This window comes from Xanthobacter sp. AM11 (genome assembly GCF_047444035.1).
Lineage (GTDB): Bacteria > Pseudomonadota > Alphaproteobacteria > Rhizobiales > Xanthobacteraceae > Xanthobacter.
Map to the genome: position 1 here is coordinate 3267600 of NZ_JBLAOA010000001.1, position 55809 is coordinate 3323408.

General features: G+C 70.7%; 48 protein-coding genes, 1 tRNA gene and 3 pseudogenes (2 of these 52 running past the window's edge). 27 read left to right on the forward strand and 25 right to left on the reverse strand.

Translation table 11 applies throughout. The features are described 5' to 3' along the window. Positions 1-179: the final stretch of an SGNH/GDSL hydrolase family protein gene (locus ACI7BZ_RS14930; RefSeq protein WP_414117964.1), read on the forward strand. The gene continues 607 nt to the left of window position 1, outside the view; the window shows 179 of its 786 coding nt (coding positions 608-786); its start codon lies beyond the left edge, outside the window; the stop codon is at positions 177-179. Between the two features lie 61 nt (positions 180-240). Here the strand turns inward: ACI7BZ_RS14930 and ACI7BZ_RS14935 are convergent, their stop codons facing one another. Next, on the reverse strand, positions 241-915 hold the full coding sequence (locus ACI7BZ_RS14935; RefSeq protein WP_414117965.1) for an alpha/beta hydrolase: 675 nt from the start codon (positions 913-915) through the stop codon (positions 241-243). Between the two features lie 75 nt (positions 916-990). Further along, positions 991-1923, reverse strand: a complete 933-nt coding sequence (locus ACI7BZ_RS14940; RefSeq protein WP_414117966.1) for a ring-cleaving dioxygenase — start codon at positions 1921-1923, stop codon at positions 991-993. 446 nt (positions 1924-2369) lie between these two features. Between ACI7BZ_RS14940 and ACI7BZ_RS14945 the strand changes: the two genes are divergently transcribed. Both ACI7BZ_RS14945 and ACI7BZ_RS14950 read left to right on the forward strand, forming a co-directional pair. Beyond that, the gene (locus ACI7BZ_RS14945; protein WP_414117967.1) at positions 2370-3683 is read left to right on the forward strand and encodes a tetratricopeptide repeat protein; all 1314 of its coding nucleotides are present in this window, start codon (positions 2370-2372) and stop codon (positions 3681-3683) included. A gap of 13 nt (positions 3684-3696) precedes the next feature. Next, a complete protein-coding gene (locus tag ACI7BZ_RS14950; RefSeq protein ID WP_414117968.1) occupies positions 3697-4689 on the forward strand; it encodes a FecR family protein in 993 nt (330 codons plus the stop codon). Positions 4690-4743: 54 nt separating this feature from the next. Here the strand turns inward: ACI7BZ_RS14950 and ACI7BZ_RS14955 are convergent, their stop codons facing one another. Further along, positions 4744-6009 (reverse strand): glycosyltransferase, encoded by a 1266-nt coding sequence (locus ACI7BZ_RS14955; RefSeq protein WP_414117969.1) that lies wholly within the window; start codon positions 6007-6009, stop codon positions 4744-4746. Positions 6010-6324: 315 nt separating this feature from the next. On the opposite strand from ACI7BZ_RS14955, the gene ACI7BZ_RS14960 reads away from it, so the two are divergent. From ACI7BZ_RS14960 to ACI7BZ_RS14985, 6 genes are all read left to right on the forward strand, one after another. Continuing rightward, a complete protein-coding gene (locus ACI7BZ_RS14960) occupies positions 6325-7332 on the forward strand; it encodes an ABC transporter substrate-binding protein (RefSeq protein ID WP_414117970.1) in 1008 nt (335 codons plus the stop codon). Positions 7333-7591: 259 nt separating this feature from the next. Next, positions 7592-8374 (forward strand): ABC transporter ATP-binding protein, encoded by a 783-nt coding sequence (locus ACI7BZ_RS14965; RefSeq protein WP_414117971.1) that lies wholly within the window; start codon positions 7592-7594, stop codon positions 8372-8374. A gap of 7 nt (positions 8375-8381) precedes the next feature. Beyond that, complete coding sequence (locus tag ACI7BZ_RS14970) at positions 8382-9152, forward strand: ABC transporter permease (protein ID WP_414117972.1); 771 nt, start codon at positions 8382-8384, stop codon at positions 9150-9152. Between the two features lie 4 nt (positions 9153-9156). Next, positions 9157-10599 (forward strand): xanthine dehydrogenase small subunit, encoded by a 1443-nt coding sequence (gene xdhA, locus ACI7BZ_RS14975; protein WP_414117973.1) that lies wholly within the window; start codon positions 9157-9159, stop codon positions 10597-10599. Further along, positions 10596-12881 (forward strand): xanthine dehydrogenase molybdopterin binding subunit, encoded by a 2286-nt coding sequence (xdhB, locus tag ACI7BZ_RS14980; RefSeq protein WP_414117974.1) that lies wholly within the window; start codon positions 10596-10598, stop codon positions 12879-12881. Before xdhA ends, xdhB begins: the two co-directional genes overlap by 4 nt. Before the next feature lie 123 nt (positions 12882-13004). Further along, on the forward strand, positions 13005-13574 hold the full coding sequence (locus ACI7BZ_RS14985; RefSeq protein WP_414117975.1) for an invasion associated locus B family protein: 570 nt from the start codon (positions 13005-13007) through the stop codon (positions 13572-13574). A 111-nt stretch (positions 13575-13685) separates the two neighbouring features. On the opposite strand, the gene ACI7BZ_RS14990 is transcribed toward ACI7BZ_RS14985, so the two are convergent. From ACI7BZ_RS14990 to ACI7BZ_RS15015, 6 genes are all read right to left on the reverse strand, one after another. Next, entirely contained in the window at positions 13686-15545 is a 1860-nt protein-coding gene (locus tag ACI7BZ_RS14990; protein WP_414117976.1) for an AsmA family protein, read from the reverse strand. Between the two features lie 253 nt (positions 15546-15798). Beyond that, positions 15799-17499, reverse strand: coding sequence for an ABC transporter permease (locus ACI7BZ_RS14995; protein ID WP_414119175.1), 1701 nt, complete (start codon positions 17497-17499; stop codon positions 15799-15801). Positions 17500-17557: 58 nt separating this feature from the next. Continuing rightward, positions 17558-18586 (reverse strand): extracellular solute-binding protein, encoded by a 1029-nt coding sequence (locus ACI7BZ_RS15000; RefSeq protein ID WP_414117977.1) that lies wholly within the window; start codon positions 18584-18586, stop codon positions 17558-17560. Between the two features lie 371 nt (positions 18587-18957). Then, a complete protein-coding gene (gene bfr, locus ACI7BZ_RS15005) occupies positions 18958-19440 on the reverse strand; it encodes a bacterioferritin (protein ID WP_203192306.1) in 483 nt (160 codons plus the stop codon). Between the two features lie 149 nt (positions 19441-19589). Further along, a complete protein-coding gene (locus ACI7BZ_RS15010) occupies positions 19590-19823 on the reverse strand; it encodes a (2Fe-2S)-binding protein (RefSeq protein WP_414117978.1) in 234 nt (77 codons plus the stop codon). Between the two features lie 212 nt (positions 19824-20035). Continuing rightward, complete coding sequence (locus ACI7BZ_RS15015; protein ID WP_414117979.1) at positions 20036-22378, reverse strand: PAS domain-containing protein; 2343 nt, start codon at positions 22376-22378, stop codon at positions 20036-20038. Positions 22379-22582: 204 nt separating this feature from the next. Here ACI7BZ_RS15015 and ACI7BZ_RS15020 point away from each other — a divergent pair, with 204 nt between their 5' ends. The 8 genes from ACI7BZ_RS15020 to ACI7BZ_RS15055 all read left to right on the forward strand — a co-directional run bounded on the left by ACI7BZ_RS15020 (position 22583) and on the right by ACI7BZ_RS15055 (position 29737). Continuing rightward, positions 22583-23146: a phasin family protein gene (locus tag ACI7BZ_RS15020; RefSeq protein ID WP_414117980.1), complete on the forward strand. Its 564-nt coding sequence runs from the start codon at positions 22583-22585 to the stop codon at positions 23144-23146. Positions 23147-23372: 226 nt separating this feature from the next. Next, positions 23373-23846, forward strand: a complete 474-nt coding sequence (locus ACI7BZ_RS15025) for a phasin (RefSeq protein WP_414117981.1) — start codon at positions 23373-23375, stop codon at positions 23844-23846. Between the two features lie 111 nt (positions 23847-23957). Next, positions 23958-24980 (forward strand): lipopolysaccharide heptosyltransferase II, encoded by a 1023-nt coding sequence (waaF, locus tag ACI7BZ_RS15030; protein ID WP_414117982.1) that lies wholly within the window; start codon positions 23958-23960, stop codon positions 24978-24980. Further along, on the forward strand, positions 24977-26014 hold the full coding sequence (waaC, locus tag ACI7BZ_RS15035) for a lipopolysaccharide heptosyltransferase I (protein WP_414117983.1): 1038 nt from the start codon (positions 24977-24979) through the stop codon (positions 26012-26014). Before waaF ends, waaC begins: the two co-directional genes overlap by 4 nt. Positions 26015-26064: 50 nt before the next feature. Further along, complete coding sequence (gene rfaD, locus ACI7BZ_RS15040; RefSeq protein WP_414117984.1) at positions 26065-27078, forward strand: ADP-glyceromanno-heptose 6-epimerase; 1014 nt, start codon at positions 26065-26067, stop codon at positions 27076-27078. Between the two features lie 3 nt (positions 27079-27081). Further along, entirely contained in the window at positions 27082-27630 is a 549-nt protein-coding gene (gene cobU, locus ACI7BZ_RS15045; protein WP_414117985.1) for a bifunctional adenosylcobinamide kinase/adenosylcobinamide-phosphate guanylyltransferase, read from the forward strand. Continuing rightward, positions 27627-28274: a cob(I)yrinic acid a,c-diamide adenosyltransferase gene (cobO, locus tag ACI7BZ_RS15050; protein ID WP_414117986.1), complete on the forward strand. Its 648-nt coding sequence runs from the start codon at positions 27627-27629 to the stop codon at positions 28272-28274. Before cobU ends, cobO begins: the two co-directional genes overlap by 4 nt. 5 nt (positions 28275-28279) lie before the next feature. After that, a complete protein-coding gene (locus ACI7BZ_RS15055) occupies positions 28280-29737 on the forward strand; it encodes a cobyric acid synthase (RefSeq protein ID WP_414117987.1) in 1458 nt (485 codons plus the stop codon). On the opposite strand, the gene cbiB is transcribed toward ACI7BZ_RS15055, so the two are convergent. Further along, entirely contained in the window at positions 29721-30692 is a 972-nt protein-coding gene (cbiB, locus tag ACI7BZ_RS15060) for an adenosylcobinamide-phosphate synthase CbiB (protein WP_414117988.1), read from the reverse strand. The two genes, ACI7BZ_RS15055 and cbiB, sit on opposite strands and share 17 nt — an antisense overlap. A 199-nt stretch (positions 30693-30891) precedes the next feature. Between cbiB and ACI7BZ_RS15065 the strand changes: the two genes are divergently transcribed. The 4 genes from ACI7BZ_RS15065 to ACI7BZ_RS15080 all read left to right on the forward strand — a co-directional run bounded on the left by ACI7BZ_RS15065 (position 30892) and on the right by ACI7BZ_RS15080 (position 35357). Further along, positions 30892-31647 carry a metallophosphoesterase family protein gene (locus ACI7BZ_RS15065; protein ID WP_414117989.1) on the forward strand — a complete coding sequence of 252 codons (756 nt, stop codon included), beginning with the start codon at positions 30892-30894 and terminating at the stop codon, positions 31645-31647. A 479-nt stretch (positions 31648-32126) separates the two neighbouring features. Beyond that, positions 32127-33134, forward strand: coding sequence for a polysaccharide biosynthesis/export family protein (locus tag ACI7BZ_RS15070; RefSeq protein ID WP_414117990.1), 1008 nt, complete (start codon positions 32127-32129; stop codon positions 33132-33134). A gap of 469 nt (positions 33135-33603) precedes the next feature. Continuing rightward, on the forward strand, positions 33604-34776 hold the full coding sequence (locus tag ACI7BZ_RS15075) for a vWA domain-containing protein (protein WP_414117991.1): 1173 nt from the start codon (positions 33604-33606) through the stop codon (positions 34774-34776). Beyond that, the gene (locus tag ACI7BZ_RS15080) at positions 34773-35357 is read left to right on the forward strand and encodes a hypothetical protein (protein WP_414117992.1); all 585 of its coding nucleotides are present in this window, start codon (positions 34773-34775) and stop codon (positions 35355-35357) included. Before ACI7BZ_RS15075 ends, ACI7BZ_RS15080 begins: the two co-directional genes overlap by 4 nt. On the opposite strand, the pseudogene ACI7BZ_RS15085 reads toward ACI7BZ_RS15080, so the two are convergent. The 3 genes and pseudogenes from ACI7BZ_RS15085 to ACI7BZ_RS15095 all read right to left on the reverse strand — a co-directional run. Next, positions 35343-36356 (reverse strand): annotated as a pseudogene (locus tag ACI7BZ_RS15085) (YcjF family protein); the annotation flags it as partial. The gene ACI7BZ_RS15080 and the pseudogene ACI7BZ_RS15085 sit on opposite strands and share 15 nt — an antisense overlap. Before the next feature lie 51 nt (positions 36357-36407). Beyond that, positions 36408-37862 (reverse strand): YcjX family GTP-binding protein, encoded by a 1455-nt coding sequence (locus ACI7BZ_RS15090; protein ID WP_414117993.1) that lies wholly within the window; start codon positions 37860-37862, stop codon positions 36408-36410. 158 nt (positions 37863-38020) lie between these two features. Continuing rightward, positions 38021-38542, reverse strand: coding sequence for a SixA phosphatase family protein (locus tag ACI7BZ_RS15095; protein WP_414117994.1), 522 nt, complete (start codon positions 38540-38542; stop codon positions 38021-38023). Between the two features lie 220 nt (positions 38543-38762). Here ACI7BZ_RS15095 and ACI7BZ_RS15100 point away from each other — a divergent pair, with 220 nt between their 5' ends. Next, positions 38763-40253: an FAD-binding oxidoreductase/lyase gene (locus ACI7BZ_RS15100; protein ID WP_414117995.1), complete on the forward strand. Its 1491-nt coding sequence runs from the start codon at positions 38763-38765 to the stop codon at positions 40251-40253. Here the strand turns inward: ACI7BZ_RS15100 and ACI7BZ_RS15105 are convergent. From ACI7BZ_RS15105 to mazG, 3 genes are all read right to left on the reverse strand, one after another. Then, a complete protein-coding gene (locus ACI7BZ_RS15105; protein WP_414117996.1) occupies positions 40241-40753 on the reverse strand; it encodes a hypothetical protein in 513 nt (170 codons plus the stop codon). The two genes, ACI7BZ_RS15100 and ACI7BZ_RS15105, sit on opposite strands and share 13 nt — an antisense overlap. Continuing rightward, the gene (locus tag ACI7BZ_RS15110) at positions 40750-41766 is read right to left on the reverse strand and encodes a P1 family peptidase (protein WP_414119176.1); all 1017 of its coding nucleotides are present in this window, start codon (positions 41764-41766) and stop codon (positions 40750-40752) included. Before ACI7BZ_RS15110 ends, ACI7BZ_RS15105 begins: the two co-directional genes overlap by 4 nt. Before the next feature lie 66 nt (positions 41767-41832). After that, complete coding sequence (mazG, locus tag ACI7BZ_RS15115; RefSeq protein WP_414117997.1) at positions 41833-42672, reverse strand: nucleoside triphosphate pyrophosphohydrolase; 840 nt, start codon at positions 42670-42672, stop codon at positions 41833-41835. A 144-nt stretch (positions 42673-42816) separates the two neighbouring features. Between mazG and ACI7BZ_RS15120 the strand changes: the two genes are divergently transcribed. Continuing rightward, positions 42817-43284 carry an SAM-dependent methyltransferase gene (locus ACI7BZ_RS15120; protein WP_414117998.1) on the forward strand — a complete coding sequence of 156 codons (468 nt, stop codon included), beginning with the start codon at positions 42817-42819 and terminating at the stop codon, positions 43282-43284. A gap of 348 nt (positions 43285-43632) precedes the next feature. Here the strand turns inward: ACI7BZ_RS15120 and ACI7BZ_RS15125 are convergent, their stop codons facing one another. Both ACI7BZ_RS15125 and ACI7BZ_RS15130 read right to left on the reverse strand, forming a co-directional pair. After that, positions 43633-44544 carry an MBL fold metallo-hydrolase gene (locus ACI7BZ_RS15125; RefSeq protein WP_414117999.1) on the reverse strand — a complete coding sequence of 304 codons (912 nt, stop codon included), beginning with the start codon at positions 44542-44544 and terminating at the stop codon, positions 43633-43635. 574 nt (positions 44545-45118) lie between these two features. After that, positions 45119-45196: transfer RNA gene (locus ACI7BZ_RS15130), tRNA-Pro, on the reverse strand. 249 nt (positions 45197-45445) lie between these two features. Between ACI7BZ_RS15130 and ACI7BZ_RS15135 the strand changes: the two genes are divergently transcribed. Next, entirely contained in the window at positions 45446-45805 is a 360-nt protein-coding gene (locus ACI7BZ_RS15135; RefSeq protein WP_414118000.1) for a septal ring lytic transglycosylase RlpA family protein, read from the forward strand. Between the two features lie 1948 nt (positions 45806-47753). Here ACI7BZ_RS15135 and ACI7BZ_RS15140 read toward each other — a convergent pair. The 6 genes and pseudogenes from ACI7BZ_RS15140 to ACI7BZ_RS15165 all read right to left on the reverse strand — a co-directional run. After that, a pseudogene (locus ACI7BZ_RS15140) lies at positions 47754-48030 on the reverse strand (MerR family transcriptional regulator); the annotation flags it as partial. A gap of 274 nt (positions 48031-48304) precedes the next feature. Then, a complete protein-coding gene (locus tag ACI7BZ_RS15145) occupies positions 48305-48622 on the reverse strand; it encodes an integration host factor subunit alpha (protein ID WP_414118001.1) in 318 nt (105 codons plus the stop codon). Positions 48623-48836: 214 nt separating this feature from the next. Then, on the reverse strand, positions 48837-49811 hold the full coding sequence (locus ACI7BZ_RS15150; RefSeq protein WP_414118002.1) for a beta-ketoacyl-ACP synthase III: 975 nt from the start codon (positions 49809-49811) through the stop codon (positions 48837-48839). Further along, positions 49808-50878, reverse strand: a complete 1071-nt coding sequence (gene plsX / locus ACI7BZ_RS15155) for a phosphate acyltransferase PlsX (protein ID WP_414118003.1) — start codon at positions 50876-50878, stop codon at positions 49808-49810. The genes ACI7BZ_RS15150 and plsX overlap by 4 nt, the downstream gene beginning before the upstream one ends. A gap of 160 nt (positions 50879-51038) precedes the next feature. Further along, on the reverse strand, positions 51039-51545 hold the full coding sequence (locus ACI7BZ_RS15160; RefSeq protein ID WP_414118004.1) for a YceD family protein: 507 nt from the start codon (positions 51543-51545) through the stop codon (positions 51039-51041). Next, positions 51542-52093, reverse strand: coding sequence for a ubiquinol-cytochrome C chaperone family protein (locus ACI7BZ_RS15165; RefSeq protein ID WP_414118005.1), 552 nt, complete (start codon positions 52091-52093; stop codon positions 51542-51544). Before ACI7BZ_RS15165 ends, ACI7BZ_RS15160 begins: the two co-directional genes overlap by 4 nt. A gap of 220 nt (positions 52094-52313) precedes the next feature. Between ACI7BZ_RS15165 and ACI7BZ_RS15170 the strand changes: the two genes are divergently transcribed. Together ACI7BZ_RS15170 and tolA are read left to right on the forward strand one after the other, a co-directional pair. Next, positions 52314-52787 (forward strand): outer membrane protein assembly factor BamE, encoded by a 474-nt coding sequence (locus ACI7BZ_RS15170; RefSeq protein WP_414118006.1) that lies wholly within the window; start codon positions 52314-52316, stop codon positions 52785-52787. A 42-nt stretch (positions 52788-52829) separates the two neighbouring features. Further along, positions 52830-53012 (forward strand): annotated as a pseudogene (tolA, locus tag ACI7BZ_RS22110) (cell envelope integrity protein TolA); the annotation flags it as partial. A gap of 32 nt (positions 53013-53044) precedes the next feature. Here tolA and tpiA read toward each other — a convergent pair. Next, positions 53045-53800, reverse strand: a complete 756-nt coding sequence (gene tpiA, locus ACI7BZ_RS15175) for a triose-phosphate isomerase (RefSeq protein WP_414118007.1) — start codon at positions 53798-53800, stop codon at positions 53045-53047. A 167-nt stretch (positions 53801-53967) separates the two neighbouring features. Between tpiA and ACI7BZ_RS15180 the strand changes: the two genes are divergently transcribed. Next, positions 53968-55809: the 5' portion of a peptidylprolyl isomerase gene (locus tag ACI7BZ_RS15180; protein WP_414118008.1), read on the forward strand. It continues 54 nt past the right edge of the window; the window shows 1842 of its 1896 coding nt (coding positions 1-1842); the start codon lies at positions 53968-53970; its stop codon lies beyond the right edge, outside the window.

Sequence of the window (55809 nt, forward strand, 5' to 3'; positions counted from 1 at the left end):
GCTATGTGATGATGAAGCAGTGGGCGGCGCAGGACCCGGCCGCGTTCCGCGCCACCCTCTCCTGGGACCGCTTCCACCTGAATGATGCGGGCTATGCCTGCCTGGCGGAGATCATCGCCGCCGCGGTCATAGATGCGGTGCGCCCGCCGCCGGTCCGGCCCGCGCCGGCCAAGCGGTGACGGCGGGGCGCTGACGCGGGGCGCCGGCAGCGCCGGTTGGCATGGTGGCCGGCAGAGCGGATCAGGCGGCGGGCACGACGGCCTGGGCGGCCAGCCATTCCTGCGCCGCCGTCATGTCGGTGGGGGTCAGCCCGTGCCCGGCGCTCAGGTGGCGATGCTCCACCCGCGCGCCGCGTTCCGCCAGCAGCCCGGCGAGGCGCTGGGCATTGTCCTGCGGCACGATGGGGTCCATGCGGCCGGACAGCATCAGCACCGGGGTGGCGGGCAGCGCGCCGTGCGGCGGCTGCGAGAGGGGCACCATGGCCCGCAGCAGCACCGCGCCGGCCAGCGCCTCCGGCCGCAGCATCAGCACGGCGGCGGCGATGTTGGCGCCATTGGAAAAGCCCACCGCGATTGGCGCGGCAAGGCCATAGGCGGCGCGCGCCGCGGCGATGAAATCCGCCAGCTCGCCGGCGCGCCGGGCCACGTCCGCCTCGTCGAACACGCCTTCGGCGAGGCGGCGGAAGAAGCGCGGCATGCCGGCTTCGCTCACCTGCCCGCGGGGCGAGAGCAAAGCGGCGCCGGGCGCCATCATGCGGCCGAGGGGCAGAAGGTCGTTCTCGTCGCCGCCGGTGCCGTGCAGCAGCAGCAGCGGACGCGTCGCCGGATTGGTGGCCGGAACATAGCGATGGGTGAAGGAAAGAGGCGCGCGGGCGCCCGTGGCGGTGTGCTGGGTGGCGGTGTGCTGGGTGATCATGGCTCGGCTCTCGCGGGGGCGATCCCCCGACAGGCAGGGGTCCCGGCCGCCGGGGCGGGCGGCCGGGAAGGGGGTTCAGGCGACGGCGGGCAGGACCGCCTCGATCTCGCTGCGGTGCGCCTCATACTGGGCGGGCAGCTTCAGGGCCTCGCCCAGGCTTTCGGGGGCCTCGTCCACGGCGAAGCCGGGGGCGTCGGTGGCGATCTCGAACAGCACCCCGCCCGGCTCGCGGAAATAGACCGAGCGGAAATAGTTGCGGTCGCGCTGGCCGGTGACGCCCAGCCCGTGCTGCGTGGTCAGCCGCTCCGCCATCTGCGCCTGTGCGGCATCGTCGGCGGCGCGGAAGGCGATGTGGTGCACGCTGCCGCGCCCCTGCCGGCCCGGCAGGAAGCCGCCGGCCTCGCGGATGTCCACAATGCCGCCCACCGCCGTGCCCCTGGCGGCATAGCGGATGCGGGTTCCTTCCCGCCCGGTTTCCTCAAAGCCGAACACGTCGGTGAGGATGGCGGCAGTGGGGCCGGCCTCCTTCAGCAGCAGGGTGACCGAATGCATGCCGCGGATGGCATGTTCCTGCGGCACCTCGCCGCCGCCCCAGGCGGGTTCGGCCTCGATGCCGGGCACGCCGACCAGCGCCAGGCGCATTCCGTCCGGGTCCTTGAAGACGAGCACGGTGGCGCCGAAGCGCTTCTCCGGCAGGTCGGGCGAAAGGCCCAGGGCCACCAGCCGCCCGCTCCAGAAGCCGATGGAGGCCTCGGGAATGCGGAATGCGGTTTCCTGCGTCTCGCCCACCCCCGCCCGCCCTTCCGCGGCATGCTCCCAGGGGAAGAAGGTGAGGATGGAGCCGGGGCTTCCGGCGGCGTCGCCGAAATAGAAATGATAGGTGCCCGGATCATCGAAATTGACGGTCTTCTTCACCAGCCGCAACCCGAGGATGCGGGTGTAGAAGTCGAGGTTGCGGCGGGCGGGGCCGGCAATGGCGGTGACATGGTGAAGGCCGGTGCTGCGCATGGGGTGGATCTCCTGGCCGGACCGTCTGGGCCGGCGTTGGATGTCAATTTAAGCAATGTCTGACGGAGTTAAATCGCCAACTCATTGCATCCATGCAATGTCAGAATGCGCGGCGCCGATGCCGGAGGGGCGCGCCCCGGCGCCCGTGCGATGCCGCCAGGGCCGCCGAAGCGCGGCCGCTCTCCATAGGAGGTATCGTTGTAAATGAAGGACTTGCGGCATGTTGCAAAAATGTTCTTCCCACAGGGAAATGTTAACGAAATGCAACTTTTGCCGGTGTGGCCTTATCCCTTTTGCCGGAAGGCAATGGTAGAGAAGCCGAGGGCAAGGGGCGGGGCCTTGCCAGCAGGAGCCGGATATCGGGCATGCTGGTAATGCAGAATTTTCTGAACGGGATCAGACGTGGCTGCGCGATGCGCGGGCCGGGGCGGCGTGTATGCGCCGGCGTGCTCGCGGCAGCCCTGGCGGCCGGCAGTGCCGGAACCGCCGCGGCGCAGCAGCTCACCGCGGTGGCGGACGCCGACCCGCAGTTCAATGCGCTGTTCCATCAGTCCATGCAGCGGCCGGCGGACGTGGACCTCGCGTTCCGGCTCGCCCAGCGCGCCGTGGCGGTGGGCGATTATGAAGCCGCCATCGGCGTCTACGAGCGCATCCTGTTCTACAATCCGCAGCTGGTGCGGGTGAAGCTGGAGCTGGGCCGGCTCTATTACCGGCTGGGCGCCTATGAATCCGCCCGCGCCTATTTCACGCCCATCTCCCAGTCGCCGGCCCTGAGCGAGGCGGAGCGGCAGAATATCGCCGCCTATCTGGTGGAGATCGACCGCCGGCTTTCCACCAACCAGTGGAGCGTCTACGCCCAGGCGGGCCTGCGCTACCAGTCCAACGCCAATTACGGGCCGTCGAGCCGCATCATCATCGGTGACGACGTGGCCGCGCTGCTGCCACCCAGCTACGCCTCGCAGGGGGACGGCAACGCCTTCGCCCTCGCCACCATCCGCCACGTCTACGATTTCGGCAACCAGCGCGGCGACGTGTGGGAGAGCAACCTCTCCCTCTATTATTCGCAGCAGTTCCAGCTGAGCCAGCTGGACCTCGGCTTTGCCGAGTTCAACACCGGCCCGCGCTTCGCCCTGTTCCCGGACGCGATGCCGGGCTCCTCGGTGCGGCCCTACATCATCGCCGGCGGCATCGCGCTGGGCGGGGTGGGCTATCTGGGCACCTGGGGTGCCGGCGTCTCGGTCTACACGCCCTTCAGCCCCTTCTTCGCCGCCGAGCCGTTCGTGGAAGTGCGCCAGCGCGACTACCAGAACACGGCGGACTACCCCACCGCCGGCTTCCAGAGCGGCGCCATGTGGACCGTGGGCGCGAACCTGTTCGGCCGGGTGAGCGACGACATCAGGTGGCGGGCGCGCCTCGCCTATAACGACGCCAGCGGCGAGCTGCCCTGGTATGGCTACGACAATTTCGCCATCGACCTGGCCCTGCCCATCGAATTCCAGGGCCTGTGGGGCATCCGGCGCTGGGTGGCGATCCCGAGCATCGGCTATTCGCGCTACAGCTACGACGCGCCCAACCCCTTCATCACCAACCTGATCACCCAGACCGACAACCAATATCGCGTGGGCTTCGCCCTCGACGTGCCGGTCTATGAGCAATGGGGCCTGCTGACCCAGGTCCAGTACAGCTGGTCGGACTCGACCCTGCCCAATTACGCTTTCGACAATTTCAGCGTTTCGGTCGGCCCGAACGTGCGGTTCTGAGGAGCAACGCACCATGCCCGTCAGCCCCCGCACCCGTCGTCTTGGCCAGTTCCTGGCCTCGGCCGCCTCGCTCGCCCTGGTGGCGGCATCCGGCCCCGCCCTCGGCCAGCAGGCGGTGGGAACCGCCGCCGCCGTCAATCCCCGCTCCACCGCCTCCGGCGCCCGCGTGCTGGAGCTGGGCGCCCGCATCATCCACCGCGAGCGCATCGAGACCAGCGCCTCGGGCAGCGTGCAGGTGCTGTTCGTGGACAAGACCACGCTCAACATCGGCCCCAGCTCCAATCTGCTGATCGACGAGTTCGTCTACGATCCCAACGCCAAGACCGGCTCCATGGCGGTGTCCCTCACCAAGGGGGCGGTACGTTTCGTGGGCGGCAATGCCAGCCACACCGGCGGGGCGCAGGTGAAGACCCCCGTCGCCACCATCGGCATCCGCGGCGGCGTCGCCGCCATCCTGCACCGGGACGGCGAGACGCAGGCCATCCTGCAGTTTGGCACCCTCACGGTGGTCGGCCCGTCGGGTGAAACGGTGGTGGTGCGCCGGCCGGGCTTCATGGTCACGGTAGGCCGGGGCGGCATTTCCGGCCCGGTGCGCGTCTCCCAGGCCCAGCTTGACGCCATCATCGCCCAGACCCGCAGCCGCATCGGCCAGAATGGCGGGCGGCCGGAGCCGACGCCGGACCTCGCCGGCCTCGACACGGGCGCAAGCCATCCCTGCGCCGCGCCGGCGCAGGGCCAGACCACCCTCGATCTGGCGGCGGCCGCCTGCAATTATGTGAACACCCGGCTGGAGGGCGAGGCCGACACCATCGCCCAGCAGGCTGCGCAGCAGAACCAAAGCAATGTGGCCATTCCCGTCGGCCCGCCGCCCTACGGCTATGGCGGTGGCATGAGCCTGCCCGGGCCGGGCTTCCCGGGCACGGGTCCCGGCGGCTATGGCGGCGGTCCGGGTCTGCCCGGTGGGCTGGGGGGCTTTCTGGGCGGCCTGCTGCCGGGCCGCAACTGAAAAGGCGCGCGCCGGCGGGGCGGTTGCGCCGCCGGAGTCTCTCCGGCGGGCCCCTCACAGCAGGGCGAGGCAGCGCCGGGTGAGGGTGTCGAGCGGGTTGGCGTCCATCAGCGTGCGGTAGATCCGCCCGGCGGCCTCCGCCATGAAGCCGATGTCGGGATCGGTGTTAAGCGCGGCGATGGTTTCCACGGCGATGCGGCTGCGGGGGTCGAAGAGGGGCACGTTGCGGCCCACGCCCGCGGCCGCCAGCGCCTCGCCATTGAAATAATGCTCCGCGTGGATACTCAGGGTCAGCTGCGGAACGCCCGCCAGCAGCGCTTCGCTGGCGATGCCGGCGCTGCCCTGGTGCAGCAGCAGGCGGCTGCGCGCCAGCACCTGCGCGATGGGCGCCGCTTGCTCGTGCACGCGGGCGCCGGCGGCGCGCAGCGGCGCGGTGATGGCGGCGCCGGCGCCGGGAACATGGATTTCCAGGCTGCGCCCGAGGGCGTGCAGCGCCTGGGCCACGTCCGGCCGCGACGCCACATCCAGGTGGAGATAAGCGAAGATGCCGCGCGCATCCGCCCGCCGCTCGGCGATGGGGGCATTCAGGATGGGCCCTTCGGCCTCGTTCGCCCGCATGTCCGCATAGGGGTCGAGCAGGGGAAAGCTGCGCACGAACACGTCGTCGCCGGCAAACAGGCCGCCGATGCGCTCCAGCGGTGCCAGGCCGGTGGCATCGAGGGCGGTGTTGACGGCGGCCAGCAGGTCCCGGTCCCGGTAAAGGCGGGGGGTGAACTCATGGAGCACCGGCAGGTCCTCGGCTTCCGCCGGCGGCAGGCAATAGGCGGTGCCCACCTGCATCACCGGGCAGAGGCCGCGGGCGGCGGGGGCGGCAAGGGGTGCATAGTCGCACACCAGAAGGTCGGGCCGCTCGGCGTCGAAGATGGCCCGCCAGCCGGCCAGCACCGCCTGCACGCTTGCCGGATCGCTCAGGCCCGCGGAAGCCAGGGTGTCGGTGAGTGTCGCCGAGGCTCGCGCGGCATTATTGTGCGGCCCGGGCGCCGGGGCGGGCCAGGCGGGCGCCCGCACCAGGCGGATGCCGGCGGCAACCAGCGGGCCGCACAGCTCGGCACGGCGCACCGCCGCCACCACCTCCACCCCCGCGGCCTGCAGCTGGACACCCAGGCGCGCCATCTGCGTGGAATGGCCGAAGCCGGCCCCCCGTTCCCAGGCCATGAGCACGCGCTTCGTCCCCATGATGCCGGACCCCCTTCGGCTGGCGGAATGGATGAGCCATGGACCGGCATGGCCGAGGTTGCCGCCCATGTCCAGACGCGCCATCCACCCCCGCGCGATCCCACTGCGTGCGATCTCCGCCGCGGGACCCTTGCCGGCCGGTGGCCGCACGCGGCGCCTTCGGTGAGGCCGTTGCCCTGAAGCGGGTGCGCACCTCGCCAGGAAATCGCCTATGGATGCATCAATATGTTCAATAGTTAGGCAAAATGCCCCATTCTCGGGCGGGGCACGCCGCAAGATCCAGCGGTCGGTGCAGACGTTGGCGCTGGCACATGGGTTGCAGCAGGTCGCGCGAACGGCGTCCGTACCGGAATGCCCGGGCCGGAATGCCTGGGCGGGGCCGCCCGAAGGAGCTTTCCAATGACCTTGATGCGGTGTGTTTTCGCTGCCGCCCTCGCCGCCCTCGCGGTGGCCCCGGCCGCGGCCGAAACGGACGTGAAGTTCGCCCTGGACTGGAAGTTCGAGGGGCCGTCCGCACCTTATTTCGTGGCGCTGGACAAGGGCTATTACAAGGCCGAGGGCCTGAACGTCACCATCGATTCCGGCCCCGGCTCGGTGGCGGGCATCGCCCGGGTGGCGGCGGGCACCTATCCCATCGGCTTCTTCGACATCAACTCGCTGATGAAGTTCCGGGACCAGAACCCGGACAAGAAGGTCACGGCCGTTCTCATGGTCTATGATGAGCCGCCCTTCTCCATCGTCACCCTGAAGAAGACCGGCATCGCCAAGCCGAAGGACCTGGAGGGCAGGACCCTGGGCGCCCCGGCCCCCGATGGCGCCTTCGCCCAGTGGAAGGCCTTCGTGAAGGAGAACGGCATCGACGCCGAGAAGGTGAAGATCGAGAACGTCGGCTTCCCGGTGCGCGAGCCCATGCTGGCGGCCGGGCAGGTGGACGCCATCACCGGCTTCTCCTTCTCCTCTTACTTCAATCTGCGCCAGAAGGGCGTGCCGGCGGACGACATCGTGGTGATGCTCATGTCCAAATATGGCCTCGTGCTCTACGGTAACGCCATCATGGTGAACCCGGACTATGCCAAGGCCCACCCGGACGTGGTTAAGGGCTTCGTGAAGGCCACCATCAAGGGCCTCATCGACACCGCGAAGGACCCCAAGGCGGCCATCAGGTCGGTGATGAAGCGCAACGAGACGGCGGACGAGGCCATCGAGCTGGCGCGCCTCGAAATGGCGCTGCGCGACAACATCGTCACCGCCTGGGTGAAGGCCAACGGCATCGGCGACGTGGACCCGGCGCGGCTTGCCAAGTCCATCGACCAGGTGGCCATCACCTACGATTTCAAGGCAAAGCCCACGGCGGCGGACATCTTCACCAGCGAATACCTGCCGGCGGCGGCCGAACGGAAGATGTGAGGGCGTTCGCTCCCTTATCCCCTTGAGGGAGAGAAGGGGAGGGAGACGGCTCCGCCCTGTCGCCCTCCGGCTTGACCGGAGGGCCCATGCCGGGACCGGGAATCGCGCCGGGCGGTGGGATGGGTGCTCCGGTCAAGCCGGAGCACGACGGCGGTCTGAGGGGCAGGACCGGCCCCCTCCAACGTTCCCCCGCAAGCGGGAGAGGGTTTTCCGGCAGCGACGGCCTTCCATAATCCGGCCCAAGTGAGAGGCACGCCAAGTGATCGTCCTCGACAATGTGACCCTGACCTATCCCGGCCGCACCGGACCGGTGACTGCGCTTTCCGGCACCACGCTTCATGTGCGCAAGGGCGAGTTCGCCGCCGTGGTGGGGCCGTCCGGTTGCGGCAAGTCCACGCTGATGAAGCTGGCGACCGGCCTCATCCGCCCCACCATCGGCACCGTCGCCATCGACGGCAAGGCGGTGAGGGGCCCGGTGAAGGTGGCCGGCATGGCCTTCCAGCATGCCAACCTTCTGCCGTGGCGCACCGTGCTCGCCAATGTGATGCTGCCGCTGGAGATCGTGCCGCCCTACCGCGGCCGCTTCGCGCGCGACAAGGCCGCGTTCCAGGACAAGGCCATGGCGCTGCTCAATGTGGTGGGCCTCGGCGCGTTTGCCGATCGCTTTCCGTGGGAGATGTCCGGCGGCATGCAGCAGCGCGCCTCCCTGTGCCGCGCCCTCATCCACGAGCCGGCGCTGCTGATGCTGGACGAGCCCTTCGCCGCGCTCGACGCCTTCACCCGCGAGGAATTGTGGTGCGTGCTGCGCGACCTCTGGCAGAAGCTGGGCTTCACCGTGATCCTGGTGACCCACGACCTGCGGGAGGCCGGCTTCCTCGCCGACACCATCCATGTCATGAGCGCGCGGCCCGGCCGCATCGTCGAGAGCCGCACGGTGGACTTCCCCCGGCCCCGGCCGCTGGATGTCTGCTACGAACCGGCCTTCACCCAGCTGGTGCACGAGCTGCGCGGCAAGATCGCCGAAGCGCGGCAGGCGGCGTGAGGACCCCATGAAATTCACCGCCGAGGATCTCGCCCCCGTCGCCTTCACCGTGGGGCTGTTCGTCATCTGGGAGGCGGCCTGCCGCATCTTCCATATCGACACCTTCATCCTGCCCGCACCCACCGACATCTTCGCCGCCATGGGAAAATATTGGTGGCCGCTCCTGAAGAACTCCTTCGTCACCTTGTGGACCACCATGGCGGGCTTCGCCATCGCCGTGGTGTTCGGCGTCGTGCTGGGCATGGTGGTGGGCTGGTCGCGCACCATCTATCGCGGGCTCTATCCGGTGATGATCGGCTTCAACTCCATCCCCAAGGTGGCGGTGGTGCCCATCCTCATCATGTGGTTCGGCATCGGCGAGATTCCGGCCATCCTCACCGCCTTCCTCATCTCCTTCTTCCCCATCGTGGTGAACGTGGCCACCGGCCTTGCCACCACCGAGCCGGAACTGGAGGACGTGCTGCGGGCGCTGGGGGCCTCCAAGCTCGACATCATGCGCAAGGTGGGCATCCCGCGCACCGGGCCCTATCTGTTCGGGGCGCTGAAGGTGGGCATCACGCTGGCGTTCGTGGGCGCGGTGGTGTCCGAGACCATCGGCGCCAATGCGGGCGTGGGCCATCTCATGGTGCAGGCGGGCTCCAACTTCCAGATGCCGCTGGTGTTTGCCGGCCTGCTGGCGCTCGCCGTCGAGGGCATCCTCATGTACGCCATCTTCGCCGCCTTCGAACGGCGCATGGTGGCCTGGGCGTTCCGCTCCTCCACCGGCGCGGGGGGCTGACGGCGTGGCCGTCGCCTTCCTCCTCAACGGCACCCTGGTGCACGAGGCGCACACGGCGCCCTCCACCACCGTGCTGGACTATCTGCGCGGCACACAGCGCCTCACCGGCACCAAGGAAGGCTGCGCGGAAGGCGATTGCGGCGCCTGCACCATCGCCGTCGGGCGGCCGGCAGGGCAGGGGGAGGCGCCGGGCCTGCGCTGGCAGGCGGCCAATGCCTGCCTCATGCTGCTGTCCCAGCTGGACGGCGCCGCGGTGACGACCGTGGAAGGGCTGTCCGGCGGGGACACGCTCCACCCGGTGCAGCACGCCCTTGCCGAAGGCGATGGCACCCAGTGCGGCTTCTGCACGCCGGGCATCGTCATGTCGCTTTATGTGCTCCAGCGCAACGCCGCGGCGGCCGGCACCGCGCCCCTGCCGGACGCGGAGATTCACGAGGCGCTGGCCGGCAATCTGTGCCGCTGCACCGGCTATCGCCCCATTGTCGAGGCCGCCCGCGCGCTGGTGGCCCAGCCCCCCGCCGACCCGCCGCCGCAGCGCGAGCCGGCGCCGCCTGCCCCTTCACCCCGCCATGCTGCGGGCGGGGAGCTTCACCTCTTTCCGCAGGACCTCGGCGAGCTCCTGGCGCTGCGCGCCGCTTATCCCGGCGCGGTGCTGCTGGCCGGCGCCACCGATCTCGGCCTCATTCCCGCCAAGCGTCGCAAGGGCTTTCCCCTCGCCATCTCCACCAGCCGGGTGGCCGAGCTGCAGCGCATTGGACAGCAAGAGGACGCCCTCGTGCTCGGCGCCGCCGTCACCTATGGGCAGGCGCTGGGCGCGGTGGAGGCGGCCTTCCCCGCCTTCGGCGCCCTCATCCGCCGCATCGGCTCGCGCCAGATCCGCGGGCTCGGCACCTTCGGCGGCAATCTGGGCACGGCCTCGCCGGTGGGCGACACCCTGCCGCTGCTCCTCGCCCTCGATGCGCAGGTGGAGCTGGCCGGCCCCGCGGGCCGGCGCCGGCTGGCGGTGGACGATTTCCTCACCGGCTACCGCACCACCGCTTTGGCCGGCGACGAGGTGATCGTCGCCCTGCGCCTGCCGCTTCTGGTGCCGGGCGAGCAATTGTTCGCCTGGAAGATCTCCCGGCGCTTCGACCAGGACATTTCCATAGTGCTCGGCGCCTTCCGGCTGCGCCTTGCCGACGGCCGGCTGGCCACCCTCGCCGCCGCCTTCGGCGGCATGGCGGAACGGGCGAAACGAGCGCGGACGCTGGAAACCGCCCTCGTCGGCCGCCCCTGGGCGGGCGCGGCGCCGCAGGGCATCGAGGCGGCCCTCGACACCGATTTCTCGCCGCTGTCCGATCACCGCTCCGGCGCCGCCTATCGCCGCGCCGCCGCCGCCAATCTGGTGCGGCGGCTCCATCTCGCCACCACCCGGCCGGACCTGCCCCTGTCGCTGGAGGCATTGTGAGCACCGCCGCCCACACGCCCGCGCGCCATGACAGCGCCCGCGCCCATGTGACCGGCCGCGCGGTCTATCTCGACGACATGCCCGAGCCGCCGGGCCTGCTGCACGCAGCGCTGGTGCTGAGCCCGCATCCCCACGCGCGCATCGTCCGCATGGACCTGTCCGCCGCCCGCGCCGTGCCCGGAGTGGTGGCGGTGACGGCGGCCGACGTGCCCGGCGTCAACGACATCGCTCCCATCCGCACCGGCGAGCCGGCGCTGGCCGAGGGGGTGGTGGAATATGTGGGCCATCCCGTCGCCGCCGTGGCCGCGCCCACCCTCGACGCCGCCCGCGCCGCCGCCGCTTTGGTGCAGGTGGAATACGAGGTGCTGCCGGCGGTGCTCGACCTTCAGGCGGCGCTGGACCAGGGCCTGCGGGTCGCGCCCGATCAGGTGGTGGCGCGCGGCGACGTGGCCGGCGCCCTTGAGGGGGCGGAGCACCGCATCCGCGGGCAGGTGCGCTGCGGCGGGCAGGATCATTTCTATCTGGAAGGGCAGATCGCCATCGCCGTGCCGGGGGAGGACCGCGACATGCAGGTCTTCTCCTCCACCCAGCACCCCACCGAGGCGCAGCACGGCGTCGCCCATGTGCTGGGCCTGCCGTTCGCCGCCGTCACCGTGGAGGTGCGGCGCATGGGCGGGGCGTTCGGCGGCAAGGAGAGCCAGGCCACCATCATCGCCGCCATCGCCGCGCTTCTGGCCTACCACGCCCGCCGTCCGGTGAAGCTGCGGCTGCCGCGCGACGTGGACATGGAGGCCACCGGCAAGCGCCATCCCTTCCTCATCCGCTGGGACGCCGGCTGCGACGCGGAAGGGCGCATCCTCGGCCTCGACCTCGCCTTCGCGGCCGACTGCGGCAATGTGGCGGACCTCTCGCCCGCCGTGGTGTCGCGCGCCCTGTGCCATGCGGACAATTGCTATTTCCTGCCGGCCGCCCGCTTCACCGGCATTCCGGTGAAGACCAACACGGTGTCCAACACCGCCTTCCGCGGCTTCGGCGCGCCGCAGGGCATGCTGGCCATCGAGGCGGTGATGGACGCCATCGCCCGCCATCTCGGCCGCACGGTGGAGGAGGTGCGGCGGGTGAATTTCTATGCCGCCGCCCCCCGCAACGTGACCCCCTACGGGCAGGAGGTGGAGGACAACATCATCCCCGAGGTGCTGGCCCGGCTGGAGGTGGAAGCGGACCTTGCCGGCTGGCGGCGCGCGGTGGCCGCCTTCAACGGAACGAGCCCGGTGATCCGCAAGGGCCTCGCCACCATGCCCATCAAGTTCGGCGTGTCCTTCAACCTCACCAGCCTGAACCAGGCCGGCGCGCTGGTGCATGTCTATACCGATGGCTCGGTGCATCTGAACCACGGCGGCACGGAGATGGGGCAGGGGCTGTTCGTGAAGGTGGCGCAGGTGGTGGCGGACGCCTTCGCCATCCCGCTCCACCATGTGCGGGTGTCCGCCACCAGCACGGGCAAGGTGCCCAACACCTCGCCCACCGCCGCCTCCTCCGGCTCCGACCTCAACGGCATGGCCGCCCTTCTCGCCGCGCAGGAGATCCGCGGGCGGATGGCGCAGGTGGCGGCGGCACAGTTCGGCGTGGCCGTGGAGGAGGTGGCATTCGCCGACGGGCACGCCACCGCCGGCAACAGGAGCATCGCCTTCGGCGCGCTGGCGGCGCTGGCGTGGCAGCAGCGGGTGCCGCTTTCCGCCACCGGCTTCTACAAGACGCCGAAGATCCATTGGGACTTCGCCACCTCCACCGGCCGGCCGTTCTATTATTACACCTACGGGGCGGCGGCGGCCGAGGTGGCGGTGGACACCCTCACCGGCGAATTGCGCGTCCTGCGCGCGCAGATCGTGCAGGATTGCGGCCGCTCCCTGAACCCCGCCATCGACCTCGGGCAGGTGGAGGGCGCCTTTGTCCAGGGCATGGGCTGGCTCACCTGCGAGGACTTGAAATGGGACGCGGGCGGTCGCCTCGCCACCCGCGGCCCCTCCACCTACAAGATCCCCGGCTCCCGCGACGTGCCGCCGGATTTCCGCGTGCACCTCTTCGACCGGCCGAACCGGGAAGAGACCGTGCTGCGCTCCAAGGCGGTGGGCGAGCCGCCTTTGATGCTCGCCATTTCCGTCTGGCTGGCCATCCGCGATGCCATCGCCAGCCTGCCCGGGGATGGCCCGGTGCTGCTGGATGCGCCGGCCACGCCGGAGCGCGTGCTGGCGGCGGTGGCCGTGCGGCGCGGCGGCGGCTGAGGCGGGCGGCCGCGCAATTCCCGTTGCCTCCACCGGGCCGGGTCGGATATGCCCTCAACGCCGGTCACGCCCGCCCCGCGCCGGAGCCGGGGGAGGATGCGACGACGCGCTGGAGGATGGGTCATGGTGCTTTCGGGTCTGGTCGCTGCCTTCCGCCTGCCTGGCTTGCCGGCGCTCCTCGTTTCCGTCGCCGCCTTCGCCGCGCCCGTCTGCGCCCAGACGGCGCCCGCCGCCCAGTCCCCTGCCTCCCACTCCCCCGCCGAGCCCGCCACCGAGACGCGCTCCACCCATGACGACTGGACCGTGCGCTGCAAGGGCGCCGCGGCCAAGCGCGAGTGCGAGGCGGTGCAGACCCTGCAGCCGAAGGACGGCAACGGCATTCTCGCCCATGTGGCGGTGCGTGCGGAGACGTCCGGCCCGGTCCGCCTCATCGTCCAGGTGCCGCCCGGCGTGTGGCTGCCCGCCCACGTGACCCTGAAGGTCGCCGGCGTGCCCGACGTGGTGCTCACCTACAAGCGCTGCGGCATGTTCTGCGTCGCCTCGGTGGAGCTGAAGCCGGCCGACCTTGCCGCCCTCAAGGCCAGCTCGGGCACCGGTGATCTCGTGTTCGAGGATGGCTCGCGCCGCCCCATCGTGGTGCCGCTTTCCTTCAAGGGCCTTGGCGCGGCCATGGAAGCCAGCCTCAAGGGCTGATCCGTCGCTTTTCAATACATTGACGGCGGTTTGCCGCTCACATGGAGCCGCGCCGCGGGCCATGTGAGCAGGTCTTGTTGATGAACGGGTCCGCGTGCGTGGGCCGCGGGCTCAGTTGGCCGGCTGGGCGGTGGCGCCGCCGGCGCGGCTGCGCACCGCCTCGATCAGGGATTGCCCCGCGCCGGAGCGCTCGATGAGGCTCAGCGGGTCGGCGAGGATGATGGGGGTGTCCCAGCCTCCGCGGACGCTGAAGGGCAGGCCCACCACCTCCCCACTCGCCGTCCCCCCACCCGCCGTCCCCACGCCTGCCGTCGCCGCCACCCCCGCCGCTTTGGCCGCGGCGGCGGGCACCAAGGCGGCCCGGCCGGAGAGGTCGAGGTCGCGGGCGGCGATGGAGATGGCGCCCTGCATCTCGATGCGAACCTGCCGGCTTTCCAGCCGCATCTCCTCCACCTTGCCCATGCCGCGCTCGATGGAGATGCGGCTCGACATCTGCGAAAATCCGGTGCGTCCGCCGCGCGCGTCATTGCCGGCGGAGAGGGGCCGGCGCTCGATGCGCTGGAGCATCTGCGCCGCATCGAGGCCCAGCAGGTAGCCGTCGCTGGCGGAAATGCCGGCGGTGCCGGAGAGGTTGCGCGCCAAATCGTACACGCTGCGCCCGGCGCCTTCCACGTCCAGCTGCAGGGTGCCGATGCCCTCCAGGCGCCGCATGCCGGCCATTTCCTCCAGGGCGCGGTGGAGATCCACGTCCGTGGCCTCGGCCTCCAACTGCAGCCGCACGCCGGAGACCCCCGGGCGGGCCGTCTCGGCCGGGCCCGGCGCCAGGGTGAGAGCCGCCCGCAGCGCGCCGCCCCAGACCCGCGCCTCGCCCAGCGCCAGCACCAGCCGGCCGCCGGAGAGCACGGCGCTGGCGGCGACGGTGGAGAAGGCGGTCTGGTCGGCGGTGACAGCAGCCGCCGAAAGCCTCAGGTCCAGGTCGAAGGAATCAAGCCAGGACAGGTCGAGGGGCGCGCGGCTCCAGCTCCGCCCGTCGTCGCTGGTCAGGCGGAAGCCGCCATAAGGGGCAAGGTTCACCCGGTCGGTGGCAAAGGTGCCCTGCACCACCGGACGGCTGCCGGCGAAGGAGATGAGCAGGCCGCCATCCCCGCGATTGCCGTCGAGATCCAGGGTCGCCTTGGTGAGCGAGATGTCGCCATTCTCCACCGCGAGGGTGGCGGCAAGGGCGAACGGGCCGAAGCCGCCGGGGGTGGGGGCGCCGGAGCCCATCCATGCCAGCAGGTCGCGCAGGGAATCGGCCTCGCCGGTCACCTCGCCGTCGAAGCCCAGCAAGGGGGGCGCGGTGTCGGAAGCGCGGTGAATGAGGGCGGCGCGCCCGCGCAGGCGCCCGGTCGCGCCATCGGTGGAAACCAGCAGCCGCGTGGGCGTCGGCGTGCCGGAAAGGAAGGCGGCCGCATCGTCCATGGCGAGGGTGGAGGTGACGCGCACGTCGCGCCAGTCGAACACGGCGGAGAGGGCGAAGCCGTGGCCGGTGCGGATGCGCTCGAAGCTGGCGTCGATGCCGCTCACCAGTTCCTGCGTCAGCCCGCTGGCGCTGCGCCAGGCGATGGTGCCATCCACGAGGCGAAGGGTCGGCCGCTCCGCGGAGGCCAGCAGCGGCGCCACCGCAAGGGCCGGGGTGGCGCCCTCACCGGTGAGCACCAGGGTCGGATGCTCCACGGTGACGTCGGCGATGTCCACGTCGCCCGCCATGAGGTGCCAGAGATTGAGTCGCGCCACCACATTGTCCGCATCGAGGGACTGGCCGGCGGGCAGGGGGAAGGACACCTTGCCGAGCACCATGCGCGGGGAGGGGAACAGGCGCAGCGCCGGCTCGCCCTGGATCACCACCCGCTGGCCGGTGGAGCCGGCGAGGGCCTGGACGGCGGCGCGGCGCAACTCTTCGGCCGGGACAGCGAAAGGAAGAATCGCCATCGCCAGCAGCGCGAGCGCCGCGGCGGCCCCCACGCACGCAGCGGCCGCCAAGCCGGCCCGGCGGGCATTTTTCCCAAAACGCACCATGAAAATCAGAGTGCTCCGATGGCGAGAGGCGCCGCCCCACCCTTCGGGCGCGCCGGCGGCGTCTGTCCGGAGCAGGGCGCGTTCAAGGGGCGGACCATCTGCGGCCTCTGTGTCGCTTTGATGGCTGGGAGGCGCCGGCGCCGGGTGCGGGACTGGCGCCCGTCTCTCACCCCTTCGGCGAGGAACTGACGCTGCGCGGGGAGTTGCAGGAGGCGCGCAGGGCCGAGGCCGACATGCGCGCCAGCAGGATCACCGGGCCGAGGCCGACCAGGAGGATGAGCAGCGCCGCCAGCGCGCCGTCCTCATAGGTGCCGCGGGCCGCTTCCCCGTAGACATGGGTGGCCAGCGTCTCCAGGCCGAGGGGGCGCAGCAGCAGCGTGGCCGGCAGCTCCTTCATGGCATCCACGAACACCAGCAGCGCGGCGGTGGCCAGCGCGGGGCGCAGCAGGGGCAGGTGGATGCGCTTCACCGTGGCGGGGCCGGAACAGCCGAGGCTGCGGGCCGCCATGTCGAGATGGGGGGAGAGCTTGGTGAAGCCGGCCTCGATGCCGCCCACCGGAATGGCCAGGAAGCGGATGGCCAGCGCCGCCACCAGCGCCGCCCCGGAGCCGGACAGGATGAGGCCGGTGGAGACGCCGAAGGCCTGGCGCATGGCTGCGTCCAGCGCATTGTCGAAGCCGGCGAGCGGGCTCAGCAGCCCCACCGCCAGCACGGTGCCGGGCACCGCATAGCCCAGGCTCGCCAGCCGTGCAAAGGCGCTGGCCGCGGGCGCGCGGGTGAGGCGCTGGGCCTCCGTCACCACCAGCCCGAGGCCGATGGCGAGCGCGGTGGCGCACAGGGCGATGACCGATGTGGTGAAAGCCTCGCCGAAGATCCGCTCGGGCAGTCCCGTCTCGCTCACCCGCCGCACCGCCGACACGGCCAGATGGGTGAAGGGCACGAGGAAGCCCAGCGTCACCGGAACCGCGCACCAGGCCGCGGCGGCAAGGCCGGCAAGGCCGGTGAGCGCGGTGGGCGCCTGCGGACGGGCCGAGCCGGTGGCCACGAATCGCTTCGCCCGCCGCGCCGCCCGCTCCACCAGGATCAGCACCAGCACCAGCGACAGCATGACCAGGGCGATCTGCGCCGCGCCGGGCAGATTGGAGCGGTTCACCCAGGTGGAATAGATGGACACGGTGAGGGTGCGCACGCCGAGGAATTCCGACGCGCCGATGTCGCCCAGCGTCTCCAGCAGCACCAAGGTGAGGCCGGCGACGATGGCCGGGCGCGCCAGCGGCAGGGCGATGCGCAGGAAGGCGCGGGTGCGGCTGGCCCCGAGGGTGCGGGCGACCTCCAGAGCGGCGGCGGACTGCAGCACGAAGCTCGCCCGGGCCGAGAGGTAGACATAAGGGTAGAGCACCGCCGAAAGCACCAGGATGCAGCCGCCGGTGGAGCGCACGTCCGGCAGGCGCAGGTCCCGTGGGTTGGCGATGCCGAGCAGGGCGCGCAGCGCCTCCTGCACCGGGCCGAGGGGGTGCAGGACATCGAGATAGGAGAAGGCGACGATATAGCCCGGCACGGCCAGCGGCAGCAGCAGCGCCCATTCCAGCACGCGGCGGCCGGGAAACGTGCAGGTGGCCACCAGGAAGGCGCACGGCACCGCCATGACCAAGGTCAGCACGCCCACGCCCACCAGCAGCATGCCGGTCTGCAGCAGGGCATCCGGCAGCACGGTGGCGATGAGGTGGGGCCACATGTCGCCCGACCCCTGCGCCGCGATTCCGGCGAGGGCGAGGAGCGGCAGCAGCACGAACAGCGCCACCAGCCCGGAGGCCGCAAGCAGCGGCGACAGCCGCCCAAAGGCCAGCAGCTGCCGCACGCCGGGCATCTGCGGGGCGGCCGGACGCGGCGGCCCCAGGGTGGTGTCGGTCACGGTCGGGCGCGGATCAGTTGTCGAAGCCCACCTTGTCGATGAGTTCGCTGGCGCGCTTGCGGTTCTTGGCGATGTCCACCAGCGAGATGGGGTCCACCTTCAGCTTGCCCAGCCCGGCGATGACGGGGTCGATCCCGGCTTCGGCAATCACCGGATATTCCATGTTCTGCTGGGCATAGACCGCCTGCATGGTGGGGGAGACGGCGAATTCCATGAACTTGATGGCGGCCGCCTTATGGGGCGCATTCTTGGCCACGGCGGCGCCGGAGACGTTCACATGGGTGCCGCCGCCCTCGAAGGTGGGCAGCAGCACGCCGATTCCGTCGCCCCACTTCTTCTGGTCGGCGCCGCCCTTGCCGGAGCGCATCAGGCCCACATAATAGGAATTGCCCACCGCCAGGTCGCAGATGCCGCCGAGGATGTCGCGCGCGCCTTCGCGGTCGCCGCCTGCGGCCTTGCGGGCGAGATTGGCCTTCACGCCGCGCAGCCATTCCTCGGCCTTCGCCTCGCCGTGATGGACGATGTAGGCCGCCACCAGGGCGACGTTATAGGGGTGCTGGCCCGAGCGGATGCACACCTTGCCCTTCCACTTGGGATCGGCGAGCTGTTCGTAGGTGATGGCGTCGAGCTTCACCACGTCCTTGGCGGTGTAGACGAGGCGGGCGCGCAGCGAGAGCGCATACCAGTTGCCGGCGGGATCGCGCAGGTTGGCGGGAATGGCGGCCTTCAGCGCCGGCGTCTCCACCGGCTGGGTGATTCCCGCGTCCACCACGTCCAGAAGGTTGCCCACGTCCACCGTCATCAGGATGTCGGCGGGGGATGTGGCGCCCTCGGCCTTCACGCGCTCGGCCAGGCCGTCCTTGATGAAGACGCTCTTCACCTCGATGCCGGTGGCCTTGGTGAAGGCCTCGAACAGCGGGGCGGCGAGGCCCGGCTCGCGGGTGGTGTAGATGTTCACCACCTCCTGCGCGCCGGCGCTGCCGCCGCCGAAGAGAAGCGCCCCGCCGAGGAGGAGGCTTTTGATCACGCGGAACCGGGCCATGTAACGTCCCCTGCGCTATCTCTGTTCAGCGGGCCGAACCGAGAATTTCGAACCTGACCGGGCCGGGACTGCCAGATTGAACGCAATCGGACAGTGGTTTTACCTGGGCTCCAGGATCAGAATTCGCCGTCGAATGCGGATTGCGACGCAATCCCATGGCCACGGCTCTAGCGCTTCGCTTCTCCCAGCGTCAATGAAGAAGCCGGTGAGGAGGAGAACATTGGAAATCATCTAATTCTTTGTTTTTAATCACTCTAATTATAACTCTTGACCCCGTGTCCTGCCATTCCCCGCGGGCAGGGAGCCCGACCCGGCAATAAAAAGCCCGGCGCGAGGCCGGGCTTTCTTGCAGGCGCGAGATGGGTGCGCGTTCAGTCTTCGTCCAACTCGCCGATGTGGTGCTGCGCGTAGAGCTGCAGCCCGAGCTTGGAGACGAGGTCGAGCTGGGTTTCCAGGAAGTCGATATGGCCTTCCTCGTCCGCCATCAGCTCCTCGAAGAGGTCGCGGCTCGGATAGTCCTTCACGGAATGGCAGTAGGTCGCCGCTTCCTGGTAGAGGGCGCGGGCGTCGAGCTCGGCGGCGAGGTCGGCGTCGAGGATCTCCTTGACGTCCTGGCCGATCCGCAGCGGGTCGAGCACCTGCATGTTCGGGAAGCCGTCCAGGAACAGGATGCGGTCGGTGAACTTGTCGGCGTGAACCATCTCTTCGATCGATTCGGCACGCCACTTCTTCGCCAGCGCCTTGTAGCCCCAGTTGTCCAGCATGCGGTAATGCAGCCAGTACTGGTTGATGGCGGTGAGCTCCGAACGCAGACCCCGGTTGAGGTACTCAATGACCTTGGGATCGCCCTTCATGATTTGCTCCTGGTCCCCGATGCCGTTGTGAACTGGCATCGTTTCGTTTGAATTGACAGTTAGACCAATTCTAACCTCGTTACAAGCCGTCGGTTCCCGGCTACCCGGGAAGGCCCGGGAAGCAAAAAGGCTCGGGGTGTGAAAGTGAATTATTCCGCCGCGACGAGGCCCGTTATGGCCGCCACGGGGCAGTCTTCGGCGCAGGCGCCGCAATTATGCGCCTGGGCCTGATCCATGAGGGCACGGATGGTGCGGGCGCAGCGCCCGCATTGGGGGGAGCAGCCGAGGCATCGGTAGACCTCGCCCGGCGTGCGTGGGTTGCTGCCCGAGCAAACATCGAGCACCTGACGGTCAGAAAAGACATTGCATGAACAAACGATCATGGCCGGGCTCAAATCTGCTGAATTGGAATTCTTCTAAAATCCTGTTTCTATTACATTTTTCGCAGAGTTCCAGGGTCCGCGTCAACTCCGTAGAATTGCGACATGGTGGTTCCTGCCGCATCCCGACAGTCATCGACCCGTAGATTCGAGTAATTCCATTTTGCAGATCTGCATCGGGAGGTGCACCGGCACCGCAAGCGGTGCCCGCATCCTCAGGCGGGCAGGGCCAGCCGTGCGATCATGCCGCGGGCGAGATCGGGCCGCAGGCTGAAGCCGGCGCCCAGCGCCTCGGCCTCCGCCTTCAGCCGCGCGGCGCGCAGGGGAAGACCGGCGGCGCTGAAGCGATCGGTGCCGTCCGGCGCTCCCCCCTGCAGCGGATCAAGGGCCGCGGCGCGTGACACCTCATCCAGCGCGGGCCCGCCATCGCAGACCTGCAGCACGGCACCGCCGGCCGTCCCGGGCTCGACGCACAGCGAAACGCTCACGGCGCCGCCCGCAGGGGTCGCGGCCACGGCATCCTCGATCATCAGCCGCACCAGCCGCGACAGGCGCGGTGCGTCGCTGACGACGGACACCTCATCCGGCAGGTCCGGGCGCAGCGCCACATGCCGGCGCCGGGCGGCCGGCGCGATTGCGGCGAGGGTGTCGCGCACCAGCGCCGCCACATCCACGCAGCCATGCACGGGCGGGGCCTCATGGGCCGCCAGCGCCGCAAGGTCGCCCAGCGACCGGCGCAGGCTGGCGAGCGCCTCGCGCACCGGCCCGGGCATTGCGTCGTCGTCCGCTGCCGGCGAATCGGCAAAGGCCAGCGCTGTGGCCATGGGGGCGGAAAGCCGGTCCATCATGCGCCGGGCGAGGCGCGGCAGCAGATCGTCCGGCGGGGCGGCGGGCCCCGGCTCGGTGTCGCCCACGACAACGCACAACAGCTGGTCGTCGGCGCCCGCGCGGGTCAGGCCGGCCCGCACGCGGATGGCGTCGCCCGCCCGGTTTCTCAGCACCAGCTCCGCCTGCAGGGACCCGCCCTGCGCGGCCGCGCGGTCCAGGGCCGCAACGGCCGCGGCCCGCTCCTGCGGAAAGATGGCGGCGGTGAAGGGTTCGCCGGCCAGTTCGTCCGGCGCGAAGCCGAGACGCGCGCCGGCGGCGCGGTTGGCAAGGCGGATGGTGCCTTCCGCCTCCAGCAGGAACACCGGCCAGGGCACCATGTCGAGCGCCTCGCGGCGCGCCACCGCGCGCTCCTCGCGATCGGGCTGCGGCTCCAGCCGGCGCACCACATGCAGCAGGGCCGGGCGGCCGAGGAAAGGGGCCGCCACCAGCCGCACGTCGGCGGGCATGCGCGCGCCGTCGCGGCCGTTGAGGAGGAGCGCGCCGTTGGCCTCGCGGCCCAGCACCGCATCAAGCCCGCCGGCGGCGCACAGATCGTCCAGCTCGCTCCAGCCGGTCCAGGCCAGGAAGGTGCGGTTGGCATAGGCGATTTCGCCGTCCTGCTGCACCACGAGGCCCATGGGCAGGCGATCCAGAAGGTCCGCTTCGCGCAGGGCGGCCGGCGCGCCGATGGCCTCGGGTTCGCCGTCCCCATCGCTCTCCGGCTCCACCTCGGGGGCGGCGCCCGTTGGCGGCTTCGGCCAGTCCTCGATGGCGGCGGCGAGGGTGCGCGCAATCTCGCGGAAGGCGGAGCGCTCCTGCGGCGAAAGGCTGCCGCCGCGCAGGGGAACCACATTCTCGCCGAAGGCGGCGTCCCGCGCGGCGTCGCGGGCGGGACCCTCCGCCGCCACGGGCATCGGGTCGGGGGTGAAGGGGCGCCGGGCCGTGGCGGCGGGCGCCGCGCGCAGCACGCCGAAGCCGCGGAACGCCCGCAGCCGTCCGGCGCCATCGCGCAGGGGAACGCCGCCGATATCGAGATCCAGCGTCACTTCCCCCACGGCCTGGGCCGGCACCCGCACGCGCAGGTCGGCGAAGCATTCGCCGGCGGCCATGGCCTGCGCCGCCGCTCCGTCCGACATCAGGGTGCCGTCCGCCTCCAGCGCCGCGAGGGTGCGTCCGAGCACGGCGTCCGCGCGCGCCCCCAGCGCCTGCGCCAGCAGCGGCGACAGGGCGGTGAGGCGGCCGTCCGCATCGGTCTCGAAGGTGATGCGCTGGGGCTGCACCATGCGGGTGGAGAATTCCGCCGGCACCGGCGGGGCAAAAAGGGTGCGCGAGACCCGCGGCGCCGGTGCGCCGTCGTTGCGGAAGGCGGCGGGATCGGCGAACAGCACCGCCGGACCCGCCGGCAGGGCCAGCGGCGCATAGCGGAAGAGGCGGGGCGCAAGGCTGCCGGGCAGGCGCAGGCGGGCGAAGCCGAAGCTGCGCAGGGGAATGCGCCCCAGGTCCCGGGCGGCGCGGGCCACCGCCGCCGGCGCGCTCGTGCCTTCGCTCACCCCAAGGCCGGCGCATGCGGCCGTGGCGTGCAGCACGAGGGCGGAGGGCAGGGCGACGAGAAAGGACGCAAGGTCATCGCGGCCGAGGGGCGAAAGGGCGGCCTGCGGCCCGGGAAGGGGGCGTGCGCTCGTCGTGGTCATGTCTTCGCGTTCGTCCATTCCGCCGCGGCCGGCCCGGATCCTTGGCGCTACGATGGCCCGCATAGTCATGGCGATTGATTAACGTCAGTGCAATCACCCCGGAAAAACGCCTTTCATATTGCCGAAGCGCAGGTGGCGCATACTAAGATCGGATGTCGGGGCGGATGCTCGCGCCGCGCCGCAAAACCCGGAGGAGTTACGGCCATGACGACGAAGTTCGGTCCGGACCTGGAAATGCCCGCGGAAATGCGTGCCATCGCGGAAAAGAACGTGGCGCAGGCCCGCCAGGCCTTCGAGACGCTGTTTCAGAACGCGCGTTCGGCCGTGGGCGACACGGAAGGACGGTTCGAGGAAGTGCGTTCCGGCATGCTGGATCTGCGCCAGAAGGCCATCGGCCTCATGGAAGCCAACGTGGAAGCCAGCTTCGACTTCCTGCACAAGCTCGTCACCGCGAAGACCCCGCAGGAGATGATGGGCCTGCAGGCCGAGTTCCTCTCCAACCAGATGAAGACTGTGGCGGAGCAGGCCAAGGCCCTCGGTGCCGATGCCAAGTCGCTGGGCGAATCCACCGTCCGCAGCCTCGACGAGCACGCCCGGGCCCTTGCCGAGCGCCTGAAGAGCCTGACCGAGACGGCCGCCGCCAACGCCCAGAACGCCGCGCAGGACTTCAAGTCCATGAGCGAAAGCGCGGTGCGCGATGCCCAGGCCGCCGCCGATCATGCCGCCACCACGGTTTCCCAGGCCACGGACCCGAACCAGGCCTACTGACGCGGGGCAACCCACGCTTGTGCAGCGCGGAATTTGTTTTTGCGCTGCACGAAGCCTTCGGCTATAAGTCAAGGGGTCGGGGTTTCACTGCTGCCATCGCTTCAGATCGAAGGATGCCGCCGGTCGTGTCGGGGTGCGCAATGCACATCGGCGCGGCGGTGCTCTTCGGCTTTCGCATGGGCGTGCCTCGGCGCACGGACCGGCCCGCCGTTTCTCCGAGGATCACATGAACGACACCTTCATCAAGGCCTATCAGGACCAGATCGAAGCCGCGAAAAAGGCGTTCTCGACCAATGGTGCCCCCAGCGTGGAAGTGCCTCCCGCTGTTCGCGAGGCCGCTGAAAAGGGCCTCGCCGCCGTCCGCGAGAACTACTCCAAGATCAAGGGTGCCGCCGAGCAGGTGAACACTGCTCTGGAGGATACCTACACCACCGCCAGCAAGGGCGTCGCCCAGTACAACACCAAGGTGTTCGAGGCGGTGCAGGCGAATTTCAATTCCGCCTTCGACTATTACAGCTCCCTGCTGGGCGCGAAGACCGTGGCCGAGGCCGTGGAACTGTCCACCGGCCACGCCCGCAAGCAGTTCGAGTCGCTGAGCAGCCAGGCCAAGGACCTCTCCGCCTTCGCCCAGAAGGTGGCCGCGGACACCTCCGCCCCCCTGAAGGCCTCCGTCGAGAAGGCGGTCCGCCCGGCCGCCTGAGGCGTCCAGGTGCGTTCATGACATGTGCGCCCGCCGGGTCCAGCGCGATGACCCTTGACGCGGCGGGCGCGCCTTGCAATGACGCGAGCCTCTTTCCCCGCGAGCGTTCGCATGCGTGCCCTCGGTTCCGTTTCGCCGCTGCTCCTGGTCGGTCCTTCCTGGGTCGGCGACATGGTCATGGCGGCGAGCCTGGTGGACGTGCTTCGGCTGCGTGAGCCCGGGCGCCCCATCGACGTGCTGGCGCCGCCCGCCGCTTTGCCCGTCGCGCGCATGATTCCCGGCGTCCGCCGCACCATTCCCCTCGGCATGGGCCATGGCGAGCTCGGGCTTCTCGCCCGCTGGCGCGCCGGCCGCGCCCTGCGCAGCGAGGGCTACGGCAAGGCCATCATCCTGCCCCGCGCCTTCAAGGCCGCCATCGTCCCGCTGGCCGCCGGCATTCCCGAGCGCGTGGGCTACAAAGCGGAGCTGCGCACCGCGCTCCTGACGGACGCGCGCCCGGACCCCAACCGCAAGACCGCGCGCACCCTCGACCGCTTCGTCGCCCTCGGCCTGCCCCCCGGCTCCATCGCCCGTGCCGCGCGCCCGCGCCTCATCCTGCCCGACGGCGCGGTGGATGTGACCGCCGCCAAGTTCCCGCTGCCGGGGGAAGGGCCCGTGCTGGTGCTCTGCCCCGGCGCCGAATATGGCCCGGCCAAGCGCTGGCCGGCGGCGAAGTTCGCCCGGCTGGCGGCGTTGGCCGTGGCCGCGGGCTATCGCATCCGCATCCTCGGCTCGCCCAAGGATGCCGAGAGCGCCGCCGCCATCGAGGCGGGGGCAGGGGTGCCGGTGGACAATCTGGTGGGCCGCACCACCCTCATCGAGGCGGCCGCCATCCTCGCCCAGGCGGATGTGGTGGTGTCCAACGATTCCGGCCTGATGCACGTGGCCGGCGCCTTCGACCGGCGGCTGGTGGTGCTCTACGGCGCCTCCTCCGAGAAGATGACGCCGCCGGCATCGCCCTTCGCCCGGGTGGTGGCGCGCGATCTGCCGTGCCGGCCCTGCCACAAGCGCGAATGCCCCCTGAAGACCCTCGCCTGCCTGGAGGAGATCGCCGCCGAGGAGGTGCTGGCGGCGGTGGAACAGATGCAAAGATGAAGGTGCTGCTGGTGAAGCTGTCCTCGCTGGGCGACGTGGTGCACACGTTCCCGGCGCTGACGGATGCCCTGGCGGCGGTGCCCGGCCTCGAACTCCACTGGGCGGTGGAAGAGGCGTTCGCGCCGGTGGCGCGGCTGCATCCGGCGGTCACACGGGTGATCGAGGTTCCCTTGCGGCGGTTGCTGCGGCGGCCGGTTTGCGCACTTCGCAGCGGCGAGGCGGGGCGGGTGCGCGCCGCCCTCGCCGCCACCCGCTACGACTGCATCATCGACGCCCAGGGCCTGCTGAAGAGTGCCGCCGTCGCCTTGCTGGCGCACGGCCCGCGCCACGGCTTCGACCGCGCCAGCGCCCGCGAGGGCCTGGCGGCCGCCACCTATGGCCGGCGCCACCATGTGCCGGAAACCGAACATATGGCGGTGCGCATCCGCAAGCTCATGGCTGGCGCCCTCGGCTACGGCATCGAGGGGCGGCCGGCGGATTCGGGCCTGCGCGCCGCGCCGGAGGCGGGACGAAAGCCCTATCTGGTGCTGCTCCACGGCACCACCTGGCCCACCAAGACCTGGACCCTGGCCGGCTGGCGCGGCCTTGCCGAAGCGGCCGGGGCGGCGGGGCTGGAGGTGGCGCTGTTCGCCCATGGCGCGGCCGAGCAGGCGCGGGCCGCCGCCATCGCCACAGGCTTCGCCCATGTGCGGCTGCTGCCGCCGCAGACGCTGGAAAGCCTCGCCCCGGTGATCGCCGGCGCGGCGGGGGTGGTCAGCGTGGATACCGGGCTCGGCCATCTGGCGGCGGCCTATGGCGTGCCCACCTTAGGGCTTTACGGCCCCACTGATCCGGTGCTGACCGGCCTGTTCGGTCCGCATGCGCTGGAGATGAAGGCGACACGCCCCTGCGCCCCGTGCGAAAAGGCCGCCTGCCGCATCGCTCCCGAAGTGCGCGAAGGCCCGCCCTGCCTCGCCGATCTCGCCCCTGGCGCGGTCTTTGCTGCGCTCGCCCGGCTGCGGGGTGCGGCGGCGCCGGCCATGGACAAGAGCTGAGCCGGCATGTCACATCCCGCGTCCGACCGAGCCCGAGGAGGGACAGCCAGATGACGCAACCGGCGGCCATGAGCCGTGATCTTCTCCTCGTCACCGGCGGGGCCGGCTTCATCGGCTCCAACATCGCCCGCGCCGCCGCCGAGGACGGCTACCGCGTGGTGGTGGCCGACTGGCTGGAGGACGGGCCGAAATGGCGCAACATCGCCGACATCGCCTTGCATGACGTGATCCGCCCGGAGGCCATCAACAGCTTCGTGGCGCAGGAAGGCGGCCGGCTGGCCGCGGTGGTGCACATGGGCGCCATCTCCGCCACCACCGAGCGGGACGCGGACAAGATCGTCACCCGCAACATCCGCGCCACCCTCGACCTGTGGGAGCTGTGCGCGCGCAAGGCGCTGGGCTTCGTCTACGCCTCGTCGGCGGCCACCTATGGCGACGGCACCAGCGGCTTCAGCGATTCCGAGGACGCCGCGGCCCTCGCCGGCCTCGCCCCTCTGAACCCCTACGGCTGGAGCAAGGCGTTCGTGGACCGCCGCATCATGGCCGACGTGGCCGAGGGCCGGCCGCGCCCGCCGCAGTTCGCGGGCCTGCGCTTCTTCAACGTCTATGGCCCCGGGGAAGGCCACAAGGGCGACATGCGCTCGGTGGTGCACAAGATCTACCCCGCCGCCGCGGCCGGCGAGAGCGTCACCCTCTTCAAGTCCCACGATCCGCGCTATGCGGACGGCGGGCAGCTGCGCGATTTCGTCTATGTGGGCGATTGCGTGGAGGTGGTGCGCTGGCTGCTGGAAAGCCCGGACGTGTCGGGCATCTTCAACGTGGGCACCGGCCAGGCGCGCTCCTTCGCCGATCTCGCGACGGCGGTGTTTGCCGCCCTCGGCGCCGAACCGAACATCACTTACGTGGACATGCCCGAGAGCCTGAGGAAGGCCTACCAGTATTTCACCCAGGCGGACATGGCCAAGCTGCGCGCCGCGGGCTTCCGCCGGCCGTTCACCTCCCTGGAGGATGGGGTGGCCGCGTATGTGAACGGCCATCTGAAGCCGCGCAACGCCTCGGCCTGAGGGATGGCCGCGGCGCACACGGGCGGGCTGGTGCTGGTGCTGGGCGGCGCGCGCTCCGGCAAGAGCCGCCATGCCGAGGCGCTGGTGGAGGCCATGCCCGCGCCTTGGGCCTATGTGGCCACCGCACGCAGCGATTTCGAGGGCGTGCGGGATGCCGAGATGGCGGCCCGCATCACCCTCCACCGGGATCGCCGCGGGGCCGGCTGGGACACGGTGGAAGCCCCGTTCGATCTTGCCGGCGCCCTGGCGGCGCTGCCCGCCGGCCGGCCGGCGCTGGTGGACTGCCTGACCCTGTGGCTCACCAACCACCTGATCGCCGGCCACGACCTGGACGCCGAGGGCGCCGCGCTGGAGGCCGCCCTTGGCGCCCGCGCCGGCCTCACCGTCTGCGTCGCCAACGAGGTCGGCTTCGGCATCGTGCCGGACAATGCCCTGGCGCGCCGTTTCCGCGATGCCGCCGGCCTGCTCAACCAGAGGCTCGCGCGCCGCGCCCGCCGGGTGGTGCTGGTGGTGGCCGGCCTGCCGCTGACCGTGAAGGACGACCTGCCGTGACCCTTCCCCCCGGAACGCCCCCGCCCGCATCCCCCACGCCGGAGGACCCTGAGGCCGCCCGCCACCGCGCGAAGATGCTCAAGCGCAAGGCCGTGCAGGACGAGGAGGTGGCGCAGAAGACCCTTCAGAAGGGCCTGCTCATCGTCCATACCGGCCCCGGCAAGGGCAAGAGCACGGCCGCCTTCGGCCTTGCCCTGCGCATGCTGGGCCGGGGCGGGCGCGTGGGGGTGGTGCAATTCATCAAGGGCGCGTGGCAGACCGGCGAGGCGCAGGCCTTTGCCGCCTTCGGCGACCGGGTGGTGTGGCACACCATGGGGGAGGGCTTCACCTGGGAGACGCAGGACCTCGCCCGCGACCGCGCCGCCGCAGCCCGCGCCTTCGCCCGCGCCCGGGAGCTGATGGCGGACGACACCATCGACCTTCTGGTGCTGGACGAACTGAACATCGCCCTGCGCTATGACTATCTGGACCTTGCCGAGGTGGTGGCCGCTCTGGCCGCCCGGCGCCCCGGCCTGCATGTGGTGGTGACGGGCCGCAATGCGAAGCCCGCTCTCGTGGCGGCGGCCGATCTCGTCACCGAGATGGGCCTCGTGAAGCACCACTTCTCGGCCGGCGTCAAGGCGCAGGCCGGCATCGAGTTCTGAGCCCCATGGCCGCGCGCGCCCTCATGGTGCAGGGCACCGGCTCGGATGTGGGCAAGTCCCTGCTGGTGGCGGGCCTGGCCCGCGCCTTCACCCGGCGCGGGCTCGTGGTGCGTCCGTTCAAGCCGCAGAACATGTCCAACAATGCGGCGGTGACCGCCGACGGGGGCGAGATCGGCCGCGCCCAGGCGCTGCAGGCGCGGGCGGCGGGGGTGGCGCCCAGCGTGCATATGAACCCCGTGCTGCTGAAGCCGCAGGGGGCCAGCGGGGCGCAGGTGGTGGTGCAGGGGCGGGTGCACGCCACCGCCACCGCCGCCGCCTACCAGGGGCTGAAGCGCGATCTGCTCGGCTTCGTGCTGGACAGCTACGGCCGCCTGGCGGCGGAGGCGGACCTTGTGCTGGTGGAGGGGGCGGGCAGCGCGTCCGAGGTGAACCTGCGCGCCGCCGACATCGCCAACATGGGCTTCGCCCGCGCCGCCGGGGTGCCGGTGGTTCTGGTGGGCGACATCGACCGCGGCGGGGTCATCGCAAGCCTGGTGGGGACCAGGGCGGTGATCGACCCGGCGGATGCGGCCCTGATCTGCGGCTTCGTGGTGAACCGCTTCCGCGGCGACCCGGCCCTGTTCGCCGCGGGCATGGACACCATTGCCCGCCGCACCGGCTGGGCGGCGCTGGGCCTCGTGCCCCATTTCCCCGATGCGGCGCGCCTGCCGGCGGAGGACGCGCTGGCGCTCAATGCCCCGCCGCCGCCCAAGCCCGGGGCCGGGGTGAAGGTGGCGGTGCCCATCCTGCCCCATGTCTCCAATTTCGACGACCTCGACCCGCTGGATGCGGAACCCCTGGTGGAGGTGCGCCGCCTGCGCCCCCACGACACCCTGCCGCTGGACACGGACATGGTGCTGCTGCTCGGCTCAAAGGCCACCATCGCCGATCTGGCGGCGCTGCGGTCCGAGGGCCTGCATCACGACATCCTCGCCTTTGCCCGGCGCGGCGGGCGTGTCACCGGCCTGTGCGGCGGATACCAGATGCTGGGCGAGACCGTGGCCGACCCGGAAGGCATAGAGGGCGAGCCGCGCATCGCCCGCGGCCTCGGCCTGCTGCGGGTGCACACGGTGCTGTCCGCCGAAAAACGGCTGCTGGAGGTGGCGGGAACCGCCCTTGGGGCGCCCTTCCACGGCTATGAGATGCACATGGGCGTGACCGCCGGCCCCGACGCACAGCGCCCGTTCGCCACCCTGCCGGACGGGCGGGCGGAGGGGGCGGTTTCGCCCTGCGGACGCATCGCCGGCACCTATGTGCATGGCCTGTTCGCCTCCGATGCCCTGCGCGGGGCCTGGCTGGCGGCGCTGGGCGGGGTGGGCGTGCAGGCGGCCTATGAGAGCGGAATCGAGGACATCCTCGACCGGCTCGCCGCCCATCTGGAAGCGCATCTCGACCTTGACCGCCTGCTCACCCTTGCCAGGTGAGCATCAGCCCCACGCCGGCGAACACCAGCAGAACCAGCAGAAAATCCGCCCGCCGGTAGAGCCGCAAAGCGGCGCGGATGTCGTTCGCGTCCGCCGCGCGCCGGCCGTCGCCCATGAAGGCATCCTCGGTGAGGACGCCGGCATAGACCTTGGGGCCGTTCAGCTTCAGGCCCAGGGCGCCGGCCATGGCGGCTTCCGACCAACCGGCATTGGGGGAGCGGTGGCGCGGGGCGTCGCGCAGCATGGCCCGGTGCGCCGCCGATGCATCCGCCCCGCGGGTGAGGGCGGCGGCGGCGATGAGGAGCATTCCGGCGAGGCGCGAGGCCGGCAGGTTCACATAATCGTCGGTGCGGGCGGCGGCCCAGCCGAAGGCGGCGTGGCGCTCGGTGAGATGGCCGATCATGCTGTCGGCCGTGTTCAGCGCCTTGTAGGCCGCCCCGCCGGCAAGGCCGCCGACGCACAACCACAGGGTGGGCGCGACCACGCCATCGGAGAAGTTCTCGGCCAGGCTCTCGATGGCGGCGCGGGCGACGCCGGCCTCGTCCAGCGTCTGCGGATCGCGCCCGACGATGTGGCCCACCGCCTTGCGCGCCGCCTCGAGGCTGCCGGTGTCCAGCGCCGCCGCCACCTGGGCCACGTGCCAGTGCAGGGAGCGCTGGGCGATGAGGGTGCTGCCCAGAAGCCCGAGCCCGAGCAGGCCGAAGGGCAGGGGGCTGAGGAGGCTCTCCAGCGCCTGCGCCGGCACCGCCGCCGCCACCACCACCACGCCGAGGGCGAATACACCCATCAGCCGCCGCCGGCCGGCAGACATGCCCGGCCGGTTGAGGCGATGGTCCAGGACGACGATGAGGCGGCCGATCCAGATCACCGGATGCCCGATCCGCCGCACCAGGGCGGGCGGATAGCCGACCATCGCCTCGATCACGAGGGCCAGCGCAGCAATATCGAACGCCATCGCCTGCCCCCGAGATGCGTGCTCCGAAATGCGCCGGCTGTGGAATATCACAGGTCGGTGATCGGAGGTAAAGAACGGCAATCCCATTCCCGCCCCTGATGCTGCATTGCAACGAGACCCTCGCGGGAATCGAATTCCCGTGTTAGACTAAGTGCTTCTTTCGGCTGTGCGCTTGCGCAGGCCGGGCGGGAAAGTGGCCATGACCTTGCTGAAGCTTCGACCGGCCCTTGCTGACGATGATGTGACAGATCCGGCGATTCCATTGGTTCCGGACCATATGCGCGTCTACGCCATTGGCGACATCCATGGTCGGCTCGATCTCTTGACGGCCCTGCATGCGGCCATCGACGAGGACATGGCGGAGCATCCCGGCCCCGACTGCATCGAGGTCTATCTGGGCGACTATGTGGACCGCGGGCCGCAATCGGCCGGCGTTCTCGATGCCCTGCTGGCGCGCGCCCGGACGCGGCGCACCGTGTTCCTTTCCGGCAACCATGAAGAGGTGATGCTGGATTCGCTGGCCTCGCGCGATGCGTTTTCGCGCTGGCTGCGCATGGGCGGCCTGGAAACGGTGTTCTCCTACGTTCCGCCGCAGCCGGGGCTGGACGAGGGGCACCTGTGGTTGCGGTGGCGTTCCGCCGTGCGGCAGGAACACATCCATTTCCTGCGCGACCTCGCCACCAGCTATGCGTGCGGCAACTATGCCTTCGTCCATGCCGGCCTGAAGCCCGGCGTGCCGCTGGAGGAACAGCAGCGGGCCGACATGCTCTGGATTCGCGGCGAGTTCCTCGATTGCCAGGACTGGTTCGGCCATTGCGTGGTGCACGGGCATACCCCGAAGCGGGAGCCGGAAGTGTTCGCCAACCGCATCAACATCGATACCGGCGCCTATGCCACCGGCCATCTGACCTGCCTGGTGCTGGAAGGCGGGGACCGCTTCCTCATTTCCACCTGAGTCGCCGCGCCTCGGCGGAGACGACGGGCGCCGGACCGGCGCCGGTGATTCGTCATGCCTGCGCGGGCATTGCACCATTTATGGTTCCGCTCAAGTTGTTGCGCCGTTTCTATTGAAAAACTGAGCATAAACACTTGGTTTATTTATTAAGGGGTATCATGGTAAGTGTCACTATTGTTGCCCTAAAGCCACAAGGTGGGGCAAATGCCGGCTGGGACAGGATTCCACGCCCGTCGGGAATGTTCTGCTGATCCGCTCCGTGTTACGAAACCCCCATGCATGAGGGGGTGACGCCAGTGTTCCTTTCCCGTCAAAATTGGCTTGGCCGCCTTCGGATCGCCGGTTGCATTGCGGTGGCCGCAGCGGTCAGTGGCTGCAATCTTCTTCCCGCGTCTGGACCCTACAGCGCAGAGGTCCGCAACCCGCAGACGCAGGATCTGGACGGTATCGGCTACAAGCTGGTTCCGATGAATGCGAATGTGGTTCGCGTCCTTGCGGAGATCGACGGCGAGGGGCTGATCGGCACCTTCCACAATGATCGCCGCGCCATCCCGGACGTGAAGATCGGTGTGGGCGACCTGGTGGGCGTCTCCATCTTCGAAGCGTCTTCCGGCGGCCTCTTCATTCCGGCGGAAGCGGCCTCCCGTGCCGGTAACTTCGTCGATATTCCGATCCAGGAAGTGGACAGCAACGGCTTCATCTCCGTTCCCTATGCCGGGCAGGTGAAGGCCGCCGGCCTCCAGCCGTCCCAGGTGGAGAAGGAGATTGTCGAGCGCCTGCGGAACCGGGCCATCGAGCCCCAGGCCGTGGTCACGGTCAAGGAGCAGCGTGCCAACTCCATCACCGTCCTCGGTGAGGTGGGGGCGCCGCTGAAGTTTCCGCTGCGCTCCAACGGCGAACGGGTGCTGGACGCCCTCAGCCGCGCCGGCGCCACCGCGAACAAGGATTACGACATGTTCGTGACCTTGCAGCGTGGCAATCGCGACGCGACCATCAGCTTCCGGCGCCTGGTGCGCGATCCGTCCAACAACATCTACCTCCAGCCGGGCGACACCCTTTACGTCTACGCCCGCGCGCGCACCTTCCTGGCCTTCGGCGCGTCCGGCAAGCAGGGACAATTCCCCTTTGCCGACGACACCGTCAGCCTGAGCGAAGCGGTGGCGAAGGCCGAGGGCCTGATTGATGGGCAGGCGGACCCGCAGTCCATCTTCCTCTACCGGGTGGAAAGCCGCGCCACACTTGAGCGCATGGGCGTGGACGTGTCGGACGTGCGCGAGCCGCGCATCCCCACCATCTACACCGTCAACTTCCGTGAGCCGACCGGTTATCTCCTGGCCACCAAGGTGCCCATGCGGAACAAGGACGTGCTCTACATCGCCAATGCCGGATCGGTGGAACTCACCAAGTTCCTGAACCTCGTCCTGCTCGGCGCCACCACGGTGGAATCCTTCGCACACACCAACAGCTACCTCTACGGCGTGAACTGAGAGCCTGAGGGCACGGCGGAAGTATTCTCCGCCACGCACAGCCTGACCTCGAACCGCCCCGGCCGACCGCCGGGGCGGTTTTCGTTTGGGAGCCGGTTCCGACCGCCGGCGGACCGCGCCAGAACCGGCCGTCGCCGGCTGCGGCGCCTTCCGCCGACTTGCCGCCCCGGCCCGTGGCCCGGCGGTGTCCCGGGCTGAAATGCGGCGGTGCCGAAACGCCCGCTCCCGCCAGCGGGGAAGGGTGGGGAGGGGGCGACCTCTCCACCTGAGCCGGACGCAGGACGCGAGCGCCGCGTTCCTCCTCCCTGCCGTTTCCCGCAGGCAGGAAAGGGGTCCGCCCTGCGCCCGGTCGCCCCGCGCGGTTTCAAACCGAGGCGCGGCCTTCGGCCCGGCGCACTTTGCGTCGGCGCGGCGCGATGGCTATTCTCCGGTCATCGTCCGCTTCGGACGCGGGAGGGCAGGGGCTCGCATGTTCATCGCCTTCTTCGAGGCCCTCAAGTCGGCCGGCGTCCCGGTTTCCGTCCGTGAATATCTCACCCTCATGGAGGCCATGGACAAGGACGTGGCCGGCCGCCAGGTGGACGCCTTCTATTACCTCGCCCGCGCCACTCTGGTGAAGGATGAGCGCCACCTCGACCGCTTCGATCAGGTCTTCGGCCAGTGCTTCAAGGGGCTGGAGGCGGCTTTGGGCGAGGAGGGCCATTCCATCCCGCAGGACTGGCTGCGCAAGCTCGCCGAGAAGCACCTCACGGAAGAGGAGAAGCAGCAGATCGAGGCCCTCGGCGGCCTCGATGCCTTGCTGGAAACCCTGAAGAAGCGCCTTGAGGAGCAGAAGGGACGCCACCAGGGCGGCAGCAAGTGGATCGGCACCGCCGGCACCTCCCCCTTCGGCGCCTATGGCTACAATCCCGAAGGGGTGCGCATCGGCCAGGACGGCAACCGCAACTTCCGCGCCGTGAAGGTCTGGGACAAGCGGGAGTTCCGCGACTTCGACGACAAGGTGGAACTCGGCACCCGCAACATCAAGGTGGCCCTGCGGCGGCTGCGCAAGTTCGCCCGCATCGGCGCGCCGGAGGAACTGGACCTCGACGGCACCATCCGCGAGACCGCGCGGCAGGGCTACCTCGACGTGCGTTTGCGCCCCGAGCGGCGCAATTCAGTCAAGGTGCTGCTGTTCCTGGATGTGGGCGGCTCCATGGACTGGCATGTGGCCCAGGTGGAGGAATTGTTCTCGGCCGCGCGCACGGAGTTCAAGCATCTGGAGCATTTCTACTTCCACAATTGTGTTTATGAAAGCGTGTGGCGCTCCAATGCCCGGCGCGCCGGCGAGCGTGTGGCGCTGCATGACGTGCTGCACACCTTCGGCCACGACTACAAGCTGATCTTCGTCGGCGACGCCTCCATGAGCCCCTATGAGATCACCCTCGCCAACGGCTCGGTGGAACATTCCAATGCGGAGCCGGGCAAGGTCTGGCTCAGCCGGCTGACCGCCACCTATCCCCATGCCGCCTGGCTCAATCCGGTGCCGGAAGCCCATTGGGGCTACACCGATTCCATCCGCCTCATCCGGCACATCATGGAGGACCGCATGTTTCCGCTCACCGTCTCCGGCATCGACGCGGCCATGCGGGAGCTGACATGAGCGCCGAGGCGGCGGCCCCCGGGCTGGCCTACAGCTGGCTGCCCCGGCTCGGCGGCGCGGGGGTGCGCCTGCGCCTTGCGCCGCCGGATCTTTATTGGGGCGTGGGCCTGGCGGAAGGGCATATCGCCCTGAGCGACATCAGCGACGTGCGGCTGCGCTTCGTCCCGGCGCGCTTCGGCAGCCCCAGCTACGAGATCGAACTGGCCGGCCGCAGCGGCGCGCGGGTGAAGGTGGGCTCCATCTCCCGCCTGTCCATCACCGGCGTGCGGGACCAGCGGGCGGAATTCGGCGCCTTCGTGCGCGCACTCCACGCCGCGCTGGCATCGGCCGGGGGCCGGGTGAGCTTCCGCGGCGGCTATGCCCCGTGGCGGTTCTGGCTGATGGCGGTCATGGGCGCCGTGGCCGGCGCGGGCCTGGTGGCGGTGTTCGCCGCCGCCCTGATGGACCGGCAATGGAACTATGCCCTGTTCCTCGGCGTGCTCTCCGCCTTCGTCATGTGGCCCACGGCGCAGATGATCTGGCGCAACCGCCCCGTCAGCTACACGCCGCAGGACATCCCGGCCCATCTATTGCCGGCGTGAGGCGGCCTCTTCCTCCTCCGCCTTGCGCAGAAGGCCGCTGGCCACGTCCGCCAGGCGCGGCGCGGGCAAGGCGGCGAAGGGCAAAGGGCGCGTCACTGCAATGGCCGCGAGGCCGAGGCGGGCGGTGAGCAGGCCGTTCACCACTCCCTCGCCGAGCCGGGCCGACAGGCGGGCGGCGAGCCCCTGGCCGACGATCTGCTGCACCAGCGTGTCGCCCGCCGCCATGCCGCCGGTGATGGCCAGGTGCCCCACCACATGGCGCACCAGCCGCACCATGCCCAAGAGGCCCGGCCGGCCGCCATAGAGCTGCGCCAGCCGGCGCATGAGCGAGACTGCGGTGAACAGCACGAAGGCGAGGTCCACCACGGCGCGGGGCGACACGGCGGTGACCACCGAGACGTTGCGCGCCGCATCGGAAACCATCTGCCGCGCGCGGGAATCAAGGCTGGGCAGCAGGGAGCGCTCGGTGAGGCGCACCAGGTCCGCGCCGTCGATGATGCCGCCGAGATGGCTTTCCAGGTCGGCGCGGGCACGGGCCAGGGTGGGCATGGCGGCGGCAAGACGCAGCATGTCGCGGCTCACCGCTTCGGCAAGACTGCGGTCGTCGTCGGCCAAGGCGGCTTCGGCGCGGTTGCGGATGTCGTCCAGCCGGGCGAGGCGGGCCAGCCCCGCCACTTCCCGCGCCAGGATCACCGCCAGCGCCGCCACCAGAACGGCGATGACGCCGAGGCCCACATAGCCCAGCCATTCGGCACGGGCGAACAGATCCTCCACGAGGCGGCTCAGCCCCACATAAGCGGCGAGGCTCAGGACGCCGCCGAGAGCCGACCAGAACAGCGCCGACCAGGACATGCCGCCGGGCCGGGGCGCGCTCCCGGGGTCCGGCGCCGGCGTGGCGGGGTCGGGCAGTGCCGGCTCCGGCGGCGCAAGGGTCACATGGCCCTCGTCGAGGCGGAACACCTGGGGCCGGCGGGGGGAGGGGCGCTCGTCGCTCATGCGGGGATGCTCATGGAAAGGACATGGCGCGGGCCCGCCGTGCTGGCAAGCCCTTCACGACAGCCGGTCGGCCAGCAGGAATTGCAGCGCCCGATCAAGGCGGATGTGGGGGAGGGGGGCCTGTGGGCCGAGGCCGGCGGGCGGGCGGAACCGCAAGAAGCGGAAGTCCGCCTCGCCTTCCGGCGACGCGAGCCCGCGGAAGCCGGCACCGGACGGATCGAACAGGGCATCCGGGTCGGCGGGCAGCTCGCCGGGGAACACCGCCACCTCCTCGGTGCCGTCGAACACATGGCCGGCCGCCTCCTGCCCCGCCTCGGGCGTGCCGACGATGGCATCCAGCTCGTGCCCGCCGCGCCGCACCCGCGCTTCCCGGGTGGCGCGGATGGCCGCCAGCGCCACCACGTCCAGGGCGGCGCCGCGGTCATGGGCCCGCGCCCGCGCCCGCTCCACCAGCCGGGCCAGCACCGCCTCCAGCCGGTCGTGGCTGGCGCGGTGCAGGTGGTCGGCCTTGGTGGCGGCAAACAGCACCTTCTCGATGCGCGGGCGCACCAAAGCGCTCATCAGGCTGTTCCGCCCGGTGCGGAAGGCGGCGAGGATGCCGTCCAGCGCCCGCTCCAGGTCGGCGAGGGCGGCTGGCCCCGCATTCAGCGCGGCCAGCGTGTCCACCAGCACGATCTGCCGGTCGAGGCGGGCGAAATGGGTGCGGAAGAAGGGGCGCACCACCGCATTCTTATAGGCCTCGAAGCGCCGCTCCATCATCGCCCCGAGGGAGCCGGCGCGCGGGGCGGCCTCGCCCACGTCCAGCGGTGCGAAGGTGAGGGCGGGCGAGCCTTCCAGGTCGCCGGGCATCAGGAAGCGCCCGGGCGGCAGCAGGCTCATGGCCAGCCGCTCGGTGCGGCAGGCGGAAAGATAGGCGGTGAAGCGGGCCGCCACCTCCCGCGCCCTGGCCTCGTCGGCCGGCCCGTCCACCCCCGCCGCGGCCACGGCGGCAAGATAGGGCGCGGCCACGGCGGCGCGGGCCGGGGCGCGGGCAAGGGCGAGGCTCTGGCGGGAGAAATCGGCGTAGCTGGTTTCCAGCAGGGGCAGGTCCAGCAGCCATTCGCCGGGATAATCCACCAGGTCCAGGGTGAGGGTGCGCTGGCTGCCGCGCAGGCTGGCATAGCTGATGACGAGGCGAAGCTCGCTCACCCGCGTGGTGGAGGAAGGCCATTGCCGCGCCTGCGCCAGGGTGGCGAGGTGGTCCTCATAGGCGAAGCGGGGCACCGCATCGTCCGGCTGGGGGCGAAGCTCCGCCCGGGCGATGCGGCCCGACTGCATGGGCTCGAACACCGGCAGCCGGCCGCCGCGGGTCAGCGCATGGATCAGCGCCGTGGTGAAGATGGTCTTTCCGGCGCGCGAAAGGCCGGTGACGCCCAGGCGCAAGGTGGGGTGGGCGAGCCCTTCCACGCGCTCGGCCAGAGACTTGAGCGCGATGCGCGCATCGTCCATGGCGTCGGAGAGCAGCGGCATGTTCGGGGTGTTCCAGATGGGCGCGGGCAGAGTCACCACTAGGACAGGACGCGGCCGCAGGGAAGCGGCATCCCGCTTGCGCTGGCCCCCGGTAAGGCGCGGCGGGCCTGGAGGGCGATCCGATCAAATGGACTCAATTTGACCGGACAATGCGTTCTCTAGTCGGCGTCGGCGAGGTCCCGCGGGGTGACGAAGCGGTCCAGCCGCCCGATGCCGGGCACCGTGGCGCTCCATTCATCCACCGGCAGGTCGATGACCGCGATGGCGCCGGTGGGGAATTTCTCCGCCATCCGCACCATGTGGACAGCGGCGCCGCCCAGGGTGAGCATTTCCGCAAGGTCTTCCAGGCCGGGATTATGGCCCACCAGCATCAGCGTGTGGGCGTCCCGCGGCTGCTCGCGCAGCACGCCCAGCAGGCGGGCGGCGGATGCGTCATAGATGCGCGGCTCGCTCGCCACCACCTTCACCGCCGGCAATTGGGGGGCCACCAGATCCCAGGTCTCCCGCGTGCGGCGGGCCGGGGAAACCAGCACCCGATCGGCCACGAGATGCTGCGCGGCCATGTAGGCGCCCATGCGCGGGGCGGCGGTGCGGCCCCGCGGCGCGAGGGGACGTTCGGGATCGGCGATGCCGTCCGGCCAGTCGGACTTGGCGTGGCGCAGCAAAATGAGACGGCGCATGGGATTGGAAACCGATCAACGAACAAAGTGCGCCCTTATCGCAGAGGCGGTGTGTGCGGTGCAACCCGGTGCCCCGCGCCCCAGCGTCACGCCCTCCGCTGGCACCTCCCATTGTCACGAGAGTGCCGCAAATAAACGGTTTCTCAAGGCCGCAGCGCGACATTCGCGCGGGCCGATGCTTCGGGGGAAGCATTGCGGCGCCAGCGGACGAATGCCAAGGATGACAAGAACGGTCCCGCCCGGCGCCCAGGCGCCCGAGACTCGAAGCACCGGCCGCAGCAGCGCGGCGGTTCGCACGCTGGATTGCGACGTCTGCGTGGTGGGCGACGATTCCGCCGGCCTGATCATTGCCGGGGACCTGGCCTGCCGCGGGCAGAAGGTGATCGTCATCGCCACCGGGCCGGGTCCGCAGTTGCCGGTGGACGGCATTCTCGCCCCCGGCTTCGCCTTGCCCACGGCCGATCTGGTGGCCCGGGTGGGCGAGGCGGACGCGCAGGAACTGCTGATTCTCTCCGCCCAGGCGGCGGACCGCGGCCTGCGGCTGGCGGCAAAGGCCGGCGCCGCGGTGGGTCCGCGCGGCCGGCTCGCCGTGGCGCGGCCCCATGCGGCGGCGGCGCTGCTGCGGGAACATGAGCTGCGCCAGAGACTGGCGCCGGATTCCGCCATTCTGGTGGAGGGCGAGGACACCGCGTGCCTTCTGGGCACCACCGCCTTTGCCGTGGCCATGGGCGTGGTACCGGCCGAGCGCATTGCGCCGGAGGCCCTGCGCGTGGCGCTGGAGGCCGCCGCGCGCGCGGCCGGGGTGCGCTTCCTCTCCGTCGAGGGGGCGCTGGCGGCGGACCTCAAGGGCCTGCGCAAATATATCTCAACGGGAACGGTGCGGGTGCGTGCCTACCATGTGGTGGCGACGGGGGCCGCCGCCTTCGCCCGGCTCGGCACCGCGGCGCCGCGGGTGGCGCGGGCGCCCTGGGTGGGCGGCGCGTTCCGCGTGCCGGGAACCCGCATTCCCTATGCCGGCCTTGTCGAGGAGCCCGGCCCTGCCGGACACCGTTTCCATTTCGACGAGGAGCGCCTCTCCTTTGCCGCCGCCGTCGCCTCACCGGTGCTGACGCGGGTCGGCGCGGCGCGCATCGTGCGCCGCCATGCCCGCGAGCTTTATCCCGATGTGGGGGAAGGGCTGGTGGAAGCCGCGCAGGGCCGGCTGCTGCCCGACACCGGCGGCATGCCGCTGGTGCTGGAAAGCGAGCGGGGCGTGTGGTGCGCCCTGGCCTCCGCGGGCGACGAGATCAGCCACGGCCTGCTTGCCGCCGGGCTCATCGTGGGCGCCATCGCCGAGCGCGACGATCGCATCGCGCTGCTGCAGCCGTTCGCGGCATCCATGCCGGGCGGCGGCTGGGCCGGGCGCCTGGCGCGCTTCGCCGGCTTCTGGCATGTGCGCCTTGCCGAGAAGCTCCATTCGGATGCCGGGCTGCCGGCCTTGGACGAATCGGCCCCCGCCCCCCTCACCGCGGGACACCCGGAAAACCGCGGCGCACCGGCGCCGCGCCGGGGCATGGCCGCGGCAACCCACGCCTCCCGCCACGCGGCGCGGGCGGCGCTTCATGCGGCGTCCGGCTGGGCCTCCGGCATTGCAGCCCGGGCGGCCGCGGTGCCCGCCCGGCGCCGTCCGCGGGTGGCGGCCGAGGAAGACGAGGCGCCTCAGCGTCGATAATAGGCCGCGGGCCGTTTTCCCTCGCGGAAATAGCCGAAGAAGGCGGCCGCCCCCGCCGCCTGCGCCAGCAGCCCGGGCACCAGCGCGGCGAAGGCGCCGAGGTCCGCGCCATCGGGCGCGATGGCATCGCGGATGGCGAACTGGCTGTAGGCGCCGGTGGCCACCCAGGCCATCAGCAGCCAGGGCGCCAGCGACAGGGCGAGCCGCGACTTCGCCACCGTGAGCACCACCAGGCAGGCGGCCCAGGCGAACAGCACCAGCTGCGGCAGCAGCCCGAGCCGCAGCACCTGCTGCGCCACGCCCGGGCCGGCGAAGGAATCGAACAGAGCCGATTGCGCCCCGGCCACCCCGAGGCTGGACACCAGCGTGAACAGGCCGGCCAGCGGCAAGGCGGTGATGCCGCAGGCGCACCAGAAGATCACCGCGAGCGCGCCGCCGAGGCGCGGCTCCGGCGCGGCGGCGGGCACGGCGGGGGTGGGGCGCGGGGCGGGGGTGGTCATCCTGTCTCCTCTTCGGCGGAACGGGCGGCGAAGTGATCGTGCCAGCTGCGCTGCCCGCCGGCGAAGGGCAGGCGGCGAGCCGCATGCACCGCCCGCGCCACGGCGCGTGCCAGCACCAGGGAGGCGAGGGCGCCGAGCCGCGCGAGGTCGGGCAAGGGGGATTCGAGGGGCCGGCGCTCGGTGGCGAGCGCAAACACCACATCCCCATCCAGCGGCGTGTGCACCGGAAACAGCGACAAGGCCAGCCCGTTCTGCGCCATGATGGCGAGGCGCCGCGCCTGGACGGTGGAGAGCACGGCATCGGTGGCCACCACCGCCAGCGTGGTGGCAAAGCGCGAGATGCCGCCCTTCAGGTGCGGTTCGGCGCCCTCGTCGGTAAAATGCGCCGGCACGCCCAGCCCGCCGAACTCCCCGGTCTTCTCATAAGGCCCGGCGCGGAAATGCGGCCCGTTGCCGAACAGCGGGCTTCCGGCCGCATTCACCGCCACCACCGCCCCCACCACATGGCCGGAGGCCGCCATGGCGGAAGCCGAGCCCAGCCCGCCCTTCACCGTGGCGGTGGTGCAGCCGGTGCCGGCGCCGGCGGTGCCGAGGGCGAAGTCTGCGCCGGCCGCCTCCAGCGCCGCGCGGCCGAGGCGGGCATAAGGCGGGTGGGCTTCCCACCCCTTGTCGCCGCCGTTCAGAAGATCGAACAGGATGGCGCCGGGCACGATGGGCACCCGCGCCGTGCCCACCGCGAAGCCGCGGCCCCGGGCGGCGAGGCCCGCCATCACCCCGGAGGCGGCATCGAGCCCGAAGGCGGAGCCGCCGGACAGGGCGATGGCATCCACCCGCTCCACCGTCGCGGCGGGATCGAGCAGGTCGGTTTCCCGTGTGCCCGGCCCGCCGCCGCGCACATCCACCGCGGCGATGGCCGGCGCCTCGCACAGCACCACGGTGACGCCGGTGCCGATGTGAAGATCGGTCGCGTTGCCCACCAGGATGCCGGGAACGTCGGTGATGAGGTTGCGCACGGTTCGGGCCTCCATCGCCCCGTTCTAGGGGCAGGCGCGGGGAGGGGGTAGAGGGTAGGGGGCGCGTCAGCCGGCCTTTTCCGGCTCGGTGCGCTTCGCCGCCTGCCAGAGCGCCTCCATCTCCTCCAGGCTTGCCGCCTCAGGCCGGCGGCCTTCCCGTGCGAGGGCCGATTCCATGTAGGAGAAGCGGCGCACGAACTTGGTATTGGTGCCGGCCAGCGCCGCCTCCGGGTCCACCCCCGCATGGCGGGCGAGATTGACCACGGCGAACAGGAGGTCGCCCATTTCGTCGCGGATGGCGGCGAGGCCGCCCGCATCCAGCGCCTCGGCCACCTCGCCGGTCTCCTCGCGGATCTTGGCGAGCACCTGGCGGGCGTCGTTCCAGTCGAACCCCACCCGCGCCGCCTTTTCCTGCAGCTTCAGGGCGCGGGTGAGGGCCGGCAGCGGCACCGGCACGCCGGCGAGGGCGCCGGCCGCCTCCACCTCCGGCGGCTGGCCGGCCGCGGCGCGGGCCTGCGCGCGGGCCTGCTTTTCCTGCCCCTTGATGGTGGACCACAGCCCCTTCACCTCCTCGGCCGAGAGGTCGCGGGCGGTACCGAACACGTGGGGATGGCGCCGCACCAGCTTGGCGGTGATGGCCTCCACCACGTCGCCGAAATCGAACGCGCCCGCCTCCTGCGCCATGCGGGCATGAAACGCCACCTGCAGCAGCAGGTCGCCCAACTCCTCCTTCAGGTCCATGAGGTCCTGGCGCTGGATGGCGTCGGCCACCTCATAGGCTTCTTCCAGCGTGTAGGGGGCGATGGTTTCGAAGCTCTGTTCCAGGTCCCAGGGACAACCGGTGCCGGGGGTGCGCAAGGCGGCCATGATTTCCAGGAGGCGCGCAATGTCACGGGAGGAATCCATGGGAGTCTCCGAAGGGGAAAGCCGCAGTGTAGACCCGATCGCGCAGAGTTTCGGCGCGCCGATGGCGGGGCAGGGCGCCCCCTGCGCTTTACCCCCAGCCGCGTGGCCCTATGCTCGGCACCCGGATGCAAGGGGAATGGGGCCATGGTGCACATTGCGGCTGCGGGACCGGTGGACGAGGACATCCGGCCCGGTGAAAAGGCGGTGGAGCTGCCGGCGGGCTTCGATGCCGGGCTCTATTTCATCGGCCGCATCCGTACCCCCTGGACCGAGCGCGGCGCCTGCCCGCGGCGCGGCGATGCGCAGGAGGGACCGGTGTGCACCATCGAGATCGCCCCGCGCTGGGCGCAGGCGCTCACCGGCGTTGCCGACTGCCCCCGCCTCCAGGTTCTCTACTGGATGAACCGGGCGCGGCGCGATCTGGTGCTGCAGAGCCCGCGGCACGACGGCGACACGCGCGGCACCTTCGCCCTACGCTCGCCGGTGCGGCCCAACCCCATCGCCTCGTCGGTGGTGCAACTGGTGGCGGTGGAGGGGCTGAACGTGCACGTGCGCGGGCTGGACTGCCTGGACGGCACGCCGCTCCTTGACCTGAAGGTGCAGCACGACTGAGGCGGGCCATCGCGTCGCCGCCATGCCCGCAGGCGTCGGGCCGGCCCGGCGGCGCGCGGGGGAAACGCCTGCGGCGCCATTCACCCGGCGCAATTCCCCCGGGCACAGCGGCGGTGGCGCGGCGGCTGGATCGGCTCCCCTAAGAATCGCAGAAGAGATATTATGGAATATCGCATGTCCGGGACGGAGGAGGCGAGGCTGATCCCCGGGCGGCCATTGCGGCAGCCGACGGAAGTTCAGCCACGCTGAATATTCGCAAAATATCCATTCAATATCAGACTCTTGAAGGCGGCACCTCAAGCAAGGCACAAGGTCCGACGGTGACTGTGGGCGGCCCAATCCGGCGCATCAACCGGAGGCGTCAAGGGTCGCCACGTCCAGGACAAACGTCTCCCTCCTGAGGTCGGACGTGAAGCGCAGGCCGTCATGGGCCGGCACCACGCCGGGCGGCAGGCGGCGCTGGAGGTCCGCATAGTCGAGGTCCGTATGCAGGTTGGTGAGGATGGCGCGGGCGGGCTTCAGCCGGGCCACATGGTCCAGCGCCTCCTGAAGCGTGAAGTGGGACGGATGCGGCAATTCCCGCAAGGCGTCGATGATCCACACGTCCAGTTCCGTCAGGTGGGCCAGGCTGTTGTCGGGAAAGCCGTTCACGTCGCTGGAATAAGCCACGTCGCCGATGCGGAAGCCGAAGGCGTCCATGTCGCCGTGCCGCTGGCGGAACGGCAGCGCCGCGATGGGGCCGCCAGGGCCCTCCACCACGATCTCCCGGCCCTCGCGAAAGCGATGCTCGGTGAGGATGGGCGGATAGGCGCTGCCGGGCGGGGTCGCAAAGCAATAGCCGAAGCGCTGGTGCAGGGCGCGCGAGGTTTCCTCGTCCGCATGGATGTCGATGCGGCGGCGGTGGAGGATGGCGAGCGGGCGCAGGTCGTCGATGCCGTGGGTGTGGTCCGCATGGGCGTGGGTGAAAAGCACCGCATCCAGCGCCGTGACGCCGGCATCGATCAATTGCTCCCGCAGGTCGGGAGAGGTGTCCACCAGCACGGTGGTGGTGCCCTTCGGCCCCGTGCGCTGCACCAGCAGGGAGCAGCGCCGGCGGCGGTTGCGCGGGTTGGCGGGATCGCAGGCGCCCCAGCCCTGCCCCACCCGCGGCACGCCGCCGGATGACCCGCAGCCCAGAATGGTGAAGGTCAGGCGCGGAACAACGGACCCGGATTCGGAAAGCCCGGATTCGGAGGGCACGGTGTCATCGGGCAACGGCATGGGGCAACCTCGTTGTGCCCACCTCCGTGTCGTGCTGCGAAGGCGGCGGGCTCACCGGAAAGCCTCATCTAGAGCGCGATCCGGCCGGAGGGAAACAGAAACTGTATTCGCCTGATGGGTGAGTTTAAAGGCAATGCATTGAAATAAATAGGATATCCCCATCTCCCGGAAACCATCGGGCGAAACCTTGCGGGCCGGCTGTCTTACGGGGGGAGGCTGAAGCCGAGCAGGATGCCACGCTGCGCATCCGGCGCGCCGCGCCCGGGAAAAAGCGCCTGCGGAATCGGCATTTCATGTGTTTTTATAAGGGGCTGCCGGATGCGGCTGAGGTGATGTTCTGCGCGAGGATGCCTGTCCAAGCGATTCGCGCGATGCTTCAGTTGAACCGCTGCCGGAGCTTGGCCCCAGCGCAACCGTTCCCTCCCCTCGCCTGTCGCGGCAGGCAAAGCGCTGCGGGAGCATCGCCATGGGCGATGCCTGAGGCTGATCCGCCGCGCTACCATCCGCCGACGCACAGCGCCCTGCGGGGGTGGCCTCTGATGGTGTGTTTCCGGGAGGGGAAGCGGGGATTGAATGGTCGGAGCGAGAGGATTTGAACCTCCGACCCCTAGTCCCCCAGACTAGTGCGCTAACCGGGCTGCGCTACGCTCCGACGTGGAGGGGAGGCTTAGACCATCGCTTCCGCCCCTTCAAGCCCAAATGCGCCGGCTTTGCACGCTCTCCCCAGGTGGTCGCCATCGCCCCCCGGAAATGCGCGTGAAGATGGCATGGCGCAGGGGCAGATCGCGGCAGGAGTGTGGCAACGGACGGCAAATGGCCTCTGTTTTGCCGGCGAAGGGTGACATTCTCGGCCCATTCGGCGGTCATTCGGCAATCTTCCTCAATAATTCTGGAAGATCGAATGAAGATTCGCGTGGTCCTGTCTTGCGCCGCCCTGTCTCTGAATGCCGGCATCGTCACTTCGAGCCCGGCGCGCGCGGACACCTCCACCGGCATCGCCTCTTTCTATTGGCAAGGCCAGAGCACAGCGAGCGGAGAGCGGTTCAACCCCGGCGCCATGACGGCGGCACATCGCTCCCTCCCCTTCGGCACCAAGGTGCGCGTTACCAATCTGCGCAACGGCCGCAGTGTCGTGGTGCGCATCAATGATCGCGGCCCGTTCGTGCGCGGCCGGGTGATCGACGTTTCCCGCGCCGCCGCCTCGGAACTCGGCTTCACCGGTTCCGGCGTGACCAAGGTGTCCCTCGCGGTCATGGACTGACCGATCTTCCCGACACCCCAGCCGCCCGCGCGCCACGGCGCCGGGCGGCACCTGCTTCAGCCGCCGTCGCGCGGCTCTTTCGGTCCGTCGAGCACGCCTTCCATCAGCCGCCGGCATTCGCCCAGCTCGTAGAGGGTGGACTGGAGGCGGTGCACATCGTCCCGCGAGAGCACCGGCGCCGCCATGGGCGCCTGCCCGGCAACCCGGGGCTCGGAGCGCAGATGCGGCGGCAGATATTGTTCCGGCGGCCCCTGGCGCAGGGGCTCGCGCGGCATCCGCTGCAGCGGGGGCTCGGCTTCGGCCGGCGGATGATAGGCGGCTTCCGCCCGTCCCCACGGCGCCAGGCGGGGGGCGCCGGCGGCCTCCTTGTGCCAGCCCGGGGCCGGCGGCGCGGCCACCGGCTCTTCCTCGTCGATGGGACCGATCAGGGGACCCACCCGCGTCGCCCGCGGCAGGCTCTGCGGGGCCCCTTCCCCCCAGGCGCGGCGCAATTCCGCCTCCGGCCAGAACGGCGGCCGCTCGCCGTCCGTGCCGACCGCCGGATGCTCGGGGCGCGCCGATGGGCGCTCGTGCGCCGTGCGGTAGGGCTGGGGGCGCGGGGCGGGTGGCTCCGCCGCGGCCCGGGCGCCCAAGGGCGCCAGCGGTGCCTCCCGACGGTCAGCCTGCACGGGCGCCCCGGGCGCACGGCGCCGCTCCTGCTCCACCATCGCTGTCTCCACAAAGGCGTCTTCCGCCGGCAGGCGCGGGGCCGTGAACGGGGAACGCTCGCCGTGATAGGGGGCGGTCGCGTCGTCCCTGTCGTCGCCAGCCGCCTCGTCATAATGGGGGTCGGCGGAGCCGGTGACCGCCTCCGCGAGGCGCTCCCACTGCGCATCCACCCAATCGGTCTGCCGCCACTCGCCGTCGCGCGGCCCGCCGCCCCGGGCGGCCCGCTGGGGCTCCTGCTGCCACGGGGCGTCCGGGGCGGAGGCGGGGTCCGCCGGCCGCTTGCGGGCGCGGGCGGGAATGTATTCCTCCGGCGGGCCGGCCGGTTCGTCGGGCGGCGGATGCCGGGCGCCGGGCGCGGCCGGGGGGTCGGCCCGCCGGGTCGGCCGTTCCTGCGCCTTCAGGCGGCGGATGCGGGCCTCGATGGGCTCGGATACGGCGGCCACCGCCTGCGGCACCTCATCCAGGAAGGGCAACAGGGGATCGTCCATCTCCGGTGGCAGGGAGGGATGGGCGGAGGGGCTTCCCGTGTGGGCGGCAGGGCCGCGCAGCGGCCGCTGAAAGGCCAGCTCAGGCTCGATCCGGCGACCCGGCGCACCGGGGGCCTGCCGGGGAGCAGGCTCGCGCGGCCCGGCCCGCCGCCCGGGGGGGCGGCCGGCGGCGGTGCGGTCCGGCCGGGGGCCTTCAAGGCGATCCTCGTCCGGCCCCGCGTCACCCCTTCGAGCGGCCTCCTGCCGGGCGCCCTCCGGCCGCATTCCGTCCGGCGGCTGGCTGTCGTGGGGCGAGCCGTCATACGGCAGGCCGTCATGGAGCATTCCGTCATGGCGCAGGCCCGCTGCCCCGGACCGGTGCGCCCGCGGCTGCGGCGGAGCGGCGGGCACTGCGTCGAAGGTGGGATCGCGGCGGCCCTCGAATGGTCCGCTGCGGGCCGCGGGCGGCTCCTCGCGGCGCATGGGCGCGCCATGGGGTTCCGGCCGCCGCACCGCGCCCGCGACCGGCTGCCGCAAGGTGATGGGCGGCACCGGCGCGTCGGTCTCCAGCTCGCTGTCGGCCTCCCGGTCGGGAAAGGGCAGGGGCAGTTCCGCCAGGGAGGGCAGTTCGGGCAGGATATCGTCGCCGCCGCCCGCGCGCGGCCGGCGCCGGGGCAGCAGGCCGAGCAGACCACCGAAGGTCACCCCCTCCCCCGCCGGCCCGCGCGCCGGGCGGGCGCTGCGCATGACCGCCACCTCGCGCTCGATGCCGAGGTCCTGGACGAAGCGCACGCCCTGATCCTTCAGGATGCGCTGGGCGCCCTTGATGGTGTAGCCGTCGGTGTAGAGCAGGTGGCGGATGCCGCGCAGGAGGTCCACGTCCTCCGGCCGGTAGAAGCGCCGCCCGCCGGCGCGCTTCACGGGCCTGATCTGCGTGAAGCGGGTTTCCCAGAAACGCAGGACGTGCTGGGGAAGCTCAAGGTCTTCTGCGACCTCGCTGATGGTCCGGAAGGCGTCCGGAGCTTTCTCCGTCTCGCGCGCGTCGTCCACCGTGTCTCCCGCCTCGTCCGATCGAATCGCTCGTCGCCACGATGGGAATCATACCGGTGATCGCGAAGGCCGGGAAGCAGCGGCGCACGGCGGTCGCGGATCGGCGCCATCGTCTGCTTGCGGGAGCGGTGGGAAGAGGGCCTGGCTCATGCTGCCCGCGGCACTGCAAGCGGAGGATGCCTCGGCGCCCGTCCCTGCCCTTTCCCGCTGGCGGGCGGGGCTTTGCATGGCAGCGCGCGGCTGCAGCGGTCTCAAGCGGCGGGGCGGCCCGCGCTCAGTCCTCGTCGAGGCCGTCACCCTCGGTTCCGTTGATACGGTGCTTGAGGATGGAGGATGGCTTGAACACCATCACCCGCCGCGGCTCGATGGGCACTTCCTGCCCGGTCTTGGGATTGCGCCCGACGCGCTCGCCCTTCTCGCGCACTACGAAGGAGCCGAAGGAGGAGAGCTTCACCGTCTCGCCCCGGGCAAGGCAGTCTGCGATTTCCTTCAGCACCGACTCGACGAGCGCCGCTGACTCGGTGCGGGACAAGCCCACCTGCTGATAGACGGCCTCACACAGATCCGCCCGCGTCACGGTCCGACCAGCCATGTGTCTCCCCGACCCCAGAATGCCTCAACGGACCCGTCGGAAGCGTCGCTCGACGGCCCGGTTCGGAAATCCCTTCAATCTTAACAGAGCAGGATTCACGAATATGACGGATGGAACGTCGCACTTCCCGCACTGCCCGGCGGCGACCGGAAGGCTCCACGCAAACTAGCCGCGCGAGCCTAGATCGGTCAACGGATTAAAGCAGATTCGCGCGTCACCAGCGCACCAGGGCGGACCCCCAGGTGAAGCCTCCGCCCATGGCTTCGAACAGCACCAGATCCCCCTTGCGGATGCGCCCGTCCCTCGCGGCGCTGTCGAAAGCCAGGGGGATGGAGGCGGCCGAGGTATTTCCGTGCTGGTCCACCGTCACCACCACCTTCTCGGGGGCGATGCCGAGCTTCTGGGCGCTGGCGTCGATGATGCGGCGGTTGGCCTGGTGGGGCACGAACCAGTCGATGCTGGCGGCGCTTTCCCCGGTGGCGGCGAAGGCGTCCTCGATCACGTCGGTGATCATGCCCACCGCATGCTTGAAGACCTCCCGGCCCTCCATGCGCAGGTGGCCCACCGTGCCGGTGGAGGAGGGGCCGCCGTCCACGAAGAGCTTGGCGCGGTGGCGCCCGTCCGAGCGCAGGTGGGTGGTGAGCACGCCGGCGCCGTGGGCGTCGTCCGCCTGCACCGCCTCCAGCACCATGGCCCCTGCCCCGTCGCCGAACAGCACGCAGGTGCCGCGATCCTCCCAGTCGAGGATGCGCGAGAAGGTCTCCGCCCCGATCACCAGCGCCCGTTCGAAGGCGCCGGATTTCAGGTAGGCGTCGGCCGTGGCCAGCGCGAAGACGAAGCCGGAGCACACGGCCTGCAGGTCGAAGGCGGCGCCGCGGACGATGCCCAGCTCCGCCTGCACCGTCACGGCGGTGGCAGGGAAGGTCTGGTCCGGGGTGGAGGTGGCGAGCACGATCAGGTCGATGTCCGCCGCCGTGAAGCCGGCATCGGCGAGCGCCCGTTCCGCCGCCTTTACCGCGAGGTGCGAGGTGAACTCGCCCTCGGCGGCAATGTGACGCTGGCGGATGCCGGTGCGCTGCACGATCCAGTCGTCCGACGTGTCGATGCGACGCGCCAGATCGGCGTTGGTGAGGATGTGCTCGGGGAGATAGGACCCGGAGCCCCGGGCGACGGACCTGATACCGCTCACGATTGTCCTTCCGCGCCTGCGGCCTGCGGCTCGCGCGCCGGCGCATCCGGCGGCTGGCGGCTGACGAGGCTCTTTTCGATGCGCGCCAGCAGTTGATGGCGCACCATGTCGTAGGCGAGGTCAACGGCGGCGGCGAAGCCCTCCGCGTCGGTCCCGCCATGGCTCTTGATGACGATGCCGTTCAGGCCGAGGAACACGCCACCGTTGGCCCGGCGCGGGTCCATCTTCTCGCGCAGCACCCGGAAGGCGTCGCGCGCGAACAGATAGCCGATCTTCGCCCGCAGGGTGCGGCCCATGGCGGCGCGCAGGTAGGAGGCGAGCTGCTTGGCCGTGCCCTCGGCGGTCTTCAGGGCGATGTTGCCGGCGAAACCCTCGGTCACCACCACGTCCACGGTGCCGGCGCCGATGTCGTTGCCCTCGACGAAGCCGTGGTAGTTCACGCCCACATTCTCGTCCCGCAGGATGCGGGCGGCTTCCTTCACCTCCTCGACGCCCTTGATCTCCTCGACGCCCACGTTGAGCAGGCCCACCGTGGGCTTGTCGAGATCGAACAGGACGCGCGCCATGGCCGAGCCCATGATGGCCATTTCCACCAGGCTCTTGGCGGTGGCACCGATGGAGGCGCCCACGTCGAGCACCACGGTTTCCCCGCGCAGGGTGGGCCAGATGGCGGCGATGGCCGGGCGGCTGATGCCCGGCATGGTGCGCAGATTGAAATTGGCCATGGCCATGAGCGCGCCGGTATTGCCGGCGGAGACCGCCGCATCGGCGTCGTGGGTCTTCACCGCGTCGATGGCGCGCCACATGGAAGATTTGTAGCGGCCGCGGCGCAGGGCCTGGCTCGGCTTGTCGTCCATGCCCACCACCACCTCGGTGTGGACGATGCGCGCCGTGGCGGCGAGCTTCGCATGGCGCTTCAGCACCTCGCGCAGGCGCGCCTCGTCGCCATAGAGCACGAAGGCGATGTCCGGATGGCGCCCGAGGGAGAGTTCCGCCCCGGCAAGGACCGTCTCGGGTCCATGGTCGCCGCCCATGGCGTCGAGGGCGATGCGGACGGGTGCGGTCATCTCTTGGGTCTATCCCTTCAGGGCCAGCAGCGGTTACTGGAGCGGTTCACTGGAGCCGTTGTTTGAGCATTGCACGGTGCGGGCACTGCGCCCGGCGGGCCGGCACGGGCCGCGGGCGCGCGGACAATAGCGTCTCACACCCGCATCGCAACAGGCGGGCTCACTCCTCACCCTTCAGGCGGGCCAGGGCTGCGAACGGGGATTGGGCGGCCACGTCCTCGGCGGGGGGCTCGAACACGGCGCCCGGCTTGCGCGGATAAGGATCGACACCGAGGGCGAGGAACTCGCCCACCAGTGCGCCGGCATCGATGCGGCCGTCCACCACCTCGTCCGGCGGGTCCTGCTCGCTCTCCTCGTCCACCTCCCGCGGGGCGGTGCCCTGAGGTACGAAATGCACGTCGATGGCCTCGCGCACCGGCGTGTCGAACGGCTCCAGCGTCACGCCGCAGGCCTGGCGCACGGTGGCCACCAGCTCGCCGGTGAGATGCACCCCTGCCCCGCCCTCGGGGGCGAAATGCAGCCTGGCCCTCAGGCCCTCCACCGCCAACACCCCGGCATGGCGTGCGAGGGCGGCGCAGGCGGCGGCGTCCGGCACCAGTTCCAGGGCGAGGCCATGGGGCGGCAGGTCGCCCACCGCGACCACGTGGGAATAGGGAAGGTCGGTCATTGTTCGCTCTCCCGGCGCATCGGGCCCGGCAGGATGAAATCGCCGCGGGCCAGCACGTCGAACGGCGTTTCCCGCAGGCGGTCGGCGGCGGCGCGCACATAAGCGGCGAGCGCCCGGGCCGCCGGCGGCGGGGCGCCCGCCCCCAGATCGAGGATATTGCGGGCCACCGCCACGGCAAGGGCGTCGTCGCCGGGCGTGGACAGCGCGGCATCATAAGCGGCGGCGCGGCCGTAGAAGGCCTCGCCGATCTTCTTCATCTTCTTCGGCACGGTCAGGTCGCCCACGCCCAGCTCGCGCAGGGTGCGGTCCATGTCCGCGGCAAAGGCGTCGAACACGTCCTGGGCCAGCGCCCGCGCCACTTCGTCGCCATCCTTCAGGCGATGGCAGGCGAGCACGGTGTGGAGCACCACCATTTCGAAACGGCCTTCCATGGTGTCTGGAACGCCGAAATCGGAATAGAACTCCGGTCGCCGCGACTGTGCCACGATCGCGCCGTAGAGGCGCTCGATAGTCGCTCGGGTCTTCGCGGAGCGGAACAGTTTGAACATCGCGATCCGAAGGCTTGACGGGCCGAAGGTGACAGGGGCACGACGGTGACGGCCGGCCCCGGGGGCGTAACGCGCCGGGGGCGCCGTTGCAAGGGGCAGGGGCCGGCGGGGTGGTCGCCGGCGACATTGCGGTGCGGTCCGCGGCATCTTCCGGCACGCCGGATTGCCGCATGCCGGAGCGGCGCGGGAAACGATGGGGAAGCGTGTGGCGTCACAGCAGATGAATGATACGCAGAGCGGAACCGGCTGGCGGCGCGGCAGCGCCGGGCTCGTCCTCGTGGCCCTCGCCCTTGCCGGCTGCAGCGATACGGTCGCCACGTCCGGCGTCTCCGGCATCACCCGCACCTACCAGCGCGGCTACGTGCTGGCGGAAGGCGCGCTCGAACAGGTGCCCGTCGGGTCGAGCCAGGAGCAGGTGCTGCTGGTGCTCGGCACGCCCTCCACCGTCGCCACGGTGAATGGCGAGGCCTTCTTCTACATTTCACAGACCGCCCAGAAAGTGGCCTTCCTGAAGCCGGAAATCACCGAGCAGAAGGTTCTGGTGGTCTATTTCGACAAGAACAAGCGGGTGAGCCGCGTCGCCCAATATGGGCTGAAGGACGGCAAGGTGTTTGATTTCGTCTCGCAGACCACGCCCACCAGCGGCGAGGAAGTGAGCCTCATCAAGCAGCTCATCAACCTCGTCACGTTCTGAGCCGGGCCGGCGCGGGCAACCGGGCGCCGCGCCGGCATTCCCTTGCGAATCAGGTTCCGGCCGGACGGCAGCCTCGATGGGCCGCCGCAGGCGGTCGGCGCGTCCGCCACCGATCCCGCCCTGCTGAAGCCAGCCGCTGCGAACGCCATTGCTGCCGTGGAGCGGTGCGCGCCCTACCGGGAGCTGCCGGTGGCGAAATACGACGCCTGGAAGGAAATCCACTTCCGCTTCACCGCCGGTCCGCTGACGGCACCCCCTCAGGGCGTCGCCCGCGCGATGGCGAGGAAATCCGAAGCCTTCAGGCTCGCCCCGCCCACCAGCGCGCCGTCCACGTCCGGCACCGCCAGCAGCACCGCCGCATTGTCGGGCTTCACCGAGCCGCCGTAGAGGATGCGCATACCGTCCGCCTCGGCGCCGAAGCGCTCCTTGAGGATGCGGCGGATGGTGCCGTGGATCTGCGCCACATCCTCCGGCGTGGGGGTCCGGCCGGTGCCGATGGCCCAGACCGGCTCGTAGGCGATGACCATGTTGGCCGCGGTGCAGCCGTCGGGAACCGACTGGCGCACCTGGCGGGTCACCACCTCCACGGCGGCGCCCGCGTCGCGCTCCTCGGCGGTCTCGCCCACGCAGACCAAAGGCAGCAGGCCGCGGCACCAGGCGGCCTTCACCTTGGCCATCACCACCGCGTCGCTTTCCGAAAGGTTGGTGCGGCGCTCCGAATGGCCGACGATGACGGCGCAGGCGCCCGCATCCTGAAGCATCTCGGCGGAAATGCCGCCGGTGTGGGCGCCGCCCGGGCTCGGGTGGCAGTTCTGACCGCCCAGCAGCACGCCGGAGCCGGCGAGGCGCTCGCCGGCGGGGATGAGCAGGGTGGCCGGCGGGCACACCAACAGGTCGGCCCGCGCCTTCAGCGCGTCGTCATAGCCCGCCGCAATGGCCTCGATCTCGCCCAGCGCGCTGCGCAGGCCGTTCATTTTCCAGTTGCCGGCAATCAGGACGCGGCGCGGCGGCATGGATCCCCTCCATTTTTGGTCGTGTGCATGAGGCGTGTGTCGTGACCTACCAGAGCGGAAAGCCGGCCGAAACAGGGTGCGACCATGCGCCGTTGCGGCCCCCCCTCCCCCTCCCTATGATGCGCCGCTTCCGCGCCGGCCCCCGGCGCTCTTCGAACGAATGAACGATGGTCCTTCAGACACTCCGCAAGGGCGCCTCCGGCTGGATCGCCAAGATCTTCCTCATCCTGCTCACGCTCAGCTTCGTGGTCTGGGGCATTGCCGACGTCTTCCGAGGCTTCGGCGCCACCACGGTGGCGCGCGTCGGCGACACGGACATTCCCGCCGAGGCGTTCCGCCAGCAGTATCTCGACCAGCTGCAGCAGATCAGCCGGCGGGCCGGGCGCGGCATCACGCCCGAGCAGGCGCGCGCCTTCGGGCTCGACCGGCAGATCCTCAACCAGATGATCGCCGACGCCACCCTGGAGGCCCAGGCGGCCCGCCTCGGGCTCGCCGTGGGGGATGCGCAGATCGCCAGGGAGATCGCGGAGAATCCCGCCTTCCGCCCGCCGGGCGGCGGCGCCTTCGATCCCGCCTATTTCCAGCAGCTGCTGCGCTCCAACGGGCTGACGGAGAAGCGATTCGTTGACGCCGAGCGCAAGCGCGCGGTGCGCGACCAGGTGCTGCAGTCCCTCGGCGCCGGCATCGCCGTGCCGCAGGTGCTGCTGGATGCGGTGAGCCGCTTCGAGGGCGAGACCCGTTCCGCGTCCTACATTCTCGTCACCCCCGCCGCGGCCGGTGCCGTGCCGGCGCCGACGGAAGAGAATCTGCGCGCCTATTTCGACGCCCACAAGATCGCCTTCCGCGCCCCGGAATATCGCAAGGTGTCGGTGCTCGCCCTCACCCCCACCGGCCTTGCCGCCACCGAGACGGTGAGCGACGCCGAGGCTAAGGCGGACTATGAGCACAACCCCGCCCGCTTCGGCACCCCCGAGCGGCGGGACGTGCAGCAACTGGTGTTCACCAATCCCGCCGATGCGGCGGAGGCGGACGCCAAGATCAAGGCAGGCGCCAGCTTCGCCGACATCGCCACCGCCCGTGGTCTCACCGCCGCGGACACCGACCTCGGGCTGGTGGCGAAGTCCGCCATCCTCGATCCGAAGATCGCGGCCGCCGCCTTCTCCCTCGCCGAGGGCGCCGTCAGCGCGCCGGTGGAGGGGCGGTTCGGTACCGCCATCGTCCGCGTCGGCAAGATCGAGCCGGGCAGCCAGCGCCCGTTCGAGCAGGTGAAGGGCGAGATCGTGGAGGCCCTGCGCCTCGACAAGGCGCGCCGCGCCCTTCTCGACAAGCACGATCTGGTGGAGGACGAGCGCGCGGCCGGCGCCACCCTCGGCGAGACGGCGCAGAAGCTGGGGCTCACCCTCCAGGTGTTCGACGCGGTGGACCGCTCCGGCCGCGACCCGGCCGGCGCGGCGGTGGATGTGCCCGGCGGCACCGAGGTGATCACCGGCGCCTTCGCCGCCCAGCCGGGGGTGGAGACGGACACCATCCAGCTGCCGCAGAACGGCGGCTTCATCTGGTACGAGACCAATTCCATCACCCCCGCCCGCGACCGCACCTTCGAGGAGGCGCAGGCCGCCGTCACCGCCCGCTGGACCGAGGCGGAAACCGAGACGGCGGTCGAGGCCAAGGCCAAGGCGCTGCTGGAGCAGGCCCAGGCCGGAACCGCCCTCGCCCAGGTGGCGGAACAGGCCGGGCTCGCGCTCCAGAGCGCGGACCAGCTGCGGCGCGGCCGCGCCGCCGGACCCTTCAGCACCGAGAGCATCGCCAGCGTGTTCGACGTGAAGGACGGCGGCTTCGGCATCGCCCTCGCCGCCACGGAGCCGAGCCGGGTGGTGTTCCAGGTGACAGCGGTGGCCGTGCCCGCCGTCACGCCCGACACCACGCGGGTCGCCGCGGAGCTCTCGCGGCAGGTGGAGAACGATGTTCTCCTGCAATATCTCGGGGCGCTCCAGAAGGAGATCGGGGTG

Excerpts from the sequence above, each read along its gene's own strand:
- ACI7BZ_RS14935 (WP_414117965.1), bottom strand. The coding sequence starts at position 915 with ATGATCACCCAGCACACCGCCACCCAGCACACCGCCACGGGCGCCCGC.
- ACI7BZ_RS14940 (WP_414117966.1), bottom strand. The coding sequence starts at position 1,923 with ATGCGCAGCACCGGCCTTCACCATGTCACCGCCATTGCCGGCCCCGCC.
- ACI7BZ_RS14950 (WP_414117968.1), top strand. The coding sequence starts at position 3,697 with ATGCCCGTCAGCCCCCGCACCCGTCGTCTTGGCCAGTTCCTGGCCTCG.
- ACI7BZ_RS14955 (WP_414117969.1), bottom strand. The coding sequence starts at position 6,009 with ATGGCGCGTCTGGACATGGGCGGCAACCTCGGCCATGCCGGTCCATGG.
- ACI7BZ_RS14960 (WP_414117970.1), top strand. The coding sequence starts at position 6,325 with ATGACCTTGATGCGGTGTGTTTTCGCTGCCGCCCTCGCCGCCCTCGCG.
- ACI7BZ_RS14970 (WP_414117972.1), top strand. The coding sequence starts at position 8,382 with ATGAAATTCACCGCCGAGGATCTCGCCCCCGTCGCCTTCACCGTGGGG.
- ACI7BZ_RS14985 (WP_414117975.1), top strand. The coding sequence starts at position 13,005 with ATGGTGCTTTCGGGTCTGGTCGCTGCCTTCCGCCTGCCTGGCTTGCCG.
- ACI7BZ_RS14990 (WP_414117976.1), bottom strand. The coding sequence starts at position 15,545 with ATGGCGATTCTTCCTTTCGCTGTCCCGGCCGAAGAGTTGCGCCGCGCC.
- ACI7BZ_RS14995 (WP_414119175.1), bottom strand. The coding sequence starts at position 17,499 with ATGCCCGGCGTGCGGCAGCTGCTGGCCTTTGGGCGGCTGTCGCCGCTG.
- ACI7BZ_RS15000 (WP_414117977.1), bottom strand. The coding sequence starts at position 18,586 with ATGGCCCGGTTCCGCGTGATCAAAAGCCTCCTCCTCGGCGGGGCGCTT.
- bfr (WP_203192306.1), bottom strand. The coding sequence starts at position 19,440 with ATGAAGGGCGATCCCAAGGTCATTGAGTACCTCAACCGGGGTCTGCGT.
- ACI7BZ_RS15010 (WP_414117978.1), bottom strand. The coding sequence starts at position 19,823 with ATGATCGTTTGTTCATGCAATGTCTTTTCTGACCGTCAGGTGCTCGAT.
- ACI7BZ_RS15015 (WP_414117979.1), bottom strand. The coding sequence starts at position 22,378 with ATGACCACGACGAGCGCACGCCCCCTTCCCGGGCCGCAGGCCGCCCTT.
- ACI7BZ_RS15020 (WP_414117980.1), top strand. The coding sequence starts at position 22,583 with ATGACGACGAAGTTCGGTCCGGACCTGGAAATGCCCGCGGAAATGCGT.
- ACI7BZ_RS15025 (WP_414117981.1), top strand. The coding sequence starts at position 23,373 with ATGAACGACACCTTCATCAAGGCCTATCAGGACCAGATCGAAGCCGCG.
- waaF (WP_414117982.1), top strand. The coding sequence starts at position 23,958 with ATGCGTGCCCTCGGTTCCGTTTCGCCGCTGCTCCTGGTCGGTCCTTCC.
- waaC (WP_414117983.1), top strand. The coding sequence starts at position 24,977 with ATGAAGGTGCTGCTGGTGAAGCTGTCCTCGCTGGGCGACGTGGTGCAC.
- rfaD (WP_414117984.1), top strand. The coding sequence starts at position 26,065 with ATGACGCAACCGGCGGCCATGAGCCGTGATCTTCTCCTCGTCACCGGC.
- cobU (WP_414117985.1), top strand. The coding sequence starts at position 27,082 with ATGGCCGCGGCGCACACGGGCGGGCTGGTGCTGGTGCTGGGCGGCGCG.
- ACI7BZ_RS15055 (WP_414117987.1), top strand. The coding sequence starts at position 28,280 with ATGGCCGCGCGCGCCCTCATGGTGCAGGGCACCGGCTCGGATGTGGGC.
- cbiB (WP_414117988.1), bottom strand. The coding sequence starts at position 30,692 with ATGGCGTTCGATATTGCTGCGCTGGCCCTCGTGATCGAGGCGATGGTC.
- ACI7BZ_RS15065 (WP_414117989.1), top strand. The coding sequence starts at position 30,892 with ATGACCTTGCTGAAGCTTCGACCGGCCCTTGCTGACGATGATGTGACA.
- ACI7BZ_RS15075 (WP_414117991.1), top strand. The coding sequence starts at position 33,604 with ATGTTCATCGCCTTCTTCGAGGCCCTCAAGTCGGCCGGCGTCCCGGTT.
- ACI7BZ_RS15080 (WP_414117992.1), top strand. The coding sequence starts at position 34,773 with ATGAGCGCCGAGGCGGCGGCCCCCGGGCTGGCCTACAGCTGGCTGCCC.
- ACI7BZ_RS15090 (WP_414117993.1), bottom strand. The coding sequence starts at position 37,862 with ATGCCGCTGCTCTCCGACGCCATGGACGATGCGCGCATCGCGCTCAAG.
- ACI7BZ_RS15095 (WP_414117994.1), bottom strand. The coding sequence starts at position 38,542 with ATGCGCCGTCTCATTTTGCTGCGCCACGCCAAGTCCGACTGGCCGGAC.
- ACI7BZ_RS15100 (WP_414117995.1), top strand. The coding sequence starts at position 38,763 with ATGACAAGAACGGTCCCGCCCGGCGCCCAGGCGCCCGAGACTCGAAGC.
- ACI7BZ_RS15105 (WP_414117996.1), bottom strand. The coding sequence starts at position 40,753 with ATGACCACCCCCGCCCCGCGCCCCACCCCCGCCGTGCCCGCCGCCGCG.
- mazG (WP_414117997.1), bottom strand. The coding sequence starts at position 42,672 with ATGGATTCCTCCCGTGACATTGCGCGCCTCCTGGAAATCATGGCCGCC.
- ACI7BZ_RS15120 (WP_414117998.1), top strand. The coding sequence starts at position 42,817 with ATGGTGCACATTGCGGCTGCGGGACCGGTGGACGAGGACATCCGGCCC.
- ACI7BZ_RS15125 (WP_414117999.1), bottom strand. The coding sequence starts at position 44,544 with ATGCCGTTGCCCGATGACACCGTGCCCTCCGAATCCGGGCTTTCCGAA.
- ACI7BZ_RS15135 (WP_414118000.1), top strand. The coding sequence starts at position 45,446 with ATGAAGATTCGCGTGGTCCTGTCTTGCGCCGCCCTGTCTCTGAATGCC.
- ACI7BZ_RS15145 (WP_414118001.1), bottom strand. The coding sequence starts at position 48,622 with ATGGCTGGTCGGACCGTGACGCGGGCGGATCTGTGTGAGGCCGTCTAT.
- plsX (WP_414118003.1), bottom strand. The coding sequence starts at position 50,878 with ATGACCGCACCCGTCCGCATCGCCCTCGACGCCATGGGCGGCGACCAT.
- ACI7BZ_RS15160 (WP_414118004.1), bottom strand. The coding sequence starts at position 51,545 with ATGACCGACCTTCCCTATTCCCACGTGGTCGCGGTGGGCGACCTGCCG.
- ACI7BZ_RS15165 (WP_414118005.1), bottom strand. The coding sequence starts at position 52,093 with ATGTTCAAACTGTTCCGCTCCGCGAAGACCCGAGCGACTATCGAGCGC.
- ACI7BZ_RS15170 (WP_414118006.1), top strand. The coding sequence starts at position 52,314 with ATGAATGATACGCAGAGCGGAACCGGCTGGCGGCGCGGCAGCGCCGGG.
- tpiA (WP_414118007.1), bottom strand. The coding sequence starts at position 53,800 with ATGCCGCCGCGCCGCGTCCTGATTGCCGGCAACTGGAAAATGAACGGC.